This is a genomic window from Pseudomonas nitroreducens (assembly GCF_010994165.1).
Classification (GTDB): Bacteria; Pseudomonadota; Gammaproteobacteria; order Pseudomonadales; family Pseudomonadaceae; genus Pseudomonas; species Pseudomonas nitroreducens.
Window position 1 is genome coordinate 283,926 of record NZ_WMBX01000006.1, and the last position, 56,227, is coordinate 340,152.

The window sequence follows — 56,227 nt, forward strand, 5'->3', positions numbered from 1 at the left end:
GCGCACCGAGCCCGACCAGGGCCGGCGCGGGCCGGATATCCCGGCCGCGACCATGCCGCCGAAGGTTGCCGTGGAAAAGTCTGGTGGCTCGCAGGGCAGCATCTGCCCGGCGCCCTCCAGCGCCGCTTCGATCTCCGCCAGCGGCGTGCCGGCGCGGGCGGTGAGCACCAGCTCGGTCGGGTCGTAGCTGACGATGCCGCAATGGGCGCGGGTATCCAGCTCCACGCCGTTCACCGGGCGGCCGAGGAAGGCCTTGCTGTCACCGCCGCGAAGGCGCAGCGGCGTTCGAGCGTGGAGCGCTTGGTTCACCTGTTCGAGCAGGTCGGCACTGGCATCGGCCATCAGAAACGCTCCAGGTCGGGGAAGGGCAACTGGCCGTGGTGCACGTGCATGGCGCCGAATTCGGCGCAGCGGTGCAGGGTCGGGATGTTCTTGCCGGGGTTGAGCAGGCGGTCCGGGTCGAAGGCCGCTTTCACCGCATGGAACAGGGTCAGTTCGTCGCTGTTGAACTGCGCGCACATCTGGTTGATCTTCTCGCGCCCCACGCCGTGTTCGCCGGTGATGCTGCCGCCCACCGCCACGCAGAGTTCGAGGATCCTGCCGCCGATGGCCTCGGCGCGCTCCAGCTCGCCGGGCAGGTTGGCGTCGAAGAGGATCAGCGGGTGCATGTTGCCGTCGCCGGCATGGAATACGTTGGCCACGCGCAGGCCGAATTCCTTCGACAACTCGGCGATGCCGTGCAGCACGCGCGGCAGCTCGCGGCGCGGGATGGTGCCGTCCATGCAGTAGTAGTCCGGGGAGATGCGCCCCACCGCGGGGAAGGCGTTCTTGCGCCCGGCCCAGAAGCGCACGCGCTCGGCCTCGTCGCAGGCCAGCCGCACATCGGTGGCGCCGGCCGCGCGCAGCACGCCGTCGACGCGCTGGCAGTCGTCCTGTACGTCGGCTTCCACGCCGTCCAGTTCGCACAGCAGGATGGCCGCCGCGTCCACCGGGTAGCCGGCGTGGATGAAGTCCTCGGCGGCACGGATCGACAGGTTGTCCATCATCTCCAGCCCGCCGGGGATGATGCCGGCGGCGATGATATCGGCCACCGCGCGGCCGGCCTTTTCCACCGAATCGAAACTGGCCAGCAGCACCCGCGCCACCTGCGGCCGGGGCAGCAGCTTGACGGTGACCTCGGTGACGATGCCAAGCATGCCTTCGGAGCCGGTGAACAGCGCCAGCAGGTCGAAGCCGGGGCTGTCGAGGGCGTCGCTGCCCAACGTCAGGTGCTCGCCTTCGACGGTGAGGATGTCCACCTTCAGCAGGTTGTGCACGGTCAGGCCGTACTTGAGGCAATGCACACCGCCGGCGTTCTCGGCGACGTTGCCGCCGATGGAACAGGCGATCTGCGACGACGGATCGGGTGCGTAGTAAAGCCCGTGCGGCGCGGCGGCCTGGGAGATCGCCAGGTTGCGCACGCCGGGTTGCACGCGGGCGAAGCGGCCGGCGGTGTTCACTTCGAGGATACGGTTGAAGCGCGCCATCACCAGCAGGATGCCTTTCTCCAGCGGCAGCGCACCGCCGGACAGGCCCGTACCCGCGCCACGCGCCACCACCGGTACCTGGCGCGCATGGCAGAGCTTGAGCAGCGCCTGCACCTGCTCGATACGCTCGGGCAGCGCCACCAGCATCGGCACGCAGCGGTAGGCGGAGAGGCCGTCGCACTCATAGGGCTTCAAGTCTTCGGCGCGGTGCAGCAGTTCGAGGTCGGGCAGTGTCGCGCGTAGCTCGGCGAGCAGGGCGGACTTGTCGACGGCAGGCAGCGCGCCGTCGACGCGCTCGTCGTAGAGGATATTCATGGGCCACGGTGCTCTGATCTTGTTATTGGACGAGCCCGTCAGGCGGGCTTCATGAGCCACAGCGCCGTGAACATGCGGCCGCCGCTTCGCGGGCGTCCATCGGCTTTCACACTGGTCGGACCAGTTGTTGCGTGCCGCTGCGCTGGAAAGGCCCGGCCGTGGCGGCTAGGGTTGTTGGGCATGAGGCAGGTGGTTACCTGCTGGTCCTACCAGTTGTGGAGCCATTCGATGACCAGCATCCAGCAGCGCAAGCAGCGCGTCGCCGACCAGGTGGCGGAAAAGATCGAGCGCCTGATCGTCGATGGCGTACTCAAGGTCGGCCAGGCGTTGCCGTCGGAACGGCGCCTGGTGGAGAAGCTCGGCTGCTCGCGCTCGGCGTTACGTGAAGGGCTGCGCGCGTTGCGCGGACGCGGCATCGTCGATACCGAGCAGGGGCGGGGATCGTTCGTTGCCGACCTGACCGGCGCCGAGGACATCTCGCCGCTGATGCACCTGTTCCGCTCGCAGCCGCGCACGCTCTACGACCTGCTGGAAGTGCGCGCGCTGCTGGAGGGCGAGTCCGCCCGGCTGGCCGCCCTGCGCGCCACCGAGGTCGACCTGTTGCTGATCGGCCGGCGCTTCGAGGAGATGCATGCGGCTTTCGACGAGCCGCAACCGCTGGACCCACGCGAACACGCGCGGCGCGACCACGCCTTCCACCAGGCGGTCAGCGAGGCCTCGCACAACCCGGTGCTGGTGCATACGCTGCAGTCGCTCAACGAGCTGATGCTCAGCACCGTGTTCGCCTCGGTGAACAACCTCTACAACCGCCCGCCGCAGAAGCGCCAGATCGATCGCCAGCATGCGCGGCTGTATCGCGCCATCGTCGAGCGCCAGCCGGAACAGGCCCAGCGCGCCGCCCGCGAGCATATCCACGGCGTGCGCGACAATCTGCGGGAGATCGAGCAGGAGGAACAGCGGCTGGTGCGCGCGACCTTGCGCATGGAAGGCTGGAAATAACGCGGGAGCGGAACGCCGGCTTTCAGGCTTGCGTCGGCGCCGGGCGTTTTGCCGTGGAGGCGGATTTTGCCCGCAATGCCGGTTTGGCGGTTTCACTGCGCGCCTTGCGCTCGCGCATCTCCGCCAGCATGCGTTCGGCATTCGCCGCGCAACCCATGCCCTCGGGTTTGTTCTCGATACCCTCGATCACTTCCAGCAGGCGTAAACGGTTCTGCCGCAGTTGCCGCTCCATCGCCTCGATCTCCGCGACCTTGCGGCGCAGGCCGGCGACCAGTTCGCCGTGGCCGTTCTCGATGGGGCTGGAGTGCGGTAGCAGGCTGCGGATTTCCTCCAGGGTGAAACCGGTCTGCTGGGCGCTGCGGATGATTTCCAGCAGGTCGAGGGTTTCTGTCGGGTACTCGCGGTAGCCGTTGGCCAGGCGGCGGGCCGGAGCGATCAGCCCGCTGGCTTCGTAGAAGCGGATGCGCGAGGGGGCGAGGCCGCTGAGCCTGGCCAGTTCACCGATTTTCATGCAGGGCTCCGAAGGGGCTTGACCTTGAAGTGAACTTTAAACTTAACCTCGCTGCCGTCACAACCCATCAGGACAACCTCGGAGCCTAGCCATGTCGCCCTTCCAGCCCCTGCGCCTGCCCAACGGCGGCGAAGTCCCCAACCGTATTGCCAAGGCCGCCATGGAAGAGAACATGGCCGATGCCGACCAGGCGCCTTCGGCTGCCTTGCTGCGCCTTTACCAGGCCTGGGCGGACGGCGGCGTCGGCCTGATCCTCAGTGGCAACGTGATGATCGACGGCCGCGCCATGACCGGCCCCGGCGGCGTGGTGCTGGAAAATGACCGGCATCTGGAGCGCTTCCGCGAATGGGCGCGCATCGGCCGTTCCCGGGGTGCGCAGTTCTGGTTGCAGTTGAACCATCCTGGCCGCCAGGTGCAGACCAACCTCGGCCAGGGCGCCATCGCGCCGTCGGTGGTGCCGCTGGAGATGGGCAAGTTCTCCAAGCTGTTCGCCGTCGCCCGCGAGATGACCGAGGCCGATATCGCCGAGGTGATCCGGCGCTTCGTCCGCGCCGCGCAGTTGTCCGAACTGGCCGGCTTCACCGGCGTGCAGATCCACGCCGCCCACGGCTACCTGCTCAGCCAGTTCCTTTCGCCGCTGGCGAACAAGCGCCGGGATCGCTGGGGCGGTTCGCTGGAAAACCGTGCGCGGCTGCTGCTCGAGGTCGTGCGTGCGGTGCGCGCCGCAGTGTCGCCGGAATTCTGCGTGGGGGTGAAGATCAATTCCGCGGACTTCCAGCGCGGCGGCTTCGACGCCAGCGACGCGCGCCAGGTGATCGAGTGGCTGAACGACGAGAAGGTCGACCTGGTCGAGCTGTCCGGCGGCAGCTACGAGGCGCCGGCGATGCAGGGCGACGCCCGTGACGGCCGTACCCTGGCGCGGGAGGCCTACTTCCTCGAATTCGCCCGCGAGATGCGCGAAGCGGCGCGCATGCCGCTGATGGTCACTGGCGGCATCCGTCGTCTGCCGGTGGCGGAACAGGTGCTGGACAGCGGGCTGGACATGGTCGGCATCGGCACCGCCCTGGCCCTGGAGCCGCAACTGGTACTGCACTGGCAGCGTGGCAGCCAGACCCAGCCGCAACTGCCGCCGATCCGCTGGCGCTCCAAGCCGCTGGCGGCGCTGGCCTACATGGCGCTGGTCAAGCTGCAGCTGCACCGCATCGGCGCCCACCGTGCGCCCAACCCGCAGGCTTCGCCGTGGCGCACGCTGGTGATGGAGCAGTGGCGCACGCTGCGCCGGGCCAAGCAGTACCGCCGCTGGGCGGCCAGGCAGGCGGGATGATCTTCACCGGCTGACGCCTTTGTAGGATGGCGTGGAGCGAAGCGATACCCCTCGACTCCTGCCGCATTGGCAGCATGGGTATCGCCTAGGCTCCACCCATCCTACGGTGGTGTTCTTCCGGGGAGTTCGCGCATGCGCTCTTGCGAGAACCCTCGGGCCTGGCCGATCAAGCCTGCTGCCGAGTCGCCGCCAGCACGATCTCGCGGATGCACACGCCCTGCGGCTGGTTGTAGGCGTAGCCGATGGCGTTGGCCACGTCCTCGGCACTGAGCACCTTGCCGCCCATCTCGCGTTTCCAGTCCTGGTAGCCGCTCTTGATCGCCTCGTCGGTGGTGTGGCTGAGCAGCTCGGTTTCCACCGCGCCGGGAGCGATGGTCACCACGCGGACGTTATGCGCCGCGACTTCCTCGCGCAGGTTCTCGGAGATCGCGTGCACGGCGAACTTGGTGCCGACATAGGCGACGTGGTTGGGGAAGGTCTTGCGCCCGGCCACCGAGCTGACATTGATCACGCTGCCCTGGTTGCGCTCGACCATGCCCTTGAGCACGGCGTGCACGCCATTGAGCAGGCCCTTCACGTTGACGTCGAGCATGCGCTCCCACTCGGCCGGGTCCTGCTCGACCATATTGCCCAGCAGCATCACGCCGGCGTTGTTCACCAGCGCGTCAGCCGGGCCGAAACGCTTCTCGGCCTCCTCGACGGCGGCCAGCAGGGCTTCGCGGTCAGTCACATCGACGGCACGGCACAGCGCGTTCGGCAGCTTGAGTGCTTCCAGGCGCTCGATGCGCCGGGCGAGCAGCAGCAGCGGGTGACCTTGCCGGGAAAAGAGGCGGGCGGTGGCTTCGCCGATGCCGGAACTGGCGCCGGTGACGATGATCAGGGGCTTGCTCATGGGGGTTCTCCTGCAATCGAAAATCTGGATGCCTGGACGATGCAGTGAAGTATATTTAGCGCATTGCTGCCTGAAAAATGGCTTATTCCTGTGCCTGGTATCGGGATTTCCTATGGATATTCGACAGCTCGCCGCGTTCGTCGCGGTCTTCGAAGAGCGCAACATCACCGCCGCCGCGCAGCGCCTGTTCGTCAGCCAACCCACGCTGTCCGCCACCGTTCGCCAGTTGGAGGAGAGCCTGGGCACCGAGCTGTTCGTGCGCCAACCGCGCGGTGTGGATGTCAGCGAAGCGGCGCGCACCCTGTACCCGCGAGCCCGTGCCCTGCTGGCCGAGGCGGAGGTTTTGCGCAAGCTGTTCCGCCAGTCGTCGGAGCGGCAGCCGCTGCACCTGGGGGTGGAAGGGGACATCAGCGCCGAGCAGGTCGAGCGCTTCGTCGGCCTGGCCCGGCAAGCGATCCCCAACCTGCAACTGCACCTGGAGGAAGGCTGTGTGGGGGAGGCGCGGCTGGCGGCGGAGGAGTTCTGTTGCGAAGACGAACTGTTCGTTCCGGTGTGGGACGATCCGTACGTATTGGCGCTGCCGCCCGGCGCCGAGAGTGTGCCAGTCGACGCGTGGATCACCTGTCCGTCGCACCCGTCGCACCAGCGTTTGATGAGCGCCTACGGCAGCGCGCCGGTGGTCGCGCAGGCCAGCACCCTGAATCTTGCCCTGCGGCTGGTCAGTGCCGGCCTGGGCGCGGCGATCCTTCCGGCCTCGTTGCTGGGCGGCGCCCCGGCCGTGCGCAGCGGAACCTTGAACCTGCCGCTACCCGTGCGCCGCATCGGCCTTTGCCACGCCGCCCAGGCGCTGGAGCAGCCGGCCGTGCGCGCGCTCTACGACTTCCTGCGCGCCCGCGAGGCGGCCTGATTCAGGCCGGCGCCTTCTGCGCGGCGGGTGCGCGCAGGGACAGCAGCAGGACCAGCGACGCCGCGAGAATCTGCAGGCCGGCATAGCCGTTGGTGGTGGCGACCAGGCCATAACGCTGGATCGCCAGCCCGGCGAGGATCGCCGGCACGCTGAACGCCAGGTAGCTGAGCACATAAAAGCTCGCCATCAGCGCACCGCGCTCGTGGGCGTGGGCCAGCGGCACCACCGAGCGCAATGCGCCGAGGAAGGCGCCGCCAAAGCCAAGGCCCGCCACCGCGGTGCCCAGGAAGAACAGCCAGAGGTTGGAGGAATCCACGCCGAGCAGGGTAATCAGCAGGCCGATGATCAGGGCCAGCCCGCCGCGGCGCAGGATGACCGCTGCCGGCCGGTTGCGCAGCGCGAAGATCGCCACGGCGCCGCAGAAGCACAGCAGCGAGACCAGCCCACCGCCGATCATCGGAACCGGCAGACCGGTCACCTGGCGCGCCAGGGTCGGGCCCAGCGACAGGTAGAAACCGCCCAGCGCCCAGAGGCTGGCGTTCAGCGGCGCCACGCTCCAGAACGCCCGGCGCGCCTGCGGGGGAATGCGGATGCGCGGCTTCAGCGAGGCCAGCGCGCCGGGCTGCCTGCTGACGCTTTCCGGCAGCCAGCGCAACAGCACCAGGGCCAGCGCGAATACCGCCAGCAACCAGACATAGACGCGGTGCAGCGGGTCGCCGCCGAACTGCACCAGTGCGCTGCTGCCCAGTGCGCCCAGCGCCATGCCGAGCATGGGCGCGACGCTGTTGATCAACGGGCCGCGCTCGCGGTCGATGTCGAGCATGGCGGCACCCAGTACAGCGGTCGCGATGCCGGTGGCGAAGCCTTGCAGCAGGCGCGCGGCGATCAGCAGTTCCACCGAGTTGGCGTAGAGGAACACGCTCATCGCCAGCAGTTCGATGATCAGTGCCGCGCGGATCAGCGGGCGACGGCCGAGGTGGTCCGACAGCGAACCGAACACCAGTAGCGCCAGCATCAGCCCGCCGGCGTAGATGCTGAAGGCCAGCGTCAGCAGGGCGGGGGAGAATTGCCAGGACTCGCGGTACAGCGCATAGAGCGGCGTGGGCGCGGCAGCGGCGGCGAGGAAGGCCATGAGGATCGCGGTCAGCAGCAGGGCCGGGAAAAAGCCGGGCGCGCTTTTGGGTAAGGTCTGTGCCATGATTCAGCTCGCAAAGGCTAAGATTTTGCTTTTGCGAGATGCTGGACCCGATTTCGGATAAAAGCAAATTCTTTGCGTTAAGGTGCTTATGGCAATTAATCAGGGTGTTCGTCCAGGCGGCCGCAGCGCGCGGGTGCAGGCATCGGTGCACAAGGCTGTCCAGGCGTTGCTGGAAGAGCGCGACCGCGCCGAACTGACCGTGCCGCTGATCGCGGCGCGCGCTGGTGTCACGCCCTCGACCATCTACCGGCGCTGGGGCGACCTCAGCGAGTTGCTCGGCGATGTCGCGCTGGAGCGCATCCGCCCGGATGCCGAGCCGGCCGATACCGGCAGCCTGCGCGGCGACCTGCTGGCCTGGGGCGAGCAGTACATGGAGGAGACCGCTTCGGTGCCCGGCCGCGCGGTGGTGCTCGACCTGCTGGCCGCTGGCGGGGGCTGCTCCGGGCGCTGCATGGCCATCGCCTGTGGCCAGTTCGACATCATCCTGCTGCGCGCCAGGGAGCGCGGCGAGAAGCTGCCGGAACTGGACTGCATCGTCGACCGGCTGATGGCGCCGCTGGTGTACCGCATCCTGTTTTCCGCTGAGGAGCTGGATACGGGCTATGTCGAGCGGTTGGTCGATCTGACGCTGGACGGGGTTTAGCGGATGGCTCACTCCTGCCATTGGCGCATCCGTAGGATGGCGTGGAGGCAGCGATACCCATCGATCCCGGCACCGGCAGCATGGGGATCGCCTAGGCTCCACCCATCCTACGGTTCAGCTCCTACAGGTCAGTGTCGGCGTTTCGAATGGCGTTCGCCCACGCCTGCAGAGCTTCAGAGGCCGCGCGCGCAATCTCCTCATCGCTGCGGCCCGCAAACACCCGCTCCAGCGCATCCGCCGCGATCAACCCGGCAATGGTCGGCGTACCCACCGCGTCGGTGAGATCCAACCACTCGCCGAAGCTGGCCGGCTCGTCGTACCAGCGCACGTAACCCGACGGTGACACCGGCCACCAGCGCTCGTCGAACTGCAGTACGACCTTCTCCAGTCGGCCCATGTCCAGGTGCTCCAGCGCATCCTGCTGCGCCGCCGGCAGGGGCGGGGTGAAGCGGATATCACGCAACACGCCGATGGGCACGGTGCAGATACAGAAATCGGCGCTTTCACCGCCTGCCCGCACCGAGGCTTCGGACCAGTCGATGGCGGTCACCGGCTGGTTCAGGCGGATATCCAGCCCTTCGGCCAGATGCTCGACCAGTTGTGAGTACCCCTGCGGCAGGAAACGGTCGCCGGCACCGACGCCTTCTTCGTCCAGTGCATCGACCGACAGCGATTCCAGCGGCAGGCAGGCTTCCAGGATCAGGTTGGCATCCAGGGCGAAGCGGGTGGCGCGGCGGGTTGGCTCATCGCGCTCTTCGAGATAGCGCGCGACACCTTCCGCCAGCGGCAGGCTGCGGTCGATTCCGGCGCGCAGGGCTTCCCAGGCCGCGTCGATATCGGGCACCGGGCCATCCACCGCAGCGGCCAGAGGCTGGCCGAAATCGGTTTCCCGCAGCGGCAGGCCGAGCTGCCGGGCGTGAGCGGCCAGCGGGTTATCGTCGAAGTGCTGCAGCCAGGCGGCGCCTTCGTCCACTCGCACCGGACCGACGGAAATGCTGTGGACGCGGCCACCGATGCGGCCACGGGCCTCCATAACGACGCACTCGATTCCCGCCTCCCTGAGACGGCGCGCGGCGGCGAGCCCGGCGAACCCTGCGCCGATCACCAGCACCCGGCGGGCGGCGCTTTCGATGGCGGCTTCGGCGGCGCGCAGGCCATCGTTCCAGGCGCCATGGGTCATGGCCGGGGCGACGGGATTGCAGGCCTCGCCGGCCAGCACCAGCTTGCCGCCCAGCACTTCGCCGAGCCGACGCCGATGCTCAGGCGTGCCGCCGGGCAGCAGGGTGCTGTAGGCGCCGCGGCTGAACGGGTCAGTGCTCCAGTGGGTGACGTGGAAGGCAGTGGGGCGGTAGCGAAGGCTATCCATGGCGGGCTCGCTCGGTGAAGGAGCGACGACCTTAGCGGGGGTGGGTTCGCCGGCACAAGGGCACGGGTGGGCGCATTGTTTAGGAGCGAGCTGGCTCGCGAACGGAGTCAGCCGGCGTCTCCAGGGTTGGGCGGTTCGCGAGCAAGCTCGCTCCTGCAAAATCAAGAGCCCCCTCACCCCAGCTCTCTCCCGGTGGGAGAGGGCTGGGGTGAGGGGAATTCAGTGGCACAAATTGACCGAAGAAGACTGTCGCTCCTACAGGCCCGGCGCCAGCCTCAGGCGCGGCTCAGGCGAATCACCGTCCGCGCCACGGAAACCCCGGTGAACAGCACCACGAACAGCCGCAGCGTCTGCATCGCCAGGACCAGGCCGACGTCGGAATGGGTGTCCACTGCGATGATCGCCATGGCATCCAGGCCGCCGGGGCTGGTGGCGAGGTAGAGGGAGAGGAAGTCCATCCCGGTGATGGCTGCCAGCGCCCAGGCGAACAGCGCGCAGCTGGCGATCAGTGCCAGTGCGCTGACCAGCATGGCCGGCAGGTGGCGGCCGACATAGGCGAGGCTTTCGCGGTCGAAGCGCAGGCCGATGTAGCAGCCGATCACACCGTAGGCAGCGGCCAGCAACCAGTGCGGCAGGGTGATGTGCAGCACGCCGGTGAGTTGCAGCACGGCGCCGGCCACCAGCGGTACCAGCAGCGGACCGGCCGGCAGCTTCGCGCCGGCAGTGGTGCAGACGAAGATCAGCAACAGGCAATTGATCAGGTCGGGCAGGGTGGCGGTGTCGATGATCGGCGTGCTGTGCGCCACTGAACCGCCGCCCTCGATGCCGAGGAAGCGCCCCACCAGCGCACCGGCCATGACCACGCAGACCACCCGCACGTACTGCATGGTGGCGACCACGCGCGGGTCGGCGCCGTTGGCTTCGGCCATCGACACCATGGCCGCCGCGCCGCCCGGCGCGGTGCCCCAGGCGGCGGTGCTGCCGGGGATGCCGCCGAAGCGCACCATGGCATAGCTGACGGCAGCGGACAGCAGCACGGTGAGCACCGTGGCGCTGAGCATCAGCGGCCAGGAGGCGACCATCGCCTGCAGTACCGACCAACTCATGGCGTGGGCGACCAGCAGGCCGATGCAGCCCTGGCTGAGGCGGAAGGCGCTGCGCGGCAGGCGGATTTCCGCGCCGCTGACGCCGAAGGCGATGGCCACCAGCATGGGCCCGAGGAACAGCGCGGCGGGAATGCCGAGCCAGGTGAGCAGTTGCCCGGCGCCTGCGGCCCCGAGCGCCAGGGTCAACCATTGCAGGCTGACGGGGATACGGGCGACGAAGAGGGCGGGGCGACTGGACACGGACGGCTCCGGACGGGGAAGACGGAAGAATTATCGGTAGCCGGATCGATCAAGTCTATTTTCTAATAGTCATGAATCCATTCCTGAAATTTATCGGTTGGCCGCCATGGACCTGCGTGATCTCGCCTACTTCGAAACCATCGCCGAGCTCGGCCACCTGGGGCGCGCCGCCGAGCGGCTGGGGCGCAGCCAGCCGGCGCTGACCAAGAGCATCCAGCGCCTGGAGGAGTCCCTCGGTGCGCGGTTGTTCCAGCGTGACGGCCGACGGATTCGCCTGACACCGGCCGGTGAACTGATGCTCCAGCGGGCCCGGCAATTGCGTCAGGACATCGAGGAAACCCGCCGCGAGGTGCGCGACTTCGCCAGTGGTGTCGTAGGCAATATCCGCCTGGGTTGCGCGGCGACCATGGCCGAGTACCTGCTGCCGCGCCTCACCGAGGACCTGCTGGCCCGTGCGCCGGAGGTCACCATGAGCCTGGTGCTGGGCCAGGACGATGTGCTGCGCGAAGCGTTGCGCAGCGGGCGGCTGGACATGGCGATCTGCTCGCGCATCGTCGACGATCCGCAACTGAGCAGCGAACCGCTGCTGCAGGACCAGGTAGTGGTGGTCGCCAGCCACGACCATCCGATCTTCGATGCACCCGTAGCCATGGCCGACCTGTGCCGCTATCGCTGGGTACTGCCGGCTACCGGGGTGTCGTCGCGACGCTGGATGGACGCCACCTTCCAGGCCTACCAACTGCCACTGCCGCAGGTGCAGATCGAGACCAACGCGATTCCCATGCTGCCCAACCTGATCGCCCGCACCCGCCTGCTCAGTTTCATCGCCCGCGAGGCGCTGGCGGGCGGGCACGGGATGGATCAGTTGCGCGAGGTGCAGTTGGCCGAAACCACGTTGACGCGGACCATCGGGCTGACGGTGCGGGAGGGCGCCTACCTGTCGCCCGCCGCACAGTTGCTGCGGGGGATGCTGCGCGAGCATGCAGGGCGGTTTGGGGCGGGGTTGTAGGAGACCACGCGCGCGAATCGCGAGCGGGCCGTCCAGTCACTCACCGCTCGAAGCTGCAGCCGACGCGTCCCACACCCTCGATTTCCAGCTCGAACGCATCCCCCGGCGCAACCGGCGACATCGGCGCCAGAGCCCCGCACAGCAAGACGTCGCCGGCCTTCAACGGTGCGTCCAGACGTGCCATTCGCCGCGCCAGCCAGAGGCCGATGTCAAGCATCGCCCCGAGGGTCGTCCGGGTCGGCGGAAAGGCCGGCGCGCCATTGCGCAGCAGTTGCACTGCCAGCGCGGCGTCGTCCAGTCTTCCCAGCGCCACCGGCTGGTCGCCGGTCAGGTAGAGGCCTGCGCAGAGGTTGTCGGCCACCGAGTCGAGCAGGCCGATCTGCCAGTTGGCCACGGCGGTGTCGTTGATCTCGATGGCCGGGACCGCACCTTCGATGCAGGCGCGAAAAGTGGCCAGATCGAGCTCTCCCGTCGGCAGGTCGCGGCCGATGAGCAGGGCGAGTTCTGCCTCGATTCGCGGTTGCAGCAGGCGTTTGCGGGCGATAAGCGCGCCGGATCGACAGCGCAGGCTGGCGAGCAAGCGGCCGTGAACCGGTTCGTCGACCTTGAGCGCCGCCTGCATTGCCGGCGAGATCAGCCCGGCCTTGGCGCCCGCCAGGCGCTCGCCGCCGGCCATCGCGAGGTCGATGCCCAGCGCCTGCACGCGATAGGCGTCGTCCAGCCCGGTGAGGCCAAAGTGTGCCGCTGGCGCGGCGATGGGCGTTCGGCTGGCCCGCGCCTCGGCCAGGGCGTGGGCGGCGGCGTGGAACTTGTCCGTGTTCATCGTGGGGCTCCTCAGCGGCTCGGTACTTCGCCCACCACAGTGGTGCGGTACATCTCCCGGCGCATGCCGTGGTAGTCCGACACCGGGTAGTGCCAGGTGCTGCGGTTGTCCCAGATCGCCAGGGTGCCGGCAGTCCAGCGCATGCGGCAGGTGAAGGCCGGCTGGGTGGCGATGCCGAACAGGTAGTCCAGCAGCGGTTGCGACTCGGCCGGGCGCATGCCCTTGATGCCGCTGGTGTAGGCCGGGTTGATGTAGAGGACTTTCTTGCCGGTTTCCGGGTGCCGGGTCACCAGAGGGTGGGAGCGCACTTCGCCATCGTGGCTGCCGTAGCGCACCGCCATGTTCTCCATCAGGTCGTTGTGCTTGGCCTCGGCGCCGTAGGCGCGTTCGGGGCTGTGGATGGCGTCGAGGGTTTCCAGTTGCGCGCGCAGCTTCGGCGACAGCCATTCGTAGGCCAGCGCCAGGTTGGCGTAGAGGGTGTCGCCGCCGAACGGCGGGATGTCATGGCCGTAGAGCAGGGTGAAGGCCGGCGGGCGTTCCTGGAACGACCAGTCGCTGTGCCAGGCGCCGCCGAACACCACCGGGGTCTTCTCGTTGGCTTCCTTCACCACCCGCACCACATGCGGGTGGTCCTCCATGCCGACCACATAGGGTTCGCGGCCGAATTCGCCGAAGCGCAGGGTCACGGCTTCGAGGTTTTCCACGCTCAGGTCCTGCCCGCGGATGAACAGCACCTTGTGCGCCAGCAGTGCCTGGCGCAGCTCGGCGAAGCCGTCGTCGCCCAGGGTGGTCAGGTCCAGGTCGCTGACGTCCGCACCGATGGCGCCGGTGGCCGGGACGATGCGGAAGTGCTTGTACTCGGCGGCGCGGTTCTGGCTGGGCAACGCGTAGAAGAACTCGAACATGGGGAAGCCTCTTGTGAGTGTTATTGGCACCTCAAGCATGGTCAGCGCCGTCACTTTCTTCCATGATCAAAGTCGCCAAAAATTGACTTTTCCCGCCATGCAGCGGCCAACGAGGAATTCGTGATGGATTGGCGCCAGACCCGCGAAATCACCGGAGTGCAGTACCTGCTCGACAGCGCCCGCGACGAAGGCATCGACGCCGACGATTGCCTGGTGGGCAGCGCCATCTCGCCCGCCGACCTGCAGGCGCGCGCCGGGCGCATCCAGGCGTGGCAGGAACTGGCGGTGATCCGCAACCTGTTGCAGCGTAGGAACAGGCCGGGCCTGGGTTTGGCCACCGGGCGGCGCTATCACCTGACGTCGCTGGGGCTGCTGGGTTTCACCATGCTCGCCAGCCGCACCCTGCAGGAAGCCTTCGAAACCTTCGGCCGTTACCAGAGCCTGGCCCTGACCCTTTGCCCCGTGAGCAGCGAGGTGGAGGCGCGCGGGGTGTGGCTGGTGTACGACGATCGCGTACTGCCCGAGGATGCCCGAGCTTTCGTGGTGGAGCGCGGCATTGCCGGTTGCTGGCAATTGTCCGGCGAATTGCTGCAGCGGCCGCTGCAGCCCCTGGCCATCGAATTGCGCTGCCCGGCGCCAGCCGATGCCAGCGTGTTCCACGACATCTTCGGCATCGAGCCGCTGTTCGAGGCGCCACGCAACGCCATGCTCTTTGCCCTGAAAGACTTGCAGGCGCCGCTGCCGCAAGCGCAGATCAGCGCGCGCGACAGCGGCGAGCAGCTCTGCGAGCGCCTCTGTGGAGAGTTGGCGCTGACCCTGGCCGCCACACCGACCGCTCGGCAGGTCCAGCAACTGCTGTTGCGTGATTCCGCCAGCCTGCTCGGCGCTGCCGCGGTGGCCGAGCGACTGGGTCTTTCCGAGCGCACGCTGCAACGGCGCCTGGCGCAGGAGGGGCAGAGCCTGCAGGGGCTGAACGACGGCATCAAACGGCGTCTGGCCGAGCGCCTGCTATGCGAATCGCGGATGGATCTGCATGGCATCGCGCAGTGCCTGGGCTACGCCGAGGCGGCGAGTTTCTCCCGCGCTTTCCAGCGCTGGACGGGGCAGTCGCCCGGTCGTTGGAAGCGTCAGTCCGGAACCCTCCCGGCGCCCTGAAGTCGAACCGCCCGCGACGCCTCTGGAACGGTCGAAAACCGCGAGATAGAGCCTTGCTGTGTGGCCGATCGCCATCGGTCGCGGGTTAATTTCGCGTGCGGCCCATCCGTTCCCCTGAAGAGGCGCGTCGCTTTTTTCGCGAGGCGACCGACAAGAAAAAGGAGAACCCATGTCCTCAGCAACCTGCCTGCGCGCGTGCCTCGGAAGGCGCGGCGCGATGACCTTCAGCGCACTGCATTGGCCGGCGTGAGCCGCCACTCAACCCTTGCACCGGCACCGCGCGAGCGGCGCGGCCGCGTGCCCCTGGCCGGGCATCCGGCCGTCATCCGAGCATTGAGGGAATCAATGAGCAAGACCTTCCGACTGGCCGCCGTGGCCGGCAGCCTGCTGGCTTCCGGACTACCCGCGCTGGCCTATGGCGCCGAACTCGAGGCGCAGATCCGCTGGACCCGCTACGGCATCCCGCACATCCAGGCCAGGGACGAACTGGGCCTGGGCTACGGCATCGGCTACGCCTATGCCCGCGACAACGCCTGCCTGCTGGCCGAGGAAGTCCTCACCGCGCGGGGCGAACGCTCGCGCTACTTCGGCGTGGACGGCAAGAACTCCGCCGGCATCGGCAACCTGCCCTCGGACTTCTTCTACACCTGGCTCAACGACAACGAATCCCTGCGTCGCCTGCGCAGCGCCCAGCCGCAGCCGATCCGCGACCTGCTCGATGGCTACGCGGCCGGCTACAACCGCTGGCTGTGGGATACCCAGGCGACCGGCACGCAGTGCGCGGGCAAGGCCTGGCTGCGCCCGCTGGAGAGCGACGACCTGCTGCGCCTGACCCGCCGGCTGCTGGTGCAATCCGGTGCCGGGCAGTTCGCCGAGGCGATGATGGCAGCGACGCCGCCGGGCCAGGCAACGTCCTCCATCGTCAGCGACGGCGAGGTGCTGGCGGCGATGGAGCGTCGCGAGAACTTCCATCAGAACCACGGCAGCAACGCCGTCGCGGTGGGCAGCGAGCGTTCTGTGGACGGCAACGGCCTGCTGCTGGCCAACCCGCATTTCCCCTGGTTCGGCGCGCTGCGTTTCTACCAGATGCACCTGACCATTCCCGGCCAGCTCGATGTGATGGGCGCTTCGCTGCCGGGCATGCCGCTGGTGAACATCGGCTTCGGCAAGGACCTGGCCTGGAGCCATACGGTGGACACCTCCAGCCACTTCACCTTGTATCGACTGGATCTCGACCCGCAGGACCCGCACAGCTACCGCGTCGATGGCCAGTCGCGGCCGTTGAAGGAAATCACCCTGCGCGTGCGGGTACGTGAGGCCGACGGCCGCGTGGTCACGCGCAGCCATACGCTGTACGAGTCCGAGTACGGCCCGCTGCTCAGCGTGCCCGGCAAATTCCCCTGGAACGCCAATGAAGCCTTCGCCGTGCGCGACGCCAACCTGGGCAACGACCGCGTGCTGCAGCAGTGGTACGCCATCGATCACGCGCGCAGCCTGGATGAGCTGCGCGACAGCGTGGAGCGGATACAGGGGATTCCGTGGGTCAACACCCTGGCCACTGACGCAGAAGGCAAGGTGCTCTACCTCAATCAATCGGTGGTGCCTTACCTGAGCCAGCAGCAATTGGCCGACTGCTCGATCCCCGCGCTCCAGAAGCAGGGCCTGCCGGTGCTGCAGGGCGGACGCCGCGCCTGCAACTGGTCGAGCGCACCGGGGGCGCGTCATGCCGGCCTCACGCCGCCGGAGCAGATGCCGGCGCTGGAACGCCAGGACTTCGTGCAGAACTCCAATGACAGCGCCTGGTTGAGCAACCCGGCGCAGCCGCTGACCGGCTTCTCGCCGCTGGTGAGCCGCGATTCGATCCCGGTCAGTGCCCGTGCTCGCTTCGCCCTGGAACGCCTGAAGGGCGACGGCAAGATCGGCCCGGATGACCTGCAGAAGTTGGTCACCGACAACCGCGTCTACGTCGCCGACATGCTCCTCGACGACCTGCTGCAACTGTGCAAGCCAGCCCCGGCGGGCGCGGAGGCGGCCTGCGCCGCGCTGGGCTCGTGGGACCGCCACGTCAACCTCGACAGCAATCCCGGCTTCGCCTACTTCCAGGCGTTTGTCGCGCGCTTCCTGAAGATCGAGGGTGGCTGGCGCCTGCCCTTCGATCCCAAGCTGCCGCTGGCCACGCCCTCGGGCATCGCCCTGGACAAGCCGGAGGTCCGCCAGCAGGCGCAGCAGGCCCTGGTGGCAGCCGGGCAGGAGATCGGCGCCCGCAAGATCCAGGCAGATGAGACCTGGGGCGAACTGCAACTGACCGGCGACCAGGCCAATCCCCTGGGCATCCCTGGCGGCACCGGCAACGAGGGCGTGTACAACGCCATCACTTCGCAGTGGCAGGGCGACCATTACCGCGTGCTCAGCGGCAGCAGCTATATCCAGCTGGTCGACTTCACCGCCGACGGGCCGAAGGCGCGCGGGCTGCTGGCGTTCTCGCAGTCCAGCGAACCCGGCTCGCCGCACCATCGCGACCAGACGGAGCTGTTCGCCCGGCAGCAATGGCCGGAACTGCCGTTTACCGACGAGCAGGTCAAGGCCGATCCGGAGCTGAAGGTGATGGAACTGCGCGAGAAGTAGGGAGATAGCAGCGAGAGCGGATACGAGGTCGGTGCGTGTGCCGGTTTCCCTCTCCCTGAAGGGAGAGGGGACTGTCCTCAGTGCAGGCAGCGTCATGAACTCTCCGATCTATCAGCTTGCGCCGAACGGCTCCCTCTCCCTTCGGAGCGGGGCGCGCAGCCAGGGCGGGGGAGAGGGGCAAGCTTCAGCACAGAGGGCCCAGGAAGGCTGTCACCAGCCTGACACCGGGCGCCCCTAGTCTGGCGGCAAAGCCCCGACGCGTAGGCCGCCGCCATGCCCCTGACCCATGAATCCGTGATCCGCCGCATCCACCGCGAACTGCTCGACCACAGCGACGAAGAGCTGGAGCTGGAACTGCTGGAAGACGTGCGCAACCTCGATGAGCTGTTCGACGAGCACGCCGACGTCGACGAGGAGAAGCTCGCCCGCCGTCGCTACTTCAGCGAGTTGTTCCGCCTGCAGGGCGAGCTGGTGAAACTGCAGAGCTGGGTGGTGAAGACCGGCCACAAGGTGGTCATCCTCTTCGAGGGCCGCGACGCGGCCGGCAAGGGCGGCGTGATCAAGCGCATCACCCAGCGCCTCAATCCGCGCGTGTGCCGGGTCGCCGCGCTGCCCGCGCCCAACGACCGCGAGCAGACCCAGTGGTACTTCCAGCGCTACGTCTCGCACCTGCCGGCGGCGGGGGAGATCGTCCTGTTCGACCGCAGCTGGTACAACCGCGCTGGCGTCGAGCGGGTCATGGGGTTCTGCAACGACGAGCAGTACGAGGAGTTCTTCCGCAGCGTGCCGGAGTTCGAGCGCATGCTGGCGCGCTCGGGCATCCAGCTGATCAAGTACTGGTTCTCCATCTCCGACGACGAACAGCACCTGCGCTTCCTCAGCCGCATCCACGACCCGCTCAAGCAGTGGAAGCTCAGCCCCATGGACCTGGAGTCGCGCCGGCGCTGGGAGGCCTACACCAAGGCCAAGGAAATCATGCTGGAGCGCACCCACATTGCCGAGGCGCCCTGGTGGGTGGTGCAGGCCGACGACAAGAAGCGCGCGCGGCTGAACTGCATCAGCCACCTGCTGAACCTGATTCCCTATGAGGACGTGGAGCATCCGTCGGTGATCCTGCCCGCGCGGCAGCGCAACGAGGATTACTCGCGCACGCCGACCCCACGGGAACTCGTGGTGCCGGAGGTTTACTGAAGCTGGTTGGGCAGAGCTTTTCGTAGGAGCGAGCTTGCTCGCGAACCTGGCCGATTGTCGCGGTGTCAGGCGGTTCGCGAGCAAGCTCGCTCCTACAGCGTCCGGTGCCTGGCGTTGAGACATAACCTGTAACATTCCCCGCCGATCATGACTGGGACATCCCCCACGCGGACTCCCAGCATGACCACCGATACCCTGGCCGTTCCCATCGCCGAAGGACGGCCCCATCTGGAGCACAAACCCGGCCGCCTGACCGCCTTCGTCTTCTTCGCCGTGCTCGCCGTCGGCCTGTTGTTCTCGGCCTGGAGCCTGGTGCGTGACGTCGACGACGTCACCACTGCGGTCACCACCTGGACGCCGTTCCTGCTGCTCGGGGTCGCCCTGTTCATCGCCCTGGGATTCGAGTTCGTCAACGGCTTCCACGACACCGCCAACGCAGTGGCCACCGTCATCTATACGCACTCGCTGCCGCCGCACTTCGCGGTGGTCTGGTCGGGCTGCTTCAACTTCCTCGGCGTGCTGCTCTCCAGCGGCGCGGTGGCCTTCGGCATCATCGCCCTGCTGCCGGTGGAGCTGATCCTGCAGGTCGGTTCCTCGGCCGGTTTCGCCATGGTCTTCGCCCTGCTGATCGCCGCCATCCTGTGGAACCTCGGCACCTGGTGGCTGGGCTTGCCGGCGTCGTCCTCGCACACCCTGATCGGCTCGATCATCGGCGTGGGCATCGCCAATGCGCTGATGCACGGCCGCGACGGCACCAGCGGCGTCGACTGGGCGCAGGCGACCAAGGTCGGCTACTCGCTGCTGCTCTCGCCGCTGATCGGCTTTGTCTGCGCCGCGCTCCTGCTGCTGGCGCTGCGCCTGCTGGTGAAGAACCGCGCGCTGTACAAGGCGCCCAAGGGCAAGACGCCGCCGCCGTGGTGGATTCGTGGCCTGCTGATTCTCACCTGCACCGGCGTCTCCTTCGCCCACGGTTCAAACGACGGGCAGAAGGGCATGGGCCTGATCATGCTGATCCTGGTTGGCACCCTGCCGATGGCCTACGCGCTGAACCGCACCATGCCGGCGGACCAGACCGTGCAGTTCGTCGCCATCGCCGAGGTCACCCAGCAGGCGCTGGTCCGCGCCGCGCCGCAGCCGGCCCCGGCCGACCCGCGCGCGGCGCTGTCGGAATACGTGCGTACCAAGGAAGTCAGGCCGGAACTGATCCCGTCGCTGGCGGCGCTGACCGGCGCCATCGGCGCGGAAGTGAAGGGCTACGGCAGCCTTGCTCGCGTGCCGGCCGAAGCCATGGGCAACGTGCGCAACGACATGTACCTGACCAGCGAGGCGATCCGCCTGATGGACAAGGACAAGGTCGGCAACTTCGACGCCGATACCACCAGCAAGCTGGCGGCGTTCAAGGGCAAGATCGACGAGTCGACCCGCTTCATCCCGCTGTGGGTGAAGGTTGCCGTGGCCATCGCCCTCGGCCTGGGCACCATGGTCGGCTGGAAGCGCATCGTGGTCACCGTCGGCGAGAAGATCGGCAAGACCCACCTGACGTACGCCCAGGGCGCCTCGGCGGAGCTGGTGGCGATGATGACCATCGGCGCAGCGGACATGTACGGGTTGCCGGTATCGACGACCCACGTGCTGTCTTCCGGCGTCGCCGGCACCATGGCCGCCAACGGCTCCGGCCTGCAGATGCGCACCATCCGCAACCTGCTGATGGCCTGGGTGCTGACCCTGCCGGCGGCCATCGTGCTCTCTGCTTCGCTGTACTGGCTGTTCACCCACCTGTTCTGAGGGCGGGTGACTCAATGAAGACGCCGCTCCAGGGAGCGGCGTCTTCATTCGCGCGAACTCATTCCACACGTGTCCTGCCTGCGATCCGGCGAGGAAAATCCGATCTTCGGCCCGCTTGAAATATCGAACGCGTGGTGCGTATTTTGTACGGGCTCGCGCACCTCGCGCGGCGTCCTGTGACAAGGACAAGAAGAACAAGGATAAGAAGTCATGAGTAACGATCTAGGAATCCCGCTCGCCGAACGCCTGGCTGGAGTGGAAGAGATCGAGTGCGTCACCCCCGACCTCAACGGGGTGCCGCGTGGCAAGGTGATGACCGGCGAGGGCTTCCTCACCGGGCGCCGGTTGCAACTGGCGCGTGGCGTCCTGCTGCAATGCATCATGGGCGGCTACCCGCCGGCCAAGTACTACGGCAGCGACGACGGCGACCTCGCGCTGATCGCCGAGCCCACCCAGATCCACCGCCTGCCCTGGAGCGACGAACCCCGCGCCTTCGCCATCTGCGATGCGGTGGAACTCGACGGCAAGCCGTCCGGCCTGTCCACCCGCGGCCTGCTCAAGCAAGTCGTCGCGCGCTACGCCGAGCGCGGCTGGAGCCCGGTGGTGGCGACCGAACTGGAGTTCTTCGTCTTCGCGCCCAACCCCGACGCCAACGAAGCCTTCCAGGCGCCGGTCGGCCTCGACGGTCGCCGCGAGATCGGCCACTCGGCCTTCAGCGTGTCTTCCAACAACGGCCTGCGGCCGTTCTTCCAGGACGTCTACCGCTGCATGGCAGCGGTGGGGCTGGAACGCGACACCTTCATGCACGAGATGGGCACCACCCAGTTCGAGATCAACTTCCTGCACGGCGACCCGGTGCTGCTGGCCGACCAGACCTTCCTCTTCAAGCACCTGCTCAAGGAAGTCGCGCTCAAGCACGGGCTGATCGTGGTGTGCATGGCCAAGCCGCTGGCGCACACGCCGGGCAGTTCGATGCACATCCACCAGAGCGTGGTCGATGGCGAGGGCCGCAACATCTTCACCGATGCCCATGGCGAGGCCACGCCGGCGTTCCGGCATTTCATCGGTGGCCAGCAGGCGTGCCTGGCGGACTTCACCCTGCTGTTCGCGCCGAACGTGAACTCCTTCCAGCGCCTGTGCCACCCCTACGCGTCGCCGAACAACGCGTGCTGGTCCCACGACAACCGCGCCGCCGGCCTGCGCATTCCGGCCAGCGCACCGGTCGCCCGGCGAGTGGAAAACCGCCTGGCCGGCGCCGACGCCAACCCCTACCTGGCCATCGCCGCGAGCCTGGCGGCCGGCCTGCACGGCATCGAGCAGGCGCTGGAGCCCACCGCGCCGATCCAGGGTGAGTTCGAGGTGCCGGACGAGCTGCTGCTGCCGTGCACGATGTACGACGCGATGCAGCGCCTCAAGCGCAGCGAGCTGGCCCGCGAGGTATTCGGCAACGAGTTCATCGACGGCTACTGCGCGACCAAGTCCATGGAGCTGACCAGCTTCTTCGACGAGATCAGCCCCTGGGAGCGCCGCGTACTCGCAGCCCAGGCCTGAAGTCGAAAGCCTGATGTCAAGGTCGTGAGCCGCGTGCCCGCCGACACAGCTGCGGCGAAAGTCTGATGCAGCTGTGATCGGCGCCTATCTCCAGGCGATCTTCAAGCCATCCTCGCTCATCCCGCCGGTATCCTTCGAACTGGCCCGCATCACCGGGCGCGACACTTGCTATTCCGGGCCCGGCAGGGCTCTCGACGCGTCGATTGGCAGCCTCTAATGTGTCACGGCAAGTCCCGCTTTCCGCTGCCCGGACACTGTGCCGGGGTTGTTCTGGACCAGGAGGTCCAATGCTCCGGATCGTCACTGCCTTCCGCGCTCTGTACTTCGCCGCCGTCATGCTCCTGACCGGTTCCGGTCTGCTCAGCACCTACCTCGCCCTGCGCCTGGGCGCGGAGAAGGTCGATGGGTTATGGATCGGCGCCATGATGGCCGCCTACTACCTTGGCCTGGTGCTGGGCGGCAAGATCGGCCACCGGCTGATCGCCCGCGTCGGCCATATCCGCGCCTACGTCGCCTGTGGCGGCTTGGTGACCGCCGCCGTGCTGGGCATTGGTCTGCTGCCGTGGGTGGGCTTCTGGCTGGTGCTGCGGGTCGCCATCGGCCTGGGCATGATGTGCCAGTACATGGTCATCGAGAGCTGGCTCAACGAGCAGGCCGAGGCGCGCCAGCGCGGGCTGGTGTTCGCCGGCTACATGGTCGCGTCATACCTGGGCCTGGTACTTGGCCAACTGGTGCTGGTGGTGCATCCGGGCCTGGGCCCGGAGCTGCCGATGCTGATTGCGCTGTGCTTTGCGCTGTCGCTGATCCCGGTGGCGATCACCCACAAGGTCCACCCCGCGCCGCTGCGCCCGGCGCCACTGGAGCCACGCTTCTTCATCCAGCGGGTGCCGCAGTCGCTGACCACGGTGCTGGTGTCGGGGCTGGTGATCGGTTCGTTCTACGGCCTGGCTCCGCTCTACGCGGTGCGCCAGGGCTTGAGCACCGAGGAAATCGGCCTGTTCATGGGCGGCTGCATCTTCGCCGGGCTGGTGGTGCAGTGGCCGCTGGGCTGGCTGTCGGATCGCTATGACCGCGCGGCGCTCATCCGCAATGCCGCGATACTGCTGCTGGTGGTCGCCCTGCCGCTGGCCCTGCTGCCGGTGCTGCCGTTGCCGCCGATGACGCTGGCCTGGCTGTTGCCGCTGGGCTTCGTGGTCTGCCTGGTGCAGTTCACCCTCTACCCGCTGGCGGTGGCGTTCTCCAATGACCACGTCGAAGGCGAGCGGCGCGTTTCGCTGACCGCCATGCTGCTGGTGACCTTCGGTGTGGGTGCCTGTATCGGCCCGCTGGCGGCCGGTGCGCTGATGAAGGTCTTCGGTGCGAACATGCTCTATGCGTTCGTCTGCGCCTGTTCGCTGATCCTGATCTGGCGCGTGCGCCCGGAGAGGGTCAGCGGCGTACACCGGGTCGACGAGGCGCCGGTCAAGCACGTCGCCACGCCGGACAGCCTGGCATCCTCGCCATTATCCGCCGCGCTCGACCCGCGGGTCGACGAGGCCGCCGTGGAAGAGCAGATGAAGGGCAACGACAACAGCGCGCCGGTACCCGAGAAGGGCACGGAAGCAGAGGAAGAAAGCCGGCCCGCGTGAGGCCGAGAGGGAAGGGCGGCAGGTGCTTGCCGCCCCGCAGGGACTAGAACAGTTCGTCCTTCTCGAAGCGTCGGGCTTCGCGCTGCAACTGGTAGACGAAGCGCTCGATGTTGCGCTGGGCCAGGCCGCTCATCTGGTGGAAGCGTACGCCAGCGAAGCTGTAGCCGACCTTTTCCTCGAAATGCACGTGGCGCAGTTCGACTTCCATGGTCAGGGCGCCAAAGGGCAGGCGCGCGGTGAATTCCTCGTAGATCTGGCCGGGCTGCAGGCGCTCGGCGGCGTTGCCTTCCAGGCGGATCTTGCAGCCGGTGGCGGAGATATCGATCAGGTTGCCCTTGAGCGGGGCCTTGAGCTTGCTGCCGGCAATTTCCACGGCCACCGGCTGGCCCTGGCCCACGGGGGCGCGGAAGGCGTTGCGGCGCTGGTGATAGAGCATCTCGGTCGGCACCGGTAGCCAGTAGCAGCGGGCACCGTCGATCTCGGAGAAGTAGGCGTTCTGGGTGTTCTCCCAGGCAATGCGCACGCCTTCGTGGAAGGCTTCGATACGGAACTGCTCGCCGTTCTGCAGGAAGCGCTCGCCATCGTTGGGGATCAGTTCGTCCAGGGCGACGATGTTGCGTTCGCGGTTGACCTCGACGACAAAGCTCTGGAAGCGCTGGCCGCGCCCTTCGAAGGTGATGACCAGGGGATCGTGACCGTCCATCAGTAATTTCAGGCTGGCGTGGATCTCCACCGGAGCTTTCAGGACCTTCGGTGGTTGAGGGCCATTTTCCTCGACGAACGGATTGGACACGGTCCGCGAATCTCCATTGTGTTTGTTATGAGTAAGGCACGGGGCAGGATCGATAGTGGCATTTTGCCCAAAGGCTGGCTGCCAGGCCAGCTTTCCGACGAACGCTCAGGCCTGGCTCAGCGGACGCTGGCGGTTGCCCTGGGTCGAACCGCCGTAGCGGTCATAGAGGCGTGGGGTGTCCTGGCCGCGCAGGATGTCGAGCGTGCGCTCGGTGCTGGCCTGGCCGGAGCGGATGATTCGGCCGTTGCGCTGGTTGGCTTCCTGGCAGCGTTCCAGCAGCGCACCCAGTTCTTCCGCGCGTGCGGGGAGCAGGGGATTGCCGGTGGCCTGGGCGATCTGCGCGAGCCCTTCGCGATCCACGCTGACGCCGGCCTGCAGCAGTGCCTGGGCGCGGATGCGGCCATTCTGCTCAAGCTGCTGCAGAAGCGGCAGCTTGCCGTCGAGCAGCTTCTGCAGCTGATCGAGATCCCGCGCTTGCAGCGCCTGGTACTCGTCGTCGATCAGTTGCAGCAGGGTGCTGGCTGCTTCGATGTCGCCGTTGATCAGGGAAAGCAGGGCGTCGGACATCTTGGGCTCGGCGTACTAGCGGTTGACCAGGCGCTGAGTGAACTCAGCGCTGGGATTCGAAATCGAGCAGCTTGCTGGCGACTTTCTGGCTGTCGACCTGGTAGCTGCCGTCAGCGATGGCCGCTTTGATGCGAGCCACTTTCTCGTTGTCGACCACGGGCTGGTCCTTCAGTTGATCGCTTACTTTCTGTAGTTGCTGCGCGGTATCGCTCAGCTGTACCGACTCGCCGCTCTTGACCGGGGCGTTGACGGAGGCATTCTCTGCGGCGGCTTCGCTGCGACCGCTCTGGGCAGCACTGCTACGGCCAGTGCTGGCTGTCGTAGAGGCTGGGTTCAGCCGGTTGAAGTCGATGACCATGGTGGAAACCTCTGGAGGTATTGGACGCTTGCCAAGCTTTTCGGCCGTCCTGACAGAAACTTTAGGCCGAATTTTCGTGCGCCCGAGCACATTTTGCAGAGGGCTGCGTTCATCATGCCAGAAAATCGCCGGGGCCGAGCGCTACAGGCTGACTTCCACGGTCCCCGGCTCGACCACGCGAGCCCTGACGATACGCTGGGAGCGCAGGTTGCGCACGCGGATCTGCTCGCCGGGCACCCCGTCCGAGAGCGCTTCGCCGGGCATGAATACGTTGATCGCATTGGTCTTGGCGCGAATCACCACCTGGTCGCCCTTGCGCACGGCCGCTGCCTGTTCGAGGAACACCGGCGCCAGTACCTGGTCGTTGACCGTCGGGCGCTTGAGCTTCATGCCGACCACCTGCTGCGGATCGGTCAGGTAGCCCTGGTTCAGTTGCCCGACGTCGCGCTCGACGACGCTGATATCGCCAGGCTCGATGACCCGGTTGCGCTGTAGGGGCAGGGTGGTGACGACAACTTGACGGTACAGCCTGACCGTCGCCGGAACGAATACCGTCCAGGGAGAGCTGCCTTCGCAGATGACCCGCACGGTGACCCGACCAACGGGCTGTGCCGGGCTTTCCAGCTTCTGCGTCAGGCCCTTGTCGCACTGCGCCAGGCGCAGCCGGGGGTCGATGCGGGCGACTTCGATCTCGTAGCGTGCGTCTATGCCGGAAGTCTGCAGATAATCTTCCACCTTGAACTCAAGAAAGCCCTGGGTGGAGCCGATAAGGATCTCAGGCGCGGTGAAGCCTTCCGCCCCAGCCGGGGAGAGGGTCAGCGCACCCGCCATGCCGAGTAGCGCAGCCACCAGGGCGCGCGCGGGTCTCGGATGTCGGAAAAATGTCGTTGCCTGTTTCATGCAACGGTTTAAGCAATGGTCATGCCGTCTCTGCCAGCAGGGCGGCGTTGCGTGCACAGGAGGCTCAATGGCCGGAGTCATGGATTCGGTCAACCAGCGTACGCAGCTGGTTGGCCAGAATCGTCTCGAACTGCTGCTGTTCCGTTTGAACGGCAGCCAGCTGTACGGGATCAACGTGTTCAAGGTGAAGGAGGTGCTGCAGTGCCCCCGCCTGACCGTGATGCCCAAGTCCAGCCAGGTGGTGCGCGGGGTGGCGAACATCCGCGGCGGTACCATCCCGATCCTCGATCTGGCGCTGGCCACGGGGCGTCACGCCCTGCGGGATGTCGCCAACAGTTTCGTGATCATCACCGAGTACAACACCAAGGTGCAGGGCTTCCTGGTGCACTCGGTGGAGCGCATCGTCAACATGAACTGGGAGTCGATCCATCCGCCACCCAAGGGCACCGGTCGCGACCACTACCTGACGGCAGTGACGCGGGTGGACAACCAACTGGTGGAAATCATCGACGTGGAGAAGATCCTCGCCGAAGTGGCGCCGACCTCGGAGGATATCTCCGAAGGCGTGCTGGATGCCGACACTCAGGCCCGCGCGGTGAGCAAGCGCGTGCTGGTGGTGGATGACTCCTCGGTGGCGCGCAAGCAACTGGTGCGTTGCCTGGAAACCGTCGGCGTCGAGGTGCTGGCACTCAACGATGGCCGCCAGGCGCTGGATTACCTGCACCAGATGGTGGAGGCCGGCGGGCATCCGGGCAGCGACCTGTTGATGGTGATCTCGGATATCGAGATGCCGGAGATGGACGGCTACACGCTCACGGCGGAAATCCGTCACGACCCGCGCATGCAGGATCTGCACATTCTCCTGCATACTTCGTTGTCCGGGGTGTTCAACCAGGCCATGGTGAAGAAGGTCGGCGCTGACGACTTCCTTGCCAAGTTCCGTCCCGATGACCTGGCGGCCCGCGTGTCGGACCGGATCAAGGCCGTGGATGGCGCGTCGGCCTGACGGGCAGTGACGAGGTGCGGGTGGCGCCGGTGCCGCCCGCATCGTCTATGTTTTTTTGAGCACCGGTCAGGCAGTTGCCGCCGCACCGTCGGCAGCCGTCCACGAGCAAAGAGGTTTATCTGTGACATCCACCAATTCTGAATTCGAGCTGTTCCGGGATTTCCTGGAGAAGACCTGCGGCATCCTCCTGGGCGCCAACAAGCAGTACCTGGTCTCCAGCCGCTTGAACAAGTTGATGGAACAGCAGGGCATCAAGTCCCTGGGCGAGCTGGTGCAGAAGATCCAGATGCGCAGCCAGCTGCGCGAGCAGGTGGTCGACGCGATGACCACCAACGAGACCCTGTGGTTTCGCGATACCTACCCCTTCGAAGTACTGAAGAACCGCGTGCTGCCGGAGATGATCAAGGCTGCGCCCGGCCAGCGCCTGCGCATCTGGTCGGCGGCCTGCTCCTCGGGGCAGGAGCCTTATTCGCTGTCGATGGCCATCGACGAGTTCGAGCGCACCAACCTCGGCCAGCTCAAGGCGGGCGTGCAGATCGTCGCCACCGATCTCTCCGGCTCGATGCTCAGCGCCTGCAAGGCCGGCGAGTACGACAGCCTGGCGATTGGCCGCGGCCTGTCGCAGGAGCGCCTGGCGCGCTACTTCGACCAGAAGACCCCGGGGCGCTGGACAGTGAAGCCAGCGATCAAGAGCCGCGTGGAGTTCCGCGCGCTGAACCTGCTGGACAGCTACGCGACGCTGGGCAAGTTCGACATGGTGTTCTGCCGCAATGTACTGATCTATTTCTCGGCCGAGGTGAAGCGCGACATCCTGCTGCGCATCCATGCCACCCTCAAGCCCGGTGGCTACCTGTTCCTCGGCGCTTCCGAGGCGCTCAACGCACTGCCGGATCATTACCAGATGGTCCAGTGCAGCCCGGGCATCATCTACAAGGCCAAGTGATCGGCCGATACCCCGCCTGAGCGGGCGGGGCTCTCGTCGCGCCGTGCGCGGGCCATGGCCGTGATCCGCAGGCTGCCCGTCACCAGGTCTTCGGCCGGTAGCCTTTGACGCAGGCTCGCACTTCGTCGTCGATCACGTTGCCCGGCTTGATGCAGTCCGACAGCCTGCGCGGACTGTCGCTGTAGGGCGACGCTGGCGGAGTGGCCGGCAGGCCGCTCGGGGAAATGCCCAGGCGTGTCTGCAGCAGCCCCCAGCGTTCCTGGAGCCAGAACTGGCTGGCGGGGTTGCGCCACAGGGCTGCGCCTGCCGCCACGATCAGCAAGGGGATTAGGAACCACAGCAACGCCTTCACCAGCATCCGCCACTTGCGCTTCGGCGCATCGGGCGGCTTCTGCCGGTTCTGTTGTTTGACCTGTTCCCAGTAGTAGTCGCGATCACGCTCGCTCATCGAGTGTCATTCCGCCGGCTGGATGGGTGCAGCGTAACGGCTGGCGCAGCGTGCGGCGAGGCGCGATCAGCGGTCCTTGTGACGGGCTTCGCGCACCACCATATTGGTCTGCATGACTGCCCCTCGAACCTCCACCCGCGGCAAGCGCGCCGATGTGCTGTCCGCCTTCCACCCGGCGGTGGCCGGCTGGTTCCGTGCGCATTTCAAGGCGCCGACCCAGGCGCAGGTACAGGCCTGGCCGGCGATCCAGGCGGGGGAATCGACACTGGTCGCCGCACCCACCGGTTCGGGCAAGACGCTCACGGCTTTCCTCTCGGCCATCGATGCATTGGTCCGCGAGGGGCTGGATAACGGCGGCGTGCTGCCGGACCGCACCACGGTGGTCTACGTCTCGCCGCTCAAGGCGCTGTCCAACGACATTCGCATCAACCTCGAGGAACCGCTGGCCGGTATCCGCGCCGCGCTGGGCGAGATGGGCCTGCCGGAAGTGGAGATCCGCACTGCCGTGCGCACCGGCGACACCACGACCAAGGAACGTGAGGCCATGCGCAGGCAGGTGCCGCATATCCTGGTGACCACGCCCGAATCGCTCTACGTGCTGCTCGGCTCGGACTCCGGCCGCGCCATGCTGGCCGGGGCGCGTAGCGTGATCGTCGATGAAATCCATGCACTGGCGGCGAGCAAGCGCGGCAGCCACCTGGCGCTGTCGCTGGAGCGTTTGCAGGCGTTGTGCGAGGCGCCACTGGTGCGCATCGGCCTGTCTGCCACGCAGAAACCCATCGAAGCGGTGGCGCGTTTCCTGGTCGGCCGCCACCCGGCCTGCCGTATCGTCGACATCGGCTACAGCCGCCAGCGCGACCTGAACCTGGAGGTGCCGTCCGCGCCGCTGGAAGCGGTGATGTCCCACGACGTCTGGGACAAGGTCTACGACCGCCTCGCCGAACTGGCCGGCGAACACCGCACCACGCTGGTGTTCGTCAACACCCGGCGGTTGGCTGAGCGCGTGACCCGGCATCTCGCCGAGCGCATCGGCGCCGGCTGGGTGGCGGCGCACCATGGCAGCCTGTCGAAGGAACTGCGCCTGGGCGCCGAGCAGCGGCTCAAGGCCGGGCAGTTGAAGGTGCTGGTAGCCACGGCCTCGCTGGAGCTGGGTATCGATATCGGCGACGTGGAGCTGGTTTGCCAGCTCGGCTCGCCGCGCTCCATCGCAGCCTTCCTGCAGCGTGTGGGGCGTTCCGGGCACAGTGTTGGCGGCACGCCCAAGGGGCGGCTGTTCCCGACCTCGCGGGACGACCTGATCGAATGCGTAGCGCTGCTCGACAGCGTGCGCCTGGGGGAGCTGGACGCGCTGGCAATTCCCCGCGCACCGCTGGACGTCCTGGCCCAGCAGATCGTCGCTGAAGTGGCTTGCCAGGAATGGCGCGAGGACGCGCTGTTCGACCTGTTCACCGGCGCGCAGCCCTACGCCGAACTGAGCCGCGAGCACTTCGACGGCATGTTGCGCACCCTCGCCGAGGGCTACACCAGCCGTAATGGCCAGCGCGGCGCCTACCTGCACCGCGATGCGGTCCACCAGCGCCTGCGCGGCCGGCGCGGTGCCAAGCTGACCGCCGTGACCTCCGGCGGCACCATCCCCGATACCGGCGACTACGCCGTACTGCTGGAGCCGCAAGGCCTGACCGTGGGCACGGTGAATGAGGACTTCGCCGTGGAAAGCCTGGCGGGCGACGTGTTCCAGCTCGGCAACATTTCCTACCGCATCCTGCGCGTCGAACCGGGCCGCGTGCGCGTCGAGGACGCCCAGGGCCAACCGCCGAACATTCCCTTCTGGCTCGGCGAGGCGCCGGGGCGCAGCGATGAGCTATCCACCAGTGTCGCTCGTCTGCGCGGCCAGCTGGACGAGTTGCTGGCCCAGGGCGAGAACGATCGCGAACCGCTGGCACGGGCCATCGACTGGCTGCGGGAACAGCTCGGCCTGAACGATGCGGCAGCGCGGCAACTGGTGGAATACCTGGCCCGTGCGCGCCATGCCCTTGGTGCACTGCCGACGCAGAAGACCCTGATACTCGAACGTTTCTTCGATGAATCCGGCGGCATGCAGCTGGTCATCCATTCGCCCCACGGCAGCCGCCTCAACCGCGCCTGGGGCCTGGCGCTGCGCAAGCGCTTCTGTCGCACCTTCAACTTCGAACTGCAGGCCGCCGCCACCGAAGACGCGATCATCCTGTCGCTGTCCACCAGCCACAGCTTCCCGCTGGACGAGGTCTGGCGCTACCTGCATTCCAACAGCGCCGAGCACGTGCTGATCCAGGCGCTGCTCGACGCGCCGCTGTTCGGCGTGCGCTGGCGCTGGAACGCCACCACGGCGCTGGCGTTGCCGCGCTACAGCGGCGGCCGCAAGGTCGCCCCGCAGTTGCAGCGCATGCGCAGCGAAGACCTGTTGGCCTCGGTGTTCCCCGACCAGGTGGCGTGCCTGGAGAACATCGTTGGCGAGCGCGAGATTCCCGATCACCCGCTGGTGGCGCAGACCCTCGACGACTGCCTGCACGAAGCCATGGACTGCGAGGGCTGGCTGGCATTGCTGCGGCGCATGGAGCGCGGCGAGGTGACCTTGCTGGCGCGCGATCTGCCAGCACCTTCGCCATTGGCGGCGGAAGTATTGTCGGCCAGCCCCTATGCCTTCCTCGACGATGCGCCACTGGAGGAGCGGCGTACCCAGGCCGTGCAGAGCCGTCGCTGGACCGATCCGGAAAGCGCCGACGACCTCGGTGCGCTGGATGCCGACGCCATCGACGCGGTGCGCGCCGAGGCCTGGCCGGAGGCTCGCGACGCCGACGAGATGCACGAGGCGCTGACGGGCCTGGGCGGTATTCGCGAGAGCGAGGCACAGGCCAACGAGGGCTGGCCCTTCCTGCTCAAGTCGCTGGCCAGGGCGGGCCGGGCGACGCGCCTGGCGCTGCCGGTGGGCGATGTCTGGGTGGCGGCGGAGCGGCTCAGCCAGTGGCTGGCGCTGCATCCGCAGGTCACACGGACGCCACTGCTGGACCTGCCACCGTCACTGCTTCAACCCTGCACGACCGATGAGGCGCAGGTCGAACTGGTACGGGCGCGCCTGACCGGTTTCGGCCCGCGGCTGTTGCGCGAGCTGGCCGACGACCTGGGGATATCCACCGGCGATGCCGGTTTCGCCCTGGCCAGCCTGGAGCGCGAGGGTTACGTACTGCGCGGCCGCTTCACGCCGGGCGCGCAGGAAGAGGAGTGGTGCGAGCGCCACTTGCTGGCGCGTATCCATCGTTACACGGTGAAGCGCCTGCGCCGGGAAATCGAACCGGTGCAACGTGCCGATTTCATGCGCTTCCTCTTCGACTGGCAGCGCGTCGCCAGCGGCACGCGGGTGCGCGGGGCCGAGTCCCTGGCCGGCGTGCTCAGTCAGCTGGAAGGCTTCCAGGCCGCAGCCTCGGCCTGGGAGAGCGACATCCTGCCCAGCCGCGTGGCCGACTACGGGATCAACTGGCTGGACGACCTCTGCCGCGCCGGTCGCATCGTCTGGGCGCGCTTGCCCGGTCACAGCGCCGGTAAGGCCCGCGGCGGGCCACTGAAGAGCACGCCCATCGTGCTGCTTCCGCGCACGCAGATGGCGCAGTGGAGCGAGCTGAGTGCGGGGCAAGCGGATGCCGAGCTGTCGGCCAAGGCCGGCAAGGTGCTTGACGTGCTCAAGGAGCACGGCGCGTCGTTCTTCGAGGAACTGGCCAGCGACAGCCACCTGCTGCGCACCGAACTGGAAAGCGTGCTGGGCGAGCTGGTGGCGGCTGGGCGGGTGAATGCCGACAGCTTCGCCGGCCTGCGCGCCCTGCTGATGCCGGCGGCGCGTCGCCATCCGCAGCGCCGTTCGCGCACGCCGCTGTTCGGTATGGCCGATGCCGGGCGCTGGGCGTTGCTGCGGCGCTCCGCGCTGGAGCCCGGAGCACGGTTGCCGGCGGAAACCCTGGAACACGTCGCCATGACCCTGCTGCGCCGCTATGGCGTGGTCTGCTGGCGCCTGCTTGACCGCGAGGCCGACTGGCTGCCGCCGTGGCGCGACCTGTTGCGGGTCTACCATCGCCTGGAGGCGCGCGGGGAAATCCGCGGCGGGCGCTTCGTCGCCGGGCTGACCGGCGAGCAGTTCGCCCTCCCTGAAGCGGTCGGCCTGCTGCGCGAAGTCCGGCGCCGGGAGGCGAACGGCGAATGGGTGGTGGTCTCCGCGGTGGATCCGCTGAACCTCGCCGGCACGCTGCTGCCGGGACGCAAGGTGCCGGCAGTGAGCGGCAACCGCGTGCTCTATCGCGATGGCGTGCCGGTGGGTGCGCTGATCGCCGGTGAGGTGGAACTGCTGGCTGAACTGCCGCCCGCGGACCAGGCCCGTGCGCGGGAGCTGCTGATCCGTCGCTGATTTCGGCCTTGCCTGGCTTACACTCAGCGGCACGCACGTCTTTCCTGCGAGGGTGTGATGCTGTCCCGCGAGCCGCCGACTCTGCCTGTCCTGTTGCGCCAGTGGTGGTTCCTGCCGCTGCTGGTGCTCGCCCTGTGCCTGCGCCTTTATGGTCTGTCGGATTCGGCACTGTGGGGGGACGAGACCTCCAGCCTGTTCCTCGCCCGCTATTCGCCCGTCCAGCTCTGGCAGCACGCCGCCCACGACGTGCATCCGCCGCTGTACTTCTTCCTGCTGCATGCCTGGGTCGCAGTGGCGGGCGAGGGCGTTCTTTCGCTGCGATCGTTCAGCGCCGTGTTCGGCACCTTTGCGGTGTTTCTCGGCGGCTGGCTGGTGTGGCGGCTGGCTTCGCCGCGGGCCACTTTCATCGCCGTGCTGTTGTTGGCAATGCTGCCCACGGCGGTACGTTACAGCCAGGAAGTGCGCATGTATTCGCTGCTCGGCTGCTGGTTGCTGGCGGCGACCCTGGCGTTGCTGTACTGGCGGCAGGTGCAGCGGCGGCGCTATCTGCTGGTGTATGTCGCGCTGATGACCGCGGCCTTCTACACCCATTACTTCAGCCTGTTCGGCGCACTCGTGCAGTGGCTGTGGCTGGCAACGCTGCCGAACAGCCCGCTGCGCCGACGCGACTGGTGGCTGGCCAACCTGGCCATCGCCGTGCTGTTCCTGCCCTGGTTGCCCGGGCTGTTCGAACTGATCCGCCACATGGCGGTGCTGGAAGCGGGTGGCGACGTGGGCTGGCAGCCGCCGGTGGATGCGCGCTCGCTACCCTCGATGCTCTGGCAGTGGCTGGCGCAATCCGATGGCAACGAGTTGCCCTGGCCCGTGCTGCTCGGCGTGCCGCTGCTGCTGGTGGCGGCGGCTGCATTGGTGCTGCGCGCCGACCGCAGTCCCCAGCGTGGCGGGGTACTGCTGGCGCTCTATTGCGGCATGCCCTTGCTGCTGCTGTATGGCATCTCGTTCATTTCCCCGGTCTTCGTCGAACGCTACCTCACGGCTTTCGCCCTGGGCTTGCCGCTGCTGCTGGCGCTGGCGCTGGATCGCCTGCTGGATAAGCGCCGTGCGCTGGGGACGGTGCTGCTGGTGACCCTGCTGGGGTTGCAGGGCATCGGGGTGGGGCGCGCAATCGCCATCGACCCGGACGAGCAGTTCGACGGCATGGCGGCCTACGTCAACGCCCACTACCGCGCCGGCGACCGGGTGGTGGTCGATGACATCCTCTGGTACCTGACCTTCCGCTATTACAACCAGACCGGCCACGAACCATTGCTCTACACCGCACCGGCGGCGGATGGCAGCTCGGGCCGGCCGGGGCGTTATGGCTTTGGTTCGCTGATCGACGACCGCCAGCATGCCTTCGTCGACCACCTGGCGGACCTGCCGCAGGACCAGGGGCGCGTCTGGCTGGTGATGAGCCGCTACAACGACCAGGAGATTCCCGACGTGCCGGCCACCTGGAAACGGGTGGCGCAACACGCCGGCGGCGAGGTGCAGGCGATCCTCTTCGAGCGCACGGCGCAGCGTAACGCGGCGCGTTGAGGGCACGCGTTGCGTTGCAGCCTTAGAAGCGGATGCGTCCGGTAAAGGCGTCCTTGAGCATCACCCAGTCGCCCATCAGCGACCACAACGGGTACTTGAAGGTGGCGGGGCGGTTCTTCTCGAACACGAAGTGGCCGACCCAGGCGAAGCCGTAGCCGGCCAATGGCATGGCCAGCAGCCACAACCAGTGCCCGCTGACGATGGCGTAGGCGAGGATCGACAGCACCAGCAGGCTGCCCACGTAATGCAGGCGACGGCACACGGCATTGCTGTGCTCCTGCAGGTAATACGGGTAGAACTCGGCGAAGCTCCGGAACCGATCGACGGTCTGGGTGCTCATGGCGCACCTCCTGTTGTTGTGGTGGCCCAGTGTAGGCTGGAGCTATCGGACTTGCGGATGGCATAGGGGACCAGTTTAGTATCCCCCTGCGCCGCCAGCTGACTGGCGGTGGCGCCGTTGACCACCATAACCAGAAGAAAACGCATGCCTGAGCGTACGACCCTGTCCAGTTGGGTGCGGGGAATCGTCCAGTCCCTGGAACTGGAAGGCCTGGATAGCCGAGCGCTGTTCGCCGAACTGGGATTGGATTTTGCTGCCCTCGACGACCCCGATGCGCGCTTCCCGCAGGACGCCATGAGCCGCCTGTGGAACCGCGCCGTGGAGCTGTCCGGCAATCCGGCCATCGGCCTGAACATTGCCCGCGTGCACACTCCGGCGTTCCCGGTGGTGGGCTACGCGCTGATGTCCAGCCGCAACCTGGGCGAGGGCTTCGAGCGGCTCGAGCGCTACCAGCGGATCATTGCCGAGGGCGCCGACCTGAGCTTCCGCCGCCTCCCCGAAGGCTGCCTCTACCGTATCGTGGTCCACGGCGACCGCCTGCCGGTGCCGCGGCAGAGCGCGGAATGCTCGCTGGCCAGCCTGACCGCCATGCTGCGCTGGATTACCGGGCGGGCAATCAAGCCGCTCGAGGTACGCCTGGCGGGCGAGCCGCCGCAGGACATCGAGCCCTACCGGGAACTGTTCCAGGCGCCGCTGAGTTTCGGCCACGCCGACTGCGCGATGCTGTTTTCCCACGAGGACATGGCTGCGCCGCTACCCACTGCCAACGAGGAACTGGCGCGCCTGCACGACCGCTTTGCCGGGGAATACCTGGCGCGCTTCGTCAGCAGCCGCTTCAGCCACCAGACGCGCCAGGTCCTGTGCCGCCTGCTGCCCCAGGGCGAGCCCAAGCGCGAGAGCGTGGCGCAGGCGCTGCACCTGTCCGAACGAACCCTGCAGCGCCGCCTTCAGGAAGAGGGCACCAGCTACCAGCAACTGCTCGACGACACCCGCCGCGAGCTGGCCCAGCAGTACCTGGCCACGCCGCGCATGACACTGCTGGAGATTGCCTACCTGCTGGGCTTTTCCGAGCCGAGCAATTTCTTCCGCGCCTTCCGCCGCTGGTTCGGCAAGACGCCGGGGGAGTACCGCGAGGCGTTGTGATTCCTCCGGCGCCAATCGGTTGGTTTTAGAAGCCGGCGCAGCCGGATAGCGTAGGAGCAACTGTCTTCTTCTGCGAGTCCGTGCTCGGGGTTCCTCCCTCTCCCCAGCCCTCTCCCTTCAGGGAGAGGGCTGGGGAGAGGGAGGAACCCCGCTGATGAGTCCCAAACTACGTAGGAGCCGGCGTTGTCCGCGATACCTCGCCGCGGGCCTCAGTGCCGCCAGAACGCCGGGGTGAACAGCACCAGCACCGTGATGATCTCCAGACGGCCCGCCAGCATGCCGCCGCAGAGCAGCCACTTGGCGGCATCCGGCAGCGAGGCGAAGTTGCCCGAGGGGCCGATGATCGGCCCCATGCCCGGGCCGACGCCGGCCACGGTGCTGGCCGCGCCGGTCAGCGAGGTCATCCAGTCCAGGCCGAGGAACGACAGGCCCAGCGCCAGGGCACCGACGGTGGCGCCGAAGAAGAACGAGAAGGTCAGGATCGAACGCACGATCTCCTCGTCCAGGCGGTGGCCGTTGTAGCTCTGCTTGATCACCGCGCGCGGGTGGATCAGTTGGTAGAGGCTGGCGCGCAGCAGGGTGAAGGCCACCTGGAAGCGGAAGATCTTGATGCCGCCGGCGGTGGAGCCGGAGCAGCCGCCGATGAAGCCCAGGTAGAAGAACAGCATGATCGAGAAGTGGCCCCACAGGCTGTAGTCGCCCAGGGCGAAGCCGGTGGTGGTGACCACCGAGGTCACGTTCACCGCGACGATGCGGAAGGCGTCCAGCCAGGGCAGGCTGGAGGTCACCGAGTACCAGGTGCCCATCACCAGCCAGGTGACCAGCAGCAGGCCGAGGAAGCCGTGGACCTGGTGGTCGCGGATCAGCGCCTTGCGGTTGCCACGCAGCATGGAGACGTACAGCACGAAGGGAATGCTGCCCAGGATCATGACCACCACCGCGACCCAGTGCACCGCCGGCTGGTGCCACTTGGCCAGCGACTGGTCGGAGGTGGAGAAACCGCCGGTGGAGATCGCCGACATGGCGTGGTTGAGCGAGTCGAACAGGCCCATGCCGGCCCACCAGAAGGCCAGCGTGCCGGCGATGGTGATGGCCACGTAAACCCCGACTATGTACTTGGCCACCATGTGCGAGCGCGGCATGACCTTGTCGGAGCGGTCCGAGGATTCGGTCTGGAACAGGCGCATGCCACCGATGCGCAGCATCGGCAGGATCGCCACCGCCATGGCGATGAAGCCGATACCGCCCAGCCAGTGCAGCAGCGAGCGCCAGATGAGGATACCCGGCGACATCTTGTCCAGCCCGCTGAGGACGGTCGAGCCGGTGGCGGTAATGCCGGACATGCTCTCGAAGATTGCGTCGGTGAAGCTGATGTGCCGGGCGAACATGAAGGGCAGGGAGGAGAAGAAACAGACGATCACCCAGCTCGACACGGTGAGCATGTACATGTCCCGCGGACGCAGGTGCACCTGCTCCGGGCGGCCGGGGATGACCATGCCAAGCCCGCAGGTGAAGGTGATGATCGCCGACCAGATGAAGGGGTGCAGTTCGTGGGCGCGGCCGTAGTAGAGCAGCGTGGCCATGGGAACCAGCATGGCGACCGCCAGCGTGATCACGAAGATGCCGATGATGAATCCGAGGGTGCGTAGTGTCGGCAGGGCCATGCGCTGAGGTCTGAAACCAATGGGAATCGGCCATTTTACCTGTCGCCTGCTGCCTGTAAACCGCGTGAAATCCCCCTCTTCACAAGTGCAACGGGATGGATAGAATCTGTCTCCGCTCGCCGGCGCTCGCCGGTTTCTCTAGTGCATTCGAATCCATGTCCACTCACAATCCGTGTTTGAGCTGCGGCGCCTGCTGCGCGCATTTTCGTGTGTCCTTCTATTTTGGCGAGTGCCGCTCTTCTGGCGGTATCGTCCCCGATGACCAGGTTGTCCAGGTCAGCCCGCACCTGGTTGCCATGCGTGGCACCGAGGTGCGTCCATCGCGTTGTACGGCGCTGCTGGGCGATGTCGGCTGCGGGGTGCGCTGCACCCTGTACGAGCAGCGTTCCTCGACCTGCCGGGAGTTCGAAGCGTCCTGGACCGATGGCGTTCACAACCCGAACTGCGACGCGGCCCGCGCCGCCTATGGGCTGCCGCCGCTGACACCACCGGTGTTGCCGACATTGTCACCGGAGCGGGTGGCCTGAGGCGCTGTCTTTCCTCAGCAAATGCGAACCCCTTGCGTCTACAATGGCGGTTTTCGAGTTTGACTGGAGGCAGCCCATGGAGGCTCTCGACGCGTTGCTCAACCGTGTGTCCCACGCCCGCCTGAGCGAGCCGGCACCGTCCGCCGAGCAACTGGACCGCCTGTTCCGTTCGGCGTTGCGCGCCCCGGATCATGGGCAACTGCGCCCCTGGCGTTTCATCACCGTGGAAGGCGAGGCGCGGAAGGAACTGGGCGAGCTGTTCGCCCGCGCCGTGGCAGCGAGCGAGCCGGATGGCAAGCCCGAGGCGCTGGACAAGGCTCGCGCCATGCCGCTGCGCGCGCCCTTGCTGGTGGTGGCCGTGGCACGCCTGCAGGAGCACCCCAAGGTGCCGGAAATCGAGCAGTGGCTGGCCGCAGGCTGTGCCGCCCACGGTATCGTCCAGGCAGCCTATGTCGAAGGATTGGGGGCGATGTGGCGGACGGGCGCCATGGCATTCGATCCGCTGGTGCGCGAGGGCCTCGGCCTGACCGAGAATGAGCGCATCGTCGGCTTCATCTACCTCGGCACGCCGGTCGGCGAACTGCGCCGCCCGGCGCCGCTGGACCCGGCCGGCTTCGTCAGCGCCTGGCGGGGCTGAGCGGCAGTTCCAGGCGAACCTTCCAGCCGCCGTCGCGCGCGCGCCAGAACAGGTGGCCACCCTGCCAGCCGGCCAGGCGCCGCGCCGGGGGCAGGGCCTCCGGCAGCCAGGCCCGTGCTTGCGGGTCGTGGCCGTGCAGGTCCAGGCGCAGTTCTCCGTGGGCGGAGCTGAGCAAGAGTTTCAGCGCTGCGTGCGGTTGCCGCGCCAGTGCCGCCTCCAGCAACGAATCCAGGGCCTCGCCCAGCGCGTCCGGCCAGCTTTCCAGTGGCCAGGTGCCACTCTGCGGCAGGCTCAGGCGCAAGCCGGGCCAGCGTGTGCGCCACCGCGCGGCGTGACGTGCCAGTTCTACAGCCAGCACCAGGTACTGCGGGTCGTCGCAGGGCTCGCTGCGCAGCAGGACTGACGGCGGCAGTGGCTGTTGCAGAGCGGGGATCGGGGTAGCGAAGGCAGGCAGGCTCATGGTTGCTCTCCGAAAGTGCGCAGGGTTCAGCCGACCTGGCGGCGTAGTGGCAAGTCGATGCTGGCGACGAATCCGCCGTCGGGATGGTTGGCCAGGCGCAGTCGTCCATGGTGGCGCTCGATGGCGCGCCGGGCGATGGCCAGGCCCAGGCCATGGCCTGCGCTGCTCTGGTTGGGAGCGCGGAAGAAAGGTTCGCCCAGTTGCGTCAGGTGTTCCTCGCTGGCGCCGGGGCCGTGGTCGCGGACGCTGATGCGCACACGATCGCTATCGACCCGGGCCTGCACTTCCAGCGGCTGGTCCGCCGGGTTGAATCGCAGGGCATTGCGCAGCAGGTTGTCGAGGGCGCGTTCGAGCATGTCCGGCCAGCCGTCCAGGGCCAGTTGCGCAGCGATGTCGAGCTGGATGTCCTGTTCCGGGTAGAGCAGTTGCGCGTCATTGCGCAGGCGTTCGAACAGTGGCAGCAGGTCGATGCGGCTGGTGGGGCCGGGATCGGCGTCGAGACGGGCGAGGGCGAGGATTTCGCCGATCAGCGCTTCCAGGCGATCGCATTCCTGTTCCAGGCGTGGCCACATGGCGGCGCGCTGTTCGGGGCCGGCACGTTCGGCCAGGGCCAGGGCAATGCGCAGGCGCGCCAGTGGTGAACGCAGTTCGTGGGACACATCGCGCAGCAACTGGCGCTGGCTGCCGATCAGCCCTTGCAGGCGGGCGCCCATGCGGTTGAAGTCGCGGGCCAGCACGCCCAGTTCGTCGCCACGGCGAGAGAGGCGGGCGAGGCTGTCCTGTTGATAACTGGTCTGGCCGAGGTCATGCACGGCGCGGCGCAGGCGATTCAGCGGACGGGTGATGGACAGCGTCAGCAGCAGGCTGAACACAGTCAGCACCACCAGAGCGATGCCCAGGGCGCTGAGCGGCCAGAGCAGGCTGCTGCGGTGCCAGGCCTGCAGGGTCGGGTGTGGAATGCGGTAGATGAACAGGTAGGTCTGGTCGGTGCGGCTGCTGGTGTATTCCTGGCTCAGCTGGCGCCAGGGGAAGCGCGGCAGGTTCTCGCGGTCGAAATGGTTGTCTCGCGGACGCGGTGGGCGCGGCAGGTAGGTGCCGTTGACCAGGCGCTGGCCGGTCTCGTCGAGCACCTGCACCGAGAGTTCGTAGTCCTTGCGACGGCTTTCCAGCAATTGTTGTGCGGCTTCCGGGCCTTGTGTTTCGTAGAGCAGGGTCCATTGCTTGGCGATGTCGTGCAGCCCCGGATAGCGGGCGATGACCCAGGTGTCCTGGTTCAGCGCGCGGCCCAGCAGGATGGACAGTCCGGCCACCAGCAGCAGGGCGAGCCAGAAGGCGGCGAGGATCCGCCAGAAGAGTGAACGCATGGTCTTCCTGTTCAGCCGCATGGTCTATCCGTTGTCAGGGCTCACGGCAAGACGCCGGGCATAACCCGGCGCCTGCCCATCGTGGAGCGATCAGTTGGTCTTGGCGCCGTCCTTCTGGGCCTTCCAGGTCTGGAATTCCGCCCATTCGGCCTTGCGCTGTTCACGCTGCTTCTTCAGCTCGTCGAACTTCTTCTGCTGCTCGGGAGTGAGGATGCCGCGAATGCTGGCGTCAGCCTTGTCGTGGTTGGCCTTGAGCTCTTCCTGCATGGCCTTGCGATCGGCTTCGGGCAGCTTGTTCCAGTATTTCTCGGTGATCGCGCGGCGATCCTTCATCGAGTCGCCCATCACCTTGCCGACTTGCTGGCGCTGGTCCTGGGTCAGGTTCAGTTCGCGGAACGCACCGCCGCGTTCGCCACCGTGCTTGCCGGGGCCATGGTCTTTCATGAACGGGGCCGGCGGCGGAGCGTCGGTCGGCGCGGGAGTGGCCGCCAGCGCGACGGTCGGCAGGGCGGCGGCGATCAGCAGGGCGGTCAGGGTCTTGCGCATGGTGTTTCTCCTTTCAGGGGCCGGTCGTTACCGGATGAGCCCAGTCTAGGGTCGGCAAGGTCAAGGGCGGTCAGGCCCACGTAAAGCTTCGGTAAAGATTAGGTGAGGCCCTGCTGGAATCTTTACGAAAGCCCGGGCCAGAGCGGCCCGGGCCAGCAGTACGGAGGGTTCAGGGCGCGTAGAAGTAGCCGCGCCCGCGCAGAGCGAGGATGCGCGGGCGGCCGTCGGGGTGGCCGCCGAGCTTCTTGCGCAGGTTGCTGACGTGCATGTCCAGGCTGCGGTCGTACAGCGTCAGCTTGCGGCCCAGCGCGAGCTGCGCCAGGGCCTGCTTGTCCAGTGGCTCGCCCGGTTGGCGCAGCAGGGCTTCGAGGATGCGGCTCTCGGAGAGGGTCAGGCTGATCTCTTCGGGACCGATGCTGACCACGCCGCGCGACAGGTTCAGCGCCAGGTCGCCCAGTTCCAGTTGCGCGGCGGGTTGCGCCGGGTGGCTGCGGCGTAGCACGGCGCGCAGGCGGGCGGTCAGTTCGCGCGGGTCGCAGGGCTTGGCCAGGTAGTCGTCGGCTCCCAGTTCCAGGCCGAGGATACGGTCCAGCGGCTCGCCTCGGGCGGAGAGCATCAGCACCGGCAGGTCCGGGTGGTCGCTGCGCAGCGACTTGAGCAGCTCCAGGCCGCTGCCGTCGGGCAGCATGACGTCGAGCACGACCGCGTCCGGCGCTCGGCTGCCGAGGGCAGCACGGGCCTGCGCGCCATCATGGGCGGCGCGGATGCTGAAGCCTTCCTGGGTCAGCCAGGTGCTCAGCAGTTCGCAGAGTTCGACATCGTCGTCGATCAGCAGCAATTCACTCATGCAGGGACATCTTTCAGTTGATCCATTCGCGGCGCTGGCGGCGCCTGCCGCGGGCCAGTGCACCGAGGATGAAGGCCAGCAGGGCCGTGCCGGCGCCGGCGACGTACCAGGTCTGCTGCTCGGTTAACAGGCGCGGCGGCTGGTTGGCCTGCGCTTCGCGCAATTGCAGTTTCAGGCGCTGGTTCTCCTGGCGCAGACCGACGATCTGAGCTTCGTCCTGGCTATTGTCCGGGTTGGCCAATTGTGTGGCCAGGACCTGGCGCTGCTGCTCGCTTTCGGCGAGGCGGCTTTCCAGTTCCTTCAGGCGTTCAGCGGTTTCCTGCTCGGCATTGGCCTCGGTACTGGGGGCATTGTCGGGCAGGGCGGCGGGCTGAGTATTGGACAGTGCCGGTGCCGGTGGTTCCGTGGCGGGCTCTTCGGCCAGGGCGGCGGGGGGCAGGGCGAGGCAGAGCAGCAAGGGCAGACGATACATCGGGACTCCTTGTTCGATGATACGGCGCCTGCCCGGATGGGCCGGCGGATACGACTGCGCATCCCCGGCGTCCCTGCCCTGGGGCTGCAACGATGGGGCGTCGTTACGGCAGGACTTTCTTGAATGGCTTGACCACGACTTCAGCGTAGACGCCAGCGGCGCGGTACGGGTCGGCGTCGGCCCAGGCTTGCGCGGCGGCCAGGGAGTCGAATTCGGCGACGATCAGGCTGCCGGTGAAGCCGGCGGCGCCCGGGTCGTTGCTGTCGATGGCCGGGTGCGGGCCGGCCAGGACCAGGCGGCCCTCTTCCTTCAGTTGCTCCAGGCGGGCGATGTGCGCGGGGCGCGCGGCCAGGCGGCGTTCTTGGGAGGCGGTGATGTCACGGGCAATGATCGCGTAGAGCATGTCAGTCCTTGGGTTTTTCGCCGGTAGGTTCATCGTGCATGTGGCGGGCCAGGAACACGCCCTGGCCGATCAGGAACAGCAGGGTCATGCCCAGGCTGCCGAATACCTTGAAGTCCACCCAGATGCTCTGGAAGGTGAAGGCGACGAACAGCTGGACACAGCCGCAGATCAGGAAGAACAGCACCCAGGCGATGTTCAGCTTCGCCCAGAGAGCGTCGGTCAGGTTGACCGCATGGCCCATGATGCGCTGGATCAGCGGGCGGTCGCCGATGAAGTGGCTGCCGGCGAAGGCCAGGGCGAACAGCCAGTTCACCACCGGTGCCTTCCATTTGAGGAAGGTTTCGCTGTGGAAGGCCAGGGTCATGCCGCCGAACACCAGGCAGGCGGCGAGCGTCACCCACTGGCCTTTGTCCAATCGGCGCTGCTTGATCAGCAGGGCGCCGTAGACCACCACGGAAGTGGCGATCAGCACGGCCGTGGCGCTGTAGATTCCCCCGACCGAGAAGCTCTGGCCGGCGAGTTCGACGTTGCGCGGGTCGAGCTTGTAGACGATGAAGAAGAGGATGAGGGGAATGAAATCGATGAATTGCTTCATTACGGCAGCCAGAGCCCAGTAGAGCCGGCATAATACCAACCTGCGGGTGAACTGAAAGGGCCATCCGCCCAACGCTGCGTCAGATCATGGTTTCAAGCCGTTGCCGCGGGAGCGTTGGCACAGAAGCGTCTATACAGAAAGTTATCCCCTCGTCCCCAGGAAACCGCATGCGAGTCGACCTGCACTGCCACAGCACCGCGTCCGACGGACAGCTCAGCCCGACCGCCCTGGTCGAGCGTGCCCACGGGCGCGGCGTGCGCGTGCTGGCGCTGACCGACCACGACACCCTCGATGGCCTGCCCGAGGCGCGCCGCGCTGCAGAGGCGCTGGGCATGGAGCTGGTGGATGGCGTGGAGGTCTCCTGTACCTGGGGTGGGGCGACCATTCATGTGCTGGGCTATGGCTTCGACGTGACGGCCGAGCCGCTGGTGAAGGCGCTGGGCGACCTGCACCGCGCCCGCTGGAGCCGTGCCGAGGAGATCGGCCGGCGCCTGGAAGCCAAGGGCATGCCCGGAGCCTTCGAGGGCGCGCGGGCGATCCAGGCGGAGCTGGGCGACAGCGAAAACGCGCCGGCACGCCCGCACTTCGCCGAATTCCTGCTGCGCCAGGGCCATGTCAAGGATCGCGCCGAAGCCTTCCGCAAGTGGCTGGGCGCCGGCAAGCTGGGCGACGTCAAGCAGCACTGGCCGAGCCTCGCCGACGCCGTCGGCACCCTGCGCGCGGCCGGCGCCTGGGTCAGCCTCGCGCACCCCTACCAGTACGATTTCACCCGCACCAAGCGGCGCAAGCTGGTGGCGGATTTCATCGCCGCCGGCGGCCATGCGCTGGAAGTCTGCAACGGCCCGCAGCCGGCCGAGCAGGTCGGCGTGTTGAGCATCCTGGTCCGCGAGTTCGGCCTGATGGTCACGGCTGGCAGCGACTTCCACGGTCCCAGTGACTGGTCGGAGCTGGGGCTGTACCGCAGCGTGCCGGAGGACCTGCCGCCACTCTGGCCGCGCTTCGCCAGTGCCGAGAACGCTATCGGGATCGAGGAGACTCCATGAGCCAGTTCTTTCAGATCCACCCGGAAAATCCCCAGGCGCGCCTGATCAAGCAGGCCGTGGAGATCGTCCGCCAGGGGGGAGTGATCGCCTATCCCACCGACTCGTCCTATGCGTTGGGTTGTCGCATCGGCGAGAAGGCCGCGGTGGAGCGCATCCGCCACATCCGCCGGCTGGACGACAAGCACAACTTCACCCTGGTCTGCCGTGACCTGTCGGAGCTCGGCCTCTACGCCAAGGTCGACACGCGCCTGTTCCGCTTGCTCAAGGCGCATACGCCCGGCCCCTATACCTTCATCCTCAATGCCACTCGCGAAGTGCCGCGCATGTTGCTGCACCCCAAGCGCCGCACCATTGGCCTGCGGGTGCCGGCCTGTCCGATCGCCCTGGCGCTGCTGGAGGAACTGGGTGAGCCGCTGATGAGCGTGAGCCTGATCCTGCCGGGGGAGACGGAGCCACTGAACGACCCCTACGAGATGCGCGACCAGCTGGAACACCTGGTCGACCTGATCATCGATGGTGGTTTCGGCGGCGGCGAAGCTTCCACCGTGATCGCCCTCACCGACGAAGACCCGGTGGTGGTACGCGTCGGCTGCGGCGATCCGGAACCCTTCATGGTCAACGCCTGAACACGCCCGGCGTGCTGGCTATACTCCCTCGTTCCATCGCCGAACCCGCGAGGTTGACCGCTTGACCAGCGTCGAATCCCTGCGCCGCGTGCTGTCCGGCATGCGCCCCACCGGGCGCCTGCACCTGGGGCATTACCACGGCGTGCTGCAGAACTGGGTGAAACTCCAGCACGAATACGAGTGTTACTTCTCCATCGTCGACTGGCATGCATTGACCACCGAGTACGACGAGACCGCCAGCATCCGCCAGCACGTGCGCGACATGGCCATCGACTGGCTGGCGGTGGGCGTCAGCCCCAGCGCGGCGACGCTGTTCATCCAGTCCCAGGTCCCCGAGCACGCCGAGTTGCACCTGCTGCTGTCGATGATCTGCCCGCTGTCCTGGCTGGAGCGTGTGCCGACCTACAAGGAGCTGCAGGAGAAACTGGTCCACAAGGACCTCTCCACCTTCGGCTTTCTCGGCTACCCGCTGCTGCAGGCCGCGGATATCCTGATCTACCGCGCAGGCCTGGTGCCGGTGGGCTCCGACCAGTTCGCCCATGTCGAATTCACCCGCGAGATCGCCCGCCGCTTCAACCACCTGTACGGCGGCGAGGTGGACTTCGAGGACCGTGCGCAGACTGCCATCGCCCGCCTGGGCAAGAAGACCGGCAAGCTGTACGTCAGCCTGCGCCGGGCCTGGCAGGAGCAGGGCGACGCCGAAGCGCTGGAAACCGCCCGCGCGCTGCTGATGGAGCAGCAGAGCCTGACCCTGGGCGACCGCGACCGGCTGTTCGGCTACCTCGAAGGCAGCAGCCGCATGCTCCTGCCCGAGCCGCACACCCTGACCAGCCACGCACCGAAGATGCCGGGGCTGGACGGGCAGAAGATGTCCAAGTCGCACCACAACACCATTGCCCTGCGCGACAGCCCGGCCGTGATCGAGGAAAAGATCGCCCGCATGCCCACGGACCCTGCGCGCGTGCACCGTCGCGATCCGGGCGATCCGGAGCGCTGCCCGGTGTGGCAGTGGCACCTGATCTATTCCGATGACGGCTGCCGCCAGTGGGTGCAGGAAGGCTGCCGCAGCGCCGGGATCGGCTGCCTGGACTGCAAGCGGCCGCTGATCGAGTCGATCCTCCAGGAACTGGCGCCGATCCAGGAGCGCGCGCTGGACTACGAGGACAACCCCGAACTGGTGCGCAGCATCCTCGCCGAAGGCGCCGAGCGCGCCCGTGAGGCGGCGCGGGAGACCCTGGTGGAGGTGCGGCATGCCATGGGGCTGTCGTACCGCTGAGCACGCGGTCTTGCCGACTGCGTAAGCGGACTCCGTCCGCCATGTGCCGCCGGCCGGCTCGGAGCCGCCGGAAAACGATCGCGGACAGAGTCGCTCCTACCCGACAGTCCTGTACTCGGATCAGCCCTCACCCTAACCCTCTCCCAGGGGGAGAGGGGACCGTTCGGAGTAGGATGAAACCATGGCATCAGCCGGGACGGACGGCTCCCTCTCCCTTCAGGGAGAGGGCTGGGGAGAGGGAGGAACCCCCGAGCACGGACTCGCAGAAGAAGACAGTTGCTCTTACGCACAGGTGTGCCGAGTGCGCTGCGAATCCGCCAAAAGCCCCTCGCGCCGCCGGCAAAAGCAGGGATAATGCCGCCTTCCAACCCTGAGCCTGACGAGTGGCCGATGAGTGACCTGACCGAGCCGGAAGCCCCTGCCGCCGCCCCTGAATACCAGGTGCCGGTGCAGATGGCGCTCGTCTACGGCGAGGCCCTGACGGAGATGCCGCAGGACCTGTACATCCCGCCGGATGCTCTGGAGGTCTTCCTCGAAGCCTTCGAGGGCCCGCTCGACCTGCTGCTCTATCTGATCCGCAAGCAGAACATCAACATCCTCGACATCCCCGTGGCGGAGATCACCCGCCAGTACATGGGCTACGTCGAGCTGATGAAGTCGGTGCGCCTGGAGCTGGCCGCCGAGTACCTGGTAATGGCCGCCATGCTCGCCGAGATCAAGTCGCGCATGCTGCTGCCGCGCTCGGCCGAGGCCGAGGAAGAAGAGGACGACCCGCGCGCCGAGCTGATCCGCCGCCTGCAGGAGTACGAGCGCTTCAAGAAGGCCGCCGAGGACCTCGACGAACTGCCGCGCCTGGGTCGCGACTACGTGGTGCCGACCATAGCCGCGCCGGATGCGCGGGCGCGCCGGCTGCTGCCGGACGTGGACATGCAGGAGCTGATGCTGTGCATGGCCGAGGTGCTGCGCCGCGCCGACCTGTTCGAAAGCCACCAGGTCACCCGCGAAATGCTCTCCACCCGCGAGCGCATGAGCGAGATCCTCGAGCGCCTGAAGGGCGAGGGTTTCGTGCCCTTCATCACGCTGTTCCGTGTCGAGGAAGGCAAGCTGGGCGTGGTGGTGACCTTCATGGCGGTGCTGGAACTGGTGAAGGAGCAACTGGTGGAGCTGGTGCAGAACGAGGCCTTCGCGCCGATCCACGTCCGTGCCCGCAGCGAGGTGCAGGAAGGCGCTGCCCCCGTCGAGGAGGTGCTGGAGGAGGGCGACGAGGATGTCTTCGAGCCCCGCGAGGAGGTGCCGGCTGACCTGACCTTCGAGGACGGCCACTTCGACGAGATCGCCGAGGCCGGCAGCGAGCCGGACGAAGAGCCGGACGAAGAGCCGCTGTGATCCGACAGCGTTGCCCTGGCGCCGCGCTTTGAGTAGTTTTCCCGCCTGTACCGCAACCTTATGACCTGACCCGAGCTTCCCGATGAATCTCTCCGACCCGCAAGAACTGGCGACCCTGCTCGAAGGCATCCTCCTGGCTGCCGGCAAGCCCATGTCGCTGGAGCGTCTCGGCGAGCTGTTCGAGGAAGCCGAGCGCCCCGAGCCGCAGCAGTTCCGCGACGCGCTGGCGGTGCTGGGCCTGTCCTGTGCCGGGCGGGCTTATGAACTGAAGGAAGTTGCCACCGGCTACCGCCTGCAGGTGCGCGAGAAGTTCGCCTCCTGGGTGGGCCGTTTGTGGGAGGAGCGCCCGCAGCGCTATTCCCGCGCGCTGCTGGAGACCCTGGCGCTGATCGCCTACCGCCAGCCCATCACCCGTGGCGAGATCGAGGAAATCCGTGGCGTCGCGGTGAACACCCAGATCGTCAAGACGCTGATGGAGCGCGAGTGGATCCGCATCGTCGGCTACCGTGAAGTCCCCGGCCGCCCGGCCATGCTCGCCACCACCCGGACCTTCCTCGACTACTTCAACCTGAAGAGCCTGGAGGAGTTGCCGCCGCTGGCCGAGCTGAAGCTGATGGAGCCCGAGCCGCAGCCGATCCTCGAGGACATGGCGCCCACCGTCAGCCTGCCCGGCCCCGAGGAGTACGACGAGGACTACATCCCGCCGTCCCTGCAGGCACTGGCCGACCAGGCCGTGCGCGATGCCGGCGAGGAGCCGGAGCCCGCGCCGCCGGAAGAACCGAAGGAAGAAACCAGCTTCCGCAGCCTGCTCGCCGAGCTGGACGAGATGGAGCAGGGCCTGAAGACCGACTTCGACGACCTCATCGACCTTCCGCCGAGTGACGACGAAGACAGCGGCGTGGATGCCGATTTCAGCGGCGTCCACGGCCTGCCCGAAGTCGCGTCCGACGCCGAGGCTGCAGGTGCCGCCGAACCCGGTGCGCCGGCCGAGCCCGCTGCGCAGCCGGAACCGGCGCCCCAGCCGCCGGCCCCCGCGCCGGAAGAAGAGTGGGACGAGGAACGCGCCCTGCGCGAAGCCATGCGCGAGGAAATGGAATTCAACCGGCTCAATCGCGACCATTGAGACCCATTCACCGGCGTTTTCCAGCTGTTCGGTGATTGACTTCCGCCCTCGGCGCGACGACCTTATGTGCCGCGTTCGAAAGGCGCTGGCGACTACACCCGGGGGAGTCGCCGGAATCCCACCTGTTCGATGCCCCTCTAACAACATTCCACAGTGGCCCGGCGCTTCGCGCAGGCTGCTGAGTACCCATATGAAAAGAACTCCAATCAGCCGTATCTGCTGGCTCGGCCTCCTGCTGGGCCTGACCAGCGCTTCGCTTTCCGCCGCCCAGGCGCCTGCCGATGCTCCTGCCGTACCGCTCGCCGGCCAGTCGAAGAACGCCTTCATCGACAGCCTGATGCAGCGCATGACACTGGAAGAGAAGATCGGCCAGCTGCGCCTGGTCAGCGTCGGGCCGGACCATCCCAAGCCGGTACTGCTGAAGGAAATCGCCGAGGGCACCACCGGCGCAGTGTTCAACACCGTGGTCCGTCCGGGCATCCGTGACCTGCAGGACGCGGCCATGAAGAGCCGCCTGAAGATTCCGCTGTTCTTTGCCTACGACGTGGTTCACGGCCACCGCACCGTATTCCCCATCGGCCTGGGGCTGGCGGCAAGCTGGGACCTGGCGGCCATTGAACGCAGCGCCCGCGTCTCGGCCATCGAGGCCAGCGCCGATGGCCTCAACCTGACCTATTCGCCCACCGTCGACATCGCCCGCGATCCACGCTGGGGCCGTGTTTCCGAAGGCTTCGGCGAAGACGCCTGGCTGACCAGCAAGGTCGCCGCCGCAGTGGTCAAGGGCTACCAGGGCAAGGGCCTGAACCAGCCGGAAACCATCATGGCCGGGGTCAAGCACTTCGCCCTGTACGGCGCAGGCGAAGGCGGCCGCGACTACAACACCGTGGACATGAGCCCGCAGCGCATGTTCCAGGACTACCTGCCGCCTTACCGCGCGGCCATCGATGCCGGCGCCGGCGCGGTAATGGTCTCGCTCAACAGCATCAACGGCGTGCCGGCCACCGCCAACACCTGGCTGCTGCAGGACCTGCTGCGCAAGCAGTGGGGTTACAAGGGCCTGACCCTGAGCGACCACGGCGCGGTGCTGGAGCTGATCAAGCACGGCGTGGCCGCCACGGAGCGCGATGCCACCCAGGCAGCGATCAACGCCGGCGTCGAAATGAACATGAACGACGACCTCTACGGCAAGCACATGCCCGAGCTGCTCAAGGCCGGGCTGATCAGTCAGGACGAGATCGACCGTGCCTGCCGCGACGTGCTCGCCGCCAAGTGGGACATGGGCCTGTTCCAGGACCCGTACCGTTATCTGCAGGGCAAGGACCCGGTGGATACCGATGCCGAAGAGCGCCTGCACCGCGCCGACGCCCGCGAGATCGCGCGCAAGGGCATGGTCCTGCTGAAAAACGAGGGTGGCGTGCTGCCGCTCAAGCGCGACGGCGTGATCGCCCTGATCGGCCCGCTGGCCGACAGCAAGCGCGACGTGATGGGCAGCTGGTCCGCCGCCGGCAAGGCCTTCCAGGCCGTGACCGTGCTCGAGGGCATGGGCGCCGCCACCCGTGGCCACGCCGCGCTGCTCTACGCCAAGGGCGCCAACGTCACCGACGATCCGGAGATCGTCAAATACCTCAACGAGTACAGCGACGATGTGAAGGTCGACCCGCGCAGCCCGAAGGCCATGATCGACGAAGCCGTCGAGAAGGCGAAGCAGGCTGACGTGGTGGTGGCCGTGGTCGGCGAATCCCAGGGCATGGCGCACGAGGCGTCGAGCAAGACCAACCTGCACATCGCGCAAAGCCAGATCGAGCTGCTCAAGGCCCTCAAGGCCACCGGCAAACCGCTGGTGCTGGTGCTGATGAACGGCCGGCCGATGGACCTGCGCTGGGAAAGCGCCAACGCCGACGCCGTGCTGGAAACCTGGTTCAGCGGCACCGAAGGCGGCAACGCCATCGCCGACGTGCTGTTCGGCGACTACAACCCGTCGGGCAAGCTGACCATGACCTTCCCGCGCTCGGTGGGCCAGGTGCCGATCTACTACAACCACCTGAACACCGGCCGCCCGTTCGACCACGAGCACCCGAACAAGTACACCTCGCGCTACTTCGACTCGGAGAACGGCCCGCTGTACCCGTTCGGCTACGGCTTGAGCTACACCGACTTCAGCGTCTCCGACGTGAAGCTGTCGGGCAGCAAGCTGAAGAAGGGCGACCAGCTGACCGCCAGCGTCACCGTGAAGAACACCGGCAAGGTCGTCGGCGAAACCACCGTGCAGCTCTACCTGCGCGACGTCGCCGCGTCCATCAGTCGTCCGGTCAAGGAGCTCAAGGGCTTCGAGAAGATCCTGCTGCAGCCGGGCGAGTCGAAGGTGGTGCAGTTCCCGATCCGCGAGGAAGACCTGCGCTTCTACGACAGCCAGCTGCGCTATGCCTCGGAGCCGGGCGAGTTCAAGGTCTACGTCGGCCTGGATTCGGACAACGTGAAGGAACAGAGCTTCACGCTGCTCTAAGCGTTACCCGCTGCTGCAGACGAAAACGCCACAGCTGGTTCAGCCGTGGCGTTTTTCTTTGTCACGCGGCTTTGGCGAGCCGTCGCGATCCCACGCCGATCAGCCAGCGCACTGTGCCCTGTAGCAGAACGGCCAGCAGTGCCGCCTCGGCAAAGCTGGGCAGGATGTCATTGCCTGGCAAACGCAGCGCCAGGCACAGGCAGAAAGCCGCGAAAGCCGGGCGCCCGGTGACCATGCCGCGCAGCAGGGCAATGACGAACCCCGGCCCGTGCAGCCGCTGGGACGACACGCATAGCACGATGGAGAGCAGCGGGAACACTGCCAGCAAGCCACTCCAGCTGGGGCCGGCCCAGCCGGCGAGGGCGGTGACGGCCAGCGTCAGCAGCGCGCCGGCGAGCATGCGCAGGCCCAGCTCGAAGCGGCCCAGTGGAGCGACGGCGGCGCTCAGCTCGGCACGGGGCATGCACAGCTGACTGGTCAACGCGCCCACGGCCGCAGCGAGCAACGCCCATACGGGTGAGGCGGGCAGTTGGGTCAGAGCCCAGCCGGCCACCAGCCAGGCGAGCATGGCGCCGGTCAATGCCAGCAGCCATCCATGGCGCCGACAGATCCAGGCATAGGCGAAGTTGAACGCTTCAGCGGCGAAGATCGCGGCCAGTGCGAGCAGCGCGGCGTGGGCACCGAAGTCGCGGCCGTGCTCCACGGTGATCAGGTAGAGGATCGGCCCCGCGATGGCGGGCAGGGCGGCCAGGCAGCCGGCCACGGCCGGGCCCCACCAGCGCCCGGAGAGCGAGACCAGCAGCAGGAACAGCGGAACGAGGGTGAGCTTGAGGGCGAGCATGGGCGAGGTCGGGCAGCGTGGACGGCGGATTCTAGCAAGGTGCGCACCCTTCGATTGCCAGGGTCGATGGCGCCGATGGGGAAATCGAGTTGGACCTTGGCGCCGCGCGGGTGTCCATTAGTAGAGACCCACTGACATTCATCCAGCCGAAACCACGAGGAAGTCCGTGAAGAGTCCGTGCATCAAGGTCTGCGAGTTCGAAGAAGGTATCTGCCTGGGCTGTGGCCGCAGCCGCGAGGAGATCAAGGCGTGGAAGCGCGTCGATCATCTCGGCCAGGAAGCGATCCGGGCCGAGGCCGACATGCGCCTGCTGGTGCTGGAGGCACAGGGGAAGCGGCTGTATCGCTGAACAGGCCAACCTGGCAGCTCTGTGCCCGGCCTTTCCCTCACCCTGACCCTGGCTGCGCGCCCCGCTCCAGAGGGAGAGGGGACCGTTTGGCGCAGGGAGAGCCAATGGCGCCAGCCGGAACAATCGGCTCCCTCTCCCTCTGGGAGAGGGCTGGGGTGAGGGGCTCTTGCGGGCAGCCGGTACCGTTTACCCCCGTGAGGCAACCATCACCTGCGCCGTATCCAGCATCCGATTGGAAAACCCCCACTCGTTGTCGTACCAGGCCATCACCTTCACCAGCCGCCCATTCACCCGCGTATGGCTGGCATCGAAGATGGCCGAGCGAGGATCGTGATTGAAGTCCACCGAGACCAGCGGCAGGCGGTTGAAGCCGAGGATCGGCGAAAGCTCGCTGGCACGCTCCATCAACTCGTTGATTTCCTGCGCGCTGGTATCGCAGCCGACCTGCACCGTGAGGTCCACCAGCGAAACGTTAATGACGGGAACCCGCACCGCCAGCCCCGTCAGCTTGCCGGCCAGTTCCGGCAGCACCAGGCCCACCGCTTCGGCGGCGCCGGTCCTGGTCGGGATCATCGACTGGGTGGCCGAACGCGCCCGGTACGGGTCGCTGTGGTAGACGTCGGAGAGGCTCTGGTCGTTGGTGTAGGCGTGGATGGTGGTCATCAGGCCGTGCTCGATGCCCAGTTCGCGGTGCAGCACCTGGGCCACCGGCGCCAGGCAGTTGGTCGTGCAGGAGGCGTTGGAGACGATCTGGTGTTCGGCGCGCAGGATGCCTTCGTTGACGCCGAAGACCACCGTGGCGTCGACACCTTGGCCCGGCGCCGAGATCAGCACCTGGCGCGCGCCGGCCTGCAGGTGCGCGGCAGCCTTGTCGCGAGAGGTGAAGTGGCCGGTGCATTCGAGCACGATATCCACCGCCAGCGCCTTCCATGGCAGCTGCGCCGGATCGCGGATGGCCGTGACGGCAATCACGTCGCCCTCTACCCTGAGACTTTCGGCGTCATGTTCGACCTGGCCGGGAAATCGCCCATGCACGCTGTCGAACTGCAGCAGATGGGCGTTGATCGCGGCGTCGCCAAGGTCGTTGATCGCCACCACTTGCAGGTGCTGGCGATAGCCGCCCGAGTAGAGCGCGCGGAGCACGTTCCGACCGATGCGGCCAAATCCGTTGATTGCCAGGCGTATAGTCATTGAGGTCGTCTCTTTTCTTTTGTTGTGGTAAAAACAATTAAATTTCCACGTCGTTGAAAAGTAAACGCCTTGGAATAAACAATTATGTTGTAAAAACAACAACTGATAGTCTGTAGGAGAATGCTGCCATGCACCCCCGTGTGCTTGAAGTCACCCAGCGTATCCAGGCCCGCAGCGCGGCCACGCGACAGCGCTACCTCGACCTGGTCAAGGCTGCCGCCACCAAGGGCCCGCACCGCGGCACGCTGCCCTGCGGCAACCTCGCCCACGGCGTTGCGGCCTGTGGTGATTCCGACAAACAGGCGCTGCGGCTGATGAACCAGGCCAACGTCGCCATCGTCTCCGCGTACAACGACATGCTCTCCGCGCACCAGCCGCTGGAGCGCTTCCCCGAGCTGATCAAGGACGCCCTGCGGCAGATCGGTTCGGTGGGCCAGTTCGCCGGCGGCGTGCCGGCCATGTGCGATGGCGTCACCCAGGGCGAACCGGGCATGGAACTGTCCCTGGCCAGCCGCGACGTGATCGCCATGGGCACCGCCATCGCGCTGTCGCACAACATGTTCGATGCCGCGCTGTGCCTGGGCGTGTGCGACAAGATCGTCCCCGGCCTGCTGATCGGCTCGCTGCGCTTCGGCCACCTGCCGGTGGTGTTCGTGCCCGCCGGCCCCATGCCTACCGGTATCTCCAACAAGGAGAAGGCCGCGGTGCGCCAGTTGTTCGCCGAAGGCAAGGCCACCCGCGAGGAGCTGCTGGCTTCGGAAATGGCCTCCTACCACGCGCCGGGCACTTGCACCTTCTATGGCACCGCCAACACCAACCAGTTGCTGGTGGAAGTGATGGGCCTGCACCTGCCGGGCGCTTCCTTCGTCAACCCGAACACCCCGCTGCGCGATGAGCTGACCCGCGAAGCCGCCCGCCAGGCCGCGCGCCTGACGCCGGAGAACGGCCAGTTCGTGCCCATGGCGGAGATCGTCGACGAGAAGGCCATGGTCAACTCGGTGGTGGCGCTGCTGGCCACCGGCGGCTCCACCAACCACACCCTGCACCTGCTCGCCATCGCCCAGGCGGCCGGCATCCAGCTGACCTGGCAGGACATGGCCGACCTCTCCGAGATCGTGCCGACCCTGGCGCGCATCTATCCCAACGGCCAGGCCGACATCAACCACTTCCAGGCGGCGGGCGGCATGTCCTTCCTGATCCGCCAGCTGCTCGACGGCGGCCTGCTGCACGAAGACGTGCAGACCGTGGTCGGCAAGGGCCTGCGTCGTTATATCCAGGAACCCTTCCTCGATGGCGGCAAGCTGGTCTGGCGCGAAGGTCCGGCGGCGAGCCTGGACGAGAACATCCTGCGCCCCATCGACAAGCCGTTCTCGCCCGAGGGCGGCCTGCGCCTGATGGAGGGCAACCTGGGCCGCGGCGTGATGAAGGTCTCTGCCGTTGCGGTGGAACACCAGGTCGTCGAGGCGCCGGTGCGCATCTTCCATGACCAGTCGAGCCTGGCCGCCGCCTTCAAGGCCGGCGAGCTGGAGCGCGACCTGGTGGCCGTGGTGCGTTTCCAGGGCCCGCGCGCCAATGGCATGCCGGAGCTGCACAAGCTCACGCCGTTCCTCGGCGTGCTGCAGGACCGCGGCTTCAAGGTGGCGCTGGTCACCGACGGGCGCATGTCCGGCGCGTCCGGCAAGGTGCCGGCGGCGATCCATGTGTCCCCCGAAGCGCTCAATGGCGGCCCGCTGGCCAAGCTGCGCGACGGCGATGTGGTACGCGTCGACGGCACCACCGGCGAACTGCGCGTGCTGGTGGATGCGGCGGAATGGGAGGCGCGTCCGCTCGTCGAGACTCCGGCCATTGATAACCTGGGCATGGGCCGCGAGCTGTTCGCCTTCATGCGCAATGCCTTCAGTCCGGCGGAGCAGGGCGCCTGCAGCTTCACGGCTGAACTGAACGGTCCGAGCTGACTGTCGCAGCGCCCCGCGCGCAGGGACTGCCTGTCCATCGCGCGGGGCGTTTTCGGCGCTGGCCTATGCTGGCATGATTCCGCGCCGCACCCTTTCACCCAACTTCCAGGCCCGAGCCCGCAATGAACTCCAACAAAGCTCACTCCGCCTCGAACGGTTTCGCCCTGGTCGGCGACATCGGTGGCACCAATGCCCGCTTCGCCCTGTGGCGCGGT

The 56,227-nt window shown here is 67.1% G+C and carries 52 protein-coding genes (2 of these 52 only partly in view); 27 read left to right on the top strand and 25 right to left on the bottom strand.

From position 1 onward, the window contains the following. Positions 1–342, bottom strand: the 5' portion of a protein-coding gene (gene glcE / locus GJV37_RS25145; RefSeq protein WP_193453042.1) for a glycolate oxidase subunit GlcE. 699 nt of this gene lie to the left of the window's left edge; 342 of the gene's 1,041 nt are visible here — the first part of the coding sequence; the start codon lies at positions 340–342; its stop codon lies beyond the left edge, outside the window. Continuing rightward, the gene (gene glcD / locus GJV37_RS25150) at positions 342–1,841 is read right to left on the bottom strand and encodes a glycolate oxidase subunit GlcD (protein ID WP_193453043.1); all 1,500 of its coding nucleotides are present in this window, start codon (positions 1,839–1,841) and stop codon (positions 342–344) included. The genes glcE and glcD overlap by 1 nt, the downstream gene beginning before the upstream one ends. A 228-nt stretch (positions 1,842–2,069) precedes the next feature. Here glcD and glcC point away from each other — a divergent pair, with 228 nt between their 5' ends. Further along, complete coding sequence (gene glcC / locus GJV37_RS25155) at positions 2,070–2,840, top strand: transcriptional regulator GlcC (RefSeq protein ID WP_024764353.1); 771 nt, start codon at positions 2,070–2,072, stop codon at positions 2,838–2,840. A gap of 22 nt (positions 2,841–2,862) precedes the next feature. Here the strand turns inward: glcC and GJV37_RS25160 are convergent, their stop codons facing one another. Further along, positions 2,863–3,351, bottom strand: a complete 489-nt coding sequence (locus tag GJV37_RS25160) for a MerR family transcriptional regulator (RefSeq protein WP_170859826.1) — start codon at positions 3,349–3,351, stop codon at positions 2,863–2,865. A gap of 91 nt (positions 3,352–3,442) precedes the next feature. Here GJV37_RS25160 and GJV37_RS25165 point away from each other — a divergent pair, with 91 nt between their 5' ends. Beyond that, positions 3,443–4,675, top strand: coding sequence for an NADH:flavin oxidoreductase/NADH oxidase family protein (locus GJV37_RS25165; RefSeq protein WP_037016832.1), 1,233 nt, complete (start codon positions 3,443–3,445; stop codon positions 4,673–4,675). A 166-nt stretch (positions 4,676–4,841) separates the two neighbouring features. Here GJV37_RS25165 and GJV37_RS25170 read toward each other — a convergent pair whose 3' ends face one another. Further along, the gene (locus GJV37_RS25170; RefSeq protein ID WP_037012993.1) at positions 4,842–5,567 is read right to left on the bottom strand and encodes an SDR family oxidoreductase; all 726 of its coding nucleotides are present in this window, start codon (positions 5,565–5,567) and stop codon (positions 4,842–4,844) included. A gap of 112 nt (positions 5,568–5,679) precedes the next feature. Between GJV37_RS25170 and GJV37_RS25175 the strand changes: the two genes are divergently transcribed. Then, positions 5,680–6,474 carry a LysR family transcriptional regulator gene (locus GJV37_RS25175; protein WP_193453044.1) on the top strand — a complete coding sequence of 265 codons (795 nt, stop codon included), beginning with the start codon at positions 5,680–5,682 and terminating at the stop codon, positions 6,472–6,474. A gap of 1 nt (position 6,475) precedes the next feature. On the opposite strand, the gene GJV37_RS25180 is transcribed toward GJV37_RS25175, so the two are convergent. After that, entirely contained in the window at positions 6,476–7,672 is a 1,197-nt protein-coding gene (locus GJV37_RS25180; RefSeq protein WP_193453045.1) for an MFS transporter, read from the bottom strand. 88 nt (positions 7,673–7,760) lie between these two features. On the opposite strand from GJV37_RS25180, the gene GJV37_RS25185 reads away from it, so the two are divergent. Further along, positions 7,761–8,315 carry a TetR/AcrR family transcriptional regulator gene (locus GJV37_RS25185; RefSeq protein WP_193453046.1) on the top strand — a complete coding sequence of 185 codons (555 nt, stop codon included), beginning with the start codon at positions 7,761–7,763 and terminating at the stop codon, positions 8,313–8,315. A gap of 121 nt (positions 8,316–8,436) precedes the next feature. Here GJV37_RS25185 and GJV37_RS25190 read toward each other — a convergent pair whose 3' ends face one another. Both GJV37_RS25190 and GJV37_RS25195 read right to left on the bottom strand, forming a co-directional pair. After that, the gene (locus GJV37_RS25190) at positions 8,437–9,681 is read right to left on the bottom strand and encodes a flavin monoamine oxidase family protein (RefSeq protein WP_193453047.1); all 1,245 of its coding nucleotides are present in this window, start codon (positions 9,679–9,681) and stop codon (positions 8,437–8,439) included. Positions 9,682–9,956: 275 nt separating this feature from the next. Further along, positions 9,957–11,027 carry an AbrB family transcriptional regulator gene (locus GJV37_RS25195; RefSeq protein ID WP_037012585.1) on the bottom strand — a complete coding sequence of 357 codons (1,071 nt, stop codon included), beginning with the start codon at positions 11,025–11,027 and terminating at the stop codon, positions 9,957–9,959. Positions 11,028–11,133: 106 nt separating this feature from the next. Between GJV37_RS25195 and GJV37_RS25200 the strand changes: the two genes are divergently transcribed. Continuing rightward, positions 11,134–12,036 carry a LysR family transcriptional regulator gene (locus GJV37_RS25200; protein WP_037012587.1) on the top strand — a complete coding sequence of 301 codons (903 nt, stop codon included), beginning with the start codon at positions 11,134–11,136 and terminating at the stop codon, positions 12,034–12,036. A 40-nt stretch (positions 12,037–12,076) separates the two neighbouring features. Here the strand turns inward: GJV37_RS25200 and GJV37_RS25205 are convergent, their stop codons facing one another. Then, positions 12,077–12,859, bottom strand: a complete 783-nt coding sequence (locus tag GJV37_RS25205; RefSeq protein WP_169887389.1) for a 2-keto-4-pentenoate hydratase — start codon at positions 12,857–12,859, stop codon at positions 12,077–12,079. Positions 12,860–12,870: 11 nt separating this feature from the next. Then, positions 12,871–13,764: a TauD/TfdA dioxygenase family protein gene (locus GJV37_RS25210; protein WP_024764342.1), complete on the bottom strand. Its 894-nt coding sequence runs from the start codon at positions 13,762–13,764 to the stop codon at positions 12,871–12,873. 123 nt (positions 13,765–13,887) lie between these two features. On the opposite strand from GJV37_RS25210, the gene GJV37_RS25215 reads away from it, so the two are divergent. The 6 genes from GJV37_RS25215 (at position 13,888) to GJV37_RS25240 (ending at position 23,699) form a co-directional block, all read left to right on the top strand. Further along, complete coding sequence (locus tag GJV37_RS25215; protein WP_193453048.1) at positions 13,888–14,919, top strand: AraC family transcriptional regulator; 1,032 nt, start codon at positions 13,888–13,890, stop codon at positions 14,917–14,919. A 345-nt stretch (positions 14,920–15,264) separates the two neighbouring features. Beyond that, positions 15,265–17,544, top strand: coding sequence for a bifunctional acylase PvdQ (gene pvdQ / locus GJV37_RS25220; protein WP_193453049.1), 2,280 nt, complete (start codon positions 15,265–15,267; stop codon positions 17,542–17,544). A 273-nt stretch (positions 17,545–17,817) separates the two neighbouring features. Continuing rightward, on the top strand, positions 17,818–18,735 hold the full coding sequence (gene ppk2 / locus GJV37_RS25225) for a polyphosphate kinase 2 (RefSeq protein ID WP_193453050.1): 918 nt from the start codon (positions 17,818–17,820) through the stop codon (positions 18,733–18,735). 180 nt (positions 18,736–18,915) lie between these two features. Continuing rightward, on the top strand, positions 18,916–20,520 hold the full coding sequence (locus tag GJV37_RS25230; RefSeq protein WP_193453051.1) for an inorganic phosphate transporter: 1,605 nt from the start codon (positions 18,916–18,918) through the stop codon (positions 20,518–20,520). A gap of 312 nt (positions 20,521–20,832) precedes the next feature. After that, on the top strand, positions 20,833–22,071 hold the full coding sequence (locus GJV37_RS25235) for a glutamine synthetase family protein (RefSeq protein ID WP_162484004.1): 1,239 nt from the start codon (positions 20,833–20,835) through the stop codon (positions 22,069–22,071). A gap of 287 nt (positions 22,072–22,358) precedes the next feature. After that, positions 22,359–23,699, top strand: coding sequence for an MFS transporter (locus GJV37_RS25240; RefSeq protein ID WP_024764338.1), 1,341 nt, complete (start codon positions 22,359–22,361; stop codon positions 23,697–23,699). Positions 23,700–23,742: 43 nt separating this feature from the next. Here GJV37_RS25240 and GJV37_RS25245 read toward each other — a convergent pair whose 3' ends face one another. From GJV37_RS25245 to flgA, 4 genes are all read right to left on the bottom strand, one after another. Continuing rightward, complete coding sequence (locus GJV37_RS25245) at positions 23,743–24,492, bottom strand: flagellar brake protein (RefSeq protein WP_193453052.1); 750 nt, start codon at positions 24,490–24,492, stop codon at positions 23,743–23,745. A gap of 105 nt (positions 24,493–24,597) precedes the next feature. After that, entirely contained in the window at positions 24,598–25,059 is a 462-nt protein-coding gene (locus GJV37_RS25250) for a flagella synthesis protein FlgN (protein WP_054909388.1), read from the bottom strand. 43 nt (positions 25,060–25,102) lie between these two features. Beyond that, entirely contained in the window at positions 25,103–25,417 is a 315-nt protein-coding gene (gene flgM / locus GJV37_RS25255; RefSeq protein WP_024764336.1) for a flagellar biosynthesis anti-sigma factor FlgM, read from the bottom strand. A 141-nt stretch (positions 25,418–25,558) separates the two neighbouring features. Beyond that, entirely contained in the window at positions 25,559–26,317 is a 759-nt protein-coding gene (gene flgA / locus GJV37_RS25260) for a flagellar basal body P-ring formation chaperone FlgA (RefSeq protein WP_425326845.1), read from the bottom strand. Between the two features lie 67 nt (positions 26,318–26,384). On the opposite strand from flgA, the gene GJV37_RS25265 reads away from it, so the two are divergent. Both GJV37_RS25265 and cheR read left to right on the top strand, forming a co-directional pair. After that, a complete protein-coding gene (locus tag GJV37_RS25265) occupies positions 26,385–27,323 on the top strand; it encodes a chemotaxis protein CheV (RefSeq protein WP_037011045.1) in 939 nt (312 codons plus the stop codon). Between the two features lie 121 nt (positions 27,324–27,444). Then, entirely contained in the window at positions 27,445–28,266 is an 822-nt protein-coding gene (cheR, locus tag GJV37_RS25270) for a protein-glutamate O-methyltransferase CheR (protein ID WP_024764333.1), read from the top strand. A 79-nt stretch (positions 28,267–28,345) separates the two neighbouring features. On the opposite strand, the gene GJV37_RS25275 is transcribed toward cheR, so the two are convergent. Then, entirely contained in the window at positions 28,346–28,714 is a 369-nt protein-coding gene (locus GJV37_RS25275; protein ID WP_037011041.1) for a hypothetical protein, read from the bottom strand. A gap of 112 nt (positions 28,715–28,826) precedes the next feature. On the opposite strand from GJV37_RS25275, the gene GJV37_RS25280 reads away from it, so the two are divergent. Together GJV37_RS25280 and GJV37_RS25285 are read left to right on the top strand one after the other, a co-directional pair. Beyond that, a complete protein-coding gene (locus GJV37_RS25280; protein ID WP_193453053.1) occupies positions 28,827–33,143 on the top strand; it encodes a DEAD/DEAH box helicase in 4,317 nt (1,438 codons plus the stop codon). Between the two features lie 57 nt (positions 33,144–33,200). Beyond that, positions 33,201–34,721, top strand: a complete 1,521-nt coding sequence (locus GJV37_RS25285) for a glycosyltransferase family 39 protein (RefSeq protein ID WP_193453054.1) — start codon at positions 33,201–33,203, stop codon at positions 34,719–34,721. A gap of 22 nt (positions 34,722–34,743) precedes the next feature. Here GJV37_RS25285 and GJV37_RS25290 read toward each other — a convergent pair whose 3' ends face one another. Next, complete coding sequence (locus GJV37_RS25290; RefSeq protein WP_169887397.1) at positions 34,744–35,061, bottom strand: Mpo1-like protein; 318 nt, start codon at positions 35,059–35,061, stop codon at positions 34,744–34,746. A 144-nt stretch (positions 35,062–35,205) separates the two neighbouring features. Here GJV37_RS25290 and GJV37_RS25295 point away from each other — a divergent pair, with 144 nt between their 5' ends. Then, positions 35,206–36,204, top strand: coding sequence for an AraC family transcriptional regulator (locus GJV37_RS25295; protein ID WP_169887398.1), 999 nt, complete (start codon positions 35,206–35,208; stop codon positions 36,202–36,204). 209 nt (positions 36,205–36,413) lie between these two features. On the opposite strand, the gene GJV37_RS25300 is transcribed toward GJV37_RS25295, so the two are convergent. Beyond that, positions 36,414–37,868 (bottom strand): TrkH family potassium uptake protein, encoded by a 1,455-nt coding sequence (locus GJV37_RS25300; protein ID WP_024767434.1) that lies wholly within the window; start codon positions 37,866–37,868, stop codon positions 36,414–36,416. Positions 37,869–38,023: 155 nt separating this feature from the next. Here GJV37_RS25300 and GJV37_RS25305 point away from each other — a divergent pair, with 155 nt between their 5' ends. Both GJV37_RS25305 and GJV37_RS25310 read left to right on the top strand, forming a co-directional pair. After that, the gene (locus GJV37_RS25305) at positions 38,024–38,395 is read left to right on the top strand and encodes a YkgJ family cysteine cluster protein (protein WP_024767433.1); all 372 of its coding nucleotides are present in this window, start codon (positions 38,024–38,026) and stop codon (positions 38,393–38,395) included. Between the two features lie 76 nt (positions 38,396–38,471). After that, on the top strand, positions 38,472–39,032 hold the full coding sequence (locus GJV37_RS25310) for an NAD(P)H nitroreductase (RefSeq protein ID WP_024767432.1): 561 nt from the start codon (positions 38,472–38,474) through the stop codon (positions 39,030–39,032). Here GJV37_RS25310 and GJV37_RS25315 read toward each other — a convergent pair. From GJV37_RS25315 to GJV37_RS25345, 7 genes are all read right to left on the bottom strand, one after another. Further along, positions 39,013–39,492, bottom strand: a complete 480-nt coding sequence (locus GJV37_RS25315; protein WP_084359809.1) for a hypothetical protein — start codon at positions 39,490–39,492, stop codon at positions 39,013–39,015. The two genes, GJV37_RS25310 and GJV37_RS25315, sit on opposite strands and share 20 nt — an antisense overlap. A 26-nt stretch (positions 39,493–39,518) precedes the next feature. Continuing rightward, entirely contained in the window at positions 39,519–40,856 is a 1,338-nt protein-coding gene (locus tag GJV37_RS25320) for a sensor histidine kinase (protein WP_193453055.1), read from the bottom strand. A gap of 90 nt (positions 40,857–40,946) precedes the next feature. Next, positions 40,947–41,402: a Spy/CpxP family protein refolding chaperone gene (locus GJV37_RS25325; RefSeq protein WP_024766429.1), complete on the bottom strand. Its 456-nt coding sequence runs from the start codon at positions 41,400–41,402 to the stop codon at positions 40,947–40,949. 169 nt (positions 41,403–41,571) lie between these two features. Continuing rightward, positions 41,572–42,249 carry a response regulator transcription factor gene (locus tag GJV37_RS25330; RefSeq protein ID WP_065086337.1) on the bottom strand — a complete coding sequence of 226 codons (678 nt, stop codon included), beginning with the start codon at positions 42,247–42,249 and terminating at the stop codon, positions 41,572–41,574. Between the two features lie 13 nt (positions 42,250–42,262). Continuing rightward, complete coding sequence (locus GJV37_RS25335) at positions 42,263–42,721, bottom strand: SH3 domain-containing protein (RefSeq protein WP_037011037.1); 459 nt, start codon at positions 42,719–42,721, stop codon at positions 42,263–42,265. Positions 42,722–42,824: 103 nt separating this feature from the next. After that, entirely contained in the window at positions 42,825–43,124 is a 300-nt protein-coding gene (locus GJV37_RS25340; protein WP_037011035.1) for a YciI family protein, read from the bottom strand. 1 nt (position 43,125) lies between these two features. Next, positions 43,126–43,719: a septation protein A gene (locus GJV37_RS25345; RefSeq protein ID WP_065086338.1), complete on the bottom strand. Its 594-nt coding sequence runs from the start codon at positions 43,717–43,719 to the stop codon at positions 43,126–43,128. Between the two features lie 167 nt (positions 43,720–43,886). On the opposite strand from GJV37_RS25345, the gene GJV37_RS25350 reads away from it, so the two are divergent. The 6 genes from GJV37_RS25350 (at position 43,887) to bglX (ending at position 51,676) form a co-directional block, all read left to right on the top strand. After that, the gene (locus GJV37_RS25350) at positions 43,887–44,762 is read left to right on the top strand and encodes a PHP domain-containing protein (protein ID WP_193453056.1); all 876 of its coding nucleotides are present in this window, start codon (positions 43,887–43,889) and stop codon (positions 44,760–44,762) included. Further along, positions 44,759–45,388, top strand: a complete 630-nt coding sequence (locus GJV37_RS25355) for an L-threonylcarbamoyladenylate synthase (RefSeq protein ID WP_024766423.1) — start codon at positions 44,759–44,761, stop codon at positions 45,386–45,388. The genes GJV37_RS25350 and GJV37_RS25355 overlap by 4 nt, the downstream gene beginning before the upstream one ends. Before the next feature lie 61 nt (positions 45,389–45,449). Then, positions 45,450–46,664, top strand: coding sequence for a tryptophan--tRNA ligase (locus GJV37_RS25360; RefSeq protein ID WP_193453057.1), 1,215 nt, complete (start codon positions 45,450–45,452; stop codon positions 46,662–46,664). A gap of 519 nt (positions 46,665–47,183) precedes the next feature. Beyond that, a complete protein-coding gene (locus tag GJV37_RS25365; RefSeq protein WP_246228441.1) occupies positions 47,184–48,050 on the top strand; it encodes a segregation and condensation protein A in 867 nt (288 codons plus the stop codon). Positions 48,051–48,132: 82 nt separating this feature from the next. Continuing rightward, positions 48,133–49,173, top strand: a complete 1,041-nt coding sequence (gene scpB / locus GJV37_RS25370) for an SMC-Scp complex subunit ScpB (protein ID WP_193453059.1) — start codon at positions 48,133–48,135, stop codon at positions 49,171–49,173. A 205-nt stretch (positions 49,174–49,378) separates the two neighbouring features. Then, positions 49,379–51,676 (top strand): beta-glucosidase BglX, encoded by a 2,298-nt coding sequence (gene bglX, locus GJV37_RS25375; RefSeq protein WP_246228442.1) that lies wholly within the window; start codon positions 49,379–49,381, stop codon positions 51,674–51,676. Positions 51,677–51,737: 61 nt separating this feature from the next. Here bglX and GJV37_RS25380 read toward each other — a convergent pair whose 3' ends face one another. Next, positions 51,738–52,517: a hypothetical protein gene (locus tag GJV37_RS25380; protein ID WP_193453061.1), complete on the bottom strand. Its 780-nt coding sequence runs from the start codon at positions 52,515–52,517 to the stop codon at positions 51,738–51,740. Positions 52,518–52,683: 166 nt separating this feature from the next. On the opposite strand from GJV37_RS25380, the gene GJV37_RS25385 reads away from it, so the two are divergent. Continuing rightward, the gene (locus GJV37_RS25385) at positions 52,684–52,866 is read left to right on the top strand and encodes a DUF1289 domain-containing protein (protein ID WP_024766417.1); all 183 of its coding nucleotides are present in this window, start codon (positions 52,684–52,686) and stop codon (positions 52,864–52,866) included. Positions 52,867–53,052: 186 nt separating this feature from the next. On the opposite strand, the gene gap is transcribed toward GJV37_RS25385, so the two are convergent. Further along, complete coding sequence (gap, locus tag GJV37_RS25390; protein ID WP_193453062.1) at positions 53,053–54,057, bottom strand: type I glyceraldehyde-3-phosphate dehydrogenase; 1,005 nt, start codon at positions 54,055–54,057, stop codon at positions 53,053–53,055. A 128-nt stretch (positions 54,058–54,185) separates the two neighbouring features. Between gap and edd the strand changes: the two genes are divergently transcribed. Both edd and GJV37_RS25400 read left to right on the top strand, forming a co-directional pair. Further along, positions 54,186–56,012 (top strand): phosphogluconate dehydratase, encoded by a 1,827-nt coding sequence (gene edd, locus GJV37_RS25395; RefSeq protein ID WP_024766416.1) that lies wholly within the window; start codon positions 54,186–54,188, stop codon positions 56,010–56,012. Positions 56,013–56,134: 122 nt separating this feature from the next. After that, positions 56,135–56,227, top strand: partial view of a glucokinase gene (locus tag GJV37_RS25400; RefSeq protein WP_193453063.1) — the beginning only. Its footprint extends 906 nt past the window's final position; 93 of the gene's 999 nt are visible here — the first part of the coding sequence; the start codon lies at positions 56,135–56,137; the stop codon falls past the right edge of the window.

Bases quoted from the DNA above. Each gene is read 5' to 3' on its own strand.
- glcD (WP_193453043.1), bottom strand. From the start codon at position 1,841: ATGAATATCCTCTACGACGAGCGCGTCGACGGCGCGCTGCCTGCCGTC.
- glcC (WP_024764353.1), top strand. From the start codon at position 2,070: ATGACCAGCATCCAGCAGCGCAAGCAGCGCGTCGCCGACCAGGTGGCG.
- GJV37_RS25160 (WP_170859826.1), bottom strand. From the start codon at position 3,351: ATGAAAATCGGTGAACTGGCCAGGCTCAGCGGCCTCGCCCCCTCGCGC.
- GJV37_RS25165 (WP_037016832.1), top strand. From the start codon at position 3,443: ATGTCGCCCTTCCAGCCCCTGCGCCTGCCCAACGGCGGCGAAGTCCCC.
- GJV37_RS25170 (WP_037012993.1), bottom strand. From the start codon at position 5,567: ATGAGCAAGCCCCTGATCATCGTCACCGGCGCCAGTTCCGGCATCGGC.
- GJV37_RS25175 (WP_193453044.1), top strand. From the start codon at position 5,680: ATGGATATTCGACAGCTCGCCGCGTTCGTCGCGGTCTTCGAAGAGCGC.
- GJV37_RS25180 (WP_193453045.1), bottom strand. From the start codon at position 7,672: ATGGCACAGACCTTACCCAAAAGCGCGCCCGGCTTTTTCCCGGCCCTG.
- GJV37_RS25185 (WP_193453046.1), top strand. From the start codon at position 7,761: ATGGCAATTAATCAGGGTGTTCGTCCAGGCGGCCGCAGCGCGCGGGTG.
- GJV37_RS25190 (WP_193453047.1), bottom strand. From the start codon at position 9,681: ATGGATAGCCTTCGCTACCGCCCCACTGCCTTCCACGTCACCCACTGG.
- GJV37_RS25200 (WP_037012587.1), top strand. From the start codon at position 11,134: ATGGACCTGCGTGATCTCGCCTACTTCGAAACCATCGCCGAGCTCGGC.
- GJV37_RS25205 (WP_169887389.1), bottom strand. From the start codon at position 12,859: ATGAACACGGACAAGTTCCACGCCGCCGCCCACGCCCTGGCCGAGGCG.
- GJV37_RS25210 (WP_024764342.1), bottom strand. From the start codon at position 13,764: ATGTTCGAGTTCTTCTACGCGTTGCCCAGCCAGAACCGCGCCGCCGAG.
- GJV37_RS25215 (WP_193453048.1), top strand. From the start codon at position 13,888: ATGGATTGGCGCCAGACCCGCGAAATCACCGGAGTGCAGTACCTGCTC.
- pvdQ (WP_193453049.1), top strand. From the start codon at position 15,265: ATGAGCAAGACCTTCCGACTGGCCGCCGTGGCCGGCAGCCTGCTGGCT.
- ppk2 (WP_193453050.1), top strand. From the start codon at position 17,818: ATGCCCCTGACCCATGAATCCGTGATCCGCCGCATCCACCGCGAACTG.
- GJV37_RS25230 (WP_193453051.1), top strand. From the start codon at position 18,916: ATGACCACCGATACCCTGGCCGTTCCCATCGCCGAAGGACGGCCCCAT.
- GJV37_RS25235 (WP_162484004.1), top strand. From the start codon at position 20,833: ATGACCGGCGAGGGCTTCCTCACCGGGCGCCGGTTGCAACTGGCGCGT.
- GJV37_RS25240 (WP_024764338.1), top strand. From the start codon at position 22,359: ATGCTCCGGATCGTCACTGCCTTCCGCGCTCTGTACTTCGCCGCCGTC.
- GJV37_RS25250 (WP_054909388.1), bottom strand. From the start codon at position 25,059: ATGTCCGACGCCCTGCTTTCCCTGATCAACGGCGACATCGAAGCAGCC.
- flgM (WP_024764336.1), bottom strand. From the start codon at position 25,417: ATGGTCATCGACTTCAACCGGCTGAACCCAGCCTCTACGACAGCCAGC.
- flgA (WP_425326845.1), bottom strand. From the start codon at position 26,317: ATGAAACAGGCAACGACATTTTTCCGACATCCGAGACCCGCGCGCGCC.
- GJV37_RS25265 (WP_037011045.1), top strand. From the start codon at position 26,385: ATGGCCGGAGTCATGGATTCGGTCAACCAGCGTACGCAGCTGGTTGGC.
- GJV37_RS25275 (WP_037011041.1), bottom strand. From the start codon at position 28,714: ATGAGCGAGCGTGATCGCGACTACTACTGGGAACAGGTCAAACAACAG.
- GJV37_RS25280 (WP_193453053.1), top strand. From the start codon at position 28,827: ATGACTGCCCCTCGAACCTCCACCCGCGGCAAGCGCGCCGATGTGCTG.
- GJV37_RS25285 (WP_193453054.1), top strand. From the start codon at position 33,201: ATGCTGTCCCGCGAGCCGCCGACTCTGCCTGTCCTGTTGCGCCAGTGG.
- GJV37_RS25290 (WP_169887397.1), bottom strand. From the start codon at position 35,061: ATGAGCACCCAGACCGTCGATCGGTTCCGGAGCTTCGCCGAGTTCTAC.
- GJV37_RS25295 (WP_169887398.1), top strand. From the start codon at position 35,206: ATGCCTGAGCGTACGACCCTGTCCAGTTGGGTGCGGGGAATCGTCCAG.
- GJV37_RS25300 (WP_024767434.1), bottom strand. From the start codon at position 37,868: ATGGCCCTGCCGACACTACGCACCCTCGGATTCATCATCGGCATCTTC.
- GJV37_RS25305 (WP_024767433.1), top strand. From the start codon at position 38,024: ATGTCCACTCACAATCCGTGTTTGAGCTGCGGCGCCTGCTGCGCGCAT.
- GJV37_RS25310 (WP_024767432.1), top strand. From the start codon at position 38,472: ATGGAGGCTCTCGACGCGTTGCTCAACCGTGTGTCCCACGCCCGCCTG.
- GJV37_RS25315 (WP_084359809.1), bottom strand. From the start codon at position 39,492: ATGAGCCTGCCTGCCTTCGCTACCCCGATCCCCGCTCTGCAACAGCCA.
- GJV37_RS25320 (WP_193453055.1), bottom strand. From the start codon at position 40,856: ATGCGTTCACTCTTCTGGCGGATCCTCGCCGCCTTCTGGCTCGCCCTG.
- GJV37_RS25325 (WP_024766429.1), bottom strand. From the start codon at position 41,402: ATGCGCAAGACCCTGACCGCCCTGCTGATCGCCGCCGCCCTGCCGACC.
- GJV37_RS25330 (WP_065086337.1), bottom strand. From the start codon at position 42,249: ATGAGTGAATTGCTGCTGATCGACGACGATGTCGAACTCTGCGAACTG.
- GJV37_RS25335 (WP_037011037.1), bottom strand. From the start codon at position 42,721: ATGTATCGTCTGCCCTTGCTGCTCTGCCTCGCCCTGCCCCCCGCCGCC.
- GJV37_RS25340 (WP_037011035.1), bottom strand. From the start codon at position 43,124: ATGCTCTACGCGATCATTGCCCGTGACATCACCGCCTCCCAAGAACGC.
- GJV37_RS25345 (WP_065086338.1), bottom strand. From the start codon at position 43,719: ATGAAGCAATTCATCGATTTCATTCCCCTCATCCTCTTCTTCATCGTC.
- GJV37_RS25350 (WP_193453056.1), top strand. From the start codon at position 43,887: ATGCGAGTCGACCTGCACTGCCACAGCACCGCGTCCGACGGACAGCTC.
- GJV37_RS25355 (WP_024766423.1), top strand. From the start codon at position 44,759: ATGAGCCAGTTCTTTCAGATCCACCCGGAAAATCCCCAGGCGCGCCTG.
- scpB (WP_193453059.1), top strand. From the start codon at position 48,133: ATGAATCTCTCCGACCCGCAAGAACTGGCGACCCTGCTCGAAGGCATC.
- GJV37_RS25380 (WP_193453061.1), bottom strand. From the start codon at position 52,517: ATGCTCGCCCTCAAGCTCACCCTCGTTCCGCTGTTCCTGCTGCTGGTC.
- gap (WP_193453062.1), bottom strand. From the start codon at position 54,057: ATGACTATACGCCTGGCAATCAACGGATTTGGCCGCATCGGTCGGAAC.
- edd (WP_024766416.1), top strand. From the start codon at position 54,186: ATGCACCCCCGTGTGCTTGAAGTCACCCAGCGTATCCAGGCCCGCAGC.